Annotated in this window: 37 protein-coding genes and 1 riboswitch; of the genes, 16 read left to right on the top strand and 21 right to left on the bottom strand. The window is 72.5% G+C overall.

Annotated features, from left to right (window positions below; translation table 11 throughout):
* Positions 1-70: 70 nt before the first annotated feature.
* Positions 71-580, bottom strand: a complete 510-nt coding sequence (locus tag ABZV06_RS26390; RefSeq protein WP_355238162.1) for a DUF664 domain-containing protein — start codon at positions 578-580, stop codon at positions 71-73.
* Positions 581-659: 79 nt separating this feature from the next.
* Here ABZV06_RS26390 and ABZV06_RS26385 point away from each other — a divergent pair, with 79 nt between their 5' ends.
* Both ABZV06_RS26385 and ABZV06_RS26380 read left to right on the top strand, forming a co-directional pair.
* Positions 660-1,175: a 2'-5' RNA ligase family protein gene (locus tag ABZV06_RS26385; protein WP_355238165.1), complete on the top strand. Its 516-nt coding sequence runs from the start codon at positions 660-662 to the stop codon at positions 1,173-1,175.
* 210 nt (positions 1,176-1,385) lie between these two features.
* The gene (locus ABZV06_RS26380; protein WP_355238168.1) at positions 1,386-1,571 is read left to right on the top strand and encodes a hypothetical protein; all 186 of its coding nucleotides are present in this window, start codon (positions 1,386-1,388) and stop codon (positions 1,569-1,571) included.
* A 24-nt stretch (positions 1,572-1,595) separates the two neighbouring features.
* On the opposite strand, the gene corA is transcribed toward ABZV06_RS26380, so the two are convergent.
* On the bottom strand, positions 1,596-2,726 hold the full coding sequence (corA, locus tag ABZV06_RS26375) for a magnesium/cobalt transporter CorA (RefSeq protein ID WP_355238171.1): 1,131 nt from the start codon (positions 2,724-2,726) through the stop codon (positions 1,596-1,598).
* A gap of 196 nt (positions 2,727-2,922) precedes the next feature.
* On the opposite strand from corA, the gene ABZV06_RS26370 reads away from it, so the two are divergent.
* The 4 genes from ABZV06_RS26370 to ABZV06_RS26355 all read left to right on the top strand — a co-directional run bounded on the left by ABZV06_RS26370 (position 2,923) and on the right by ABZV06_RS26355 (position 7,818).
* Positions 2,923-4,872: an amino acid transporter gene (locus tag ABZV06_RS26370; protein ID WP_355624850.1), complete on the top strand. Its 1,950-nt coding sequence runs from the start codon at positions 2,923-2,925 to the stop codon at positions 4,870-4,872.
* 86 nt (positions 4,873-4,958) lie between these two features.
* Positions 4,959-5,070, top strand: a riboswitch (SAM riboswitch).
* A gap of 352 nt (positions 5,071-5,422) precedes the next feature.
* Complete coding sequence (locus ABZV06_RS26365) at positions 5,423-6,250, top strand: ABC transporter substrate-binding protein (protein WP_355624849.1); 828 nt, start codon at positions 5,423-5,425, stop codon at positions 6,248-6,250.
* A 45-nt stretch (positions 6,251-6,295) separates the two neighbouring features.
* Positions 6,296-7,075 (top strand): amino acid ABC transporter permease, encoded by a 780-nt coding sequence (locus ABZV06_RS26360; protein WP_355624847.1) that lies wholly within the window; start codon positions 6,296-6,298, stop codon positions 7,073-7,075.
* A complete protein-coding gene (locus ABZV06_RS26355; RefSeq protein WP_355238180.1) occupies positions 7,072-7,818 on the top strand; it encodes an amino acid ABC transporter ATP-binding protein in 747 nt (248 codons plus the stop codon). The genes ABZV06_RS26360 and ABZV06_RS26355 overlap by 4 nt, the downstream gene beginning before the upstream one ends.
* 27 nt (positions 7,819-7,845) lie before the next feature.
* Here ABZV06_RS26355 and ABZV06_RS26350 read toward each other — a convergent pair whose 3' ends face one another.
* The 5 genes from ABZV06_RS26350 to ABZV06_RS26330 all read right to left on the bottom strand — a co-directional run bounded on the left by ABZV06_RS26350 (position 7,846) and on the right by ABZV06_RS26330 (position 18,017).
* Entirely contained in the window at positions 7,846-9,144 is a 1,299-nt protein-coding gene (locus tag ABZV06_RS26350; RefSeq protein ID WP_355624845.1) for a hypothetical protein, read from the bottom strand.
* A 135-nt stretch (positions 9,145-9,279) separates the two neighbouring features.
* Entirely contained in the window at positions 9,280-10,854 is a 1,575-nt protein-coding gene (locus ABZV06_RS26345; RefSeq protein WP_355238186.1) for a Na+/H+ antiporter, read from the bottom strand.
* 115 nt (positions 10,855-10,969) lie between these two features.
* Positions 10,970-14,365: a BTAD domain-containing putative transcriptional regulator gene (locus tag ABZV06_RS26340; RefSeq protein ID WP_355624843.1), complete on the bottom strand. Its 3,396-nt coding sequence runs from the start codon at positions 14,363-14,365 to the stop codon at positions 10,970-10,972.
* An 81-nt stretch (positions 14,366-14,446) separates the two neighbouring features.
* Entirely contained in the window at positions 14,447-15,127 is a 681-nt protein-coding gene (locus tag ABZV06_RS26335; RefSeq protein WP_355624841.1) for a CHAP domain-containing protein, read from the bottom strand.
* Between the two features lie 115 nt (positions 15,128-15,242).
* Positions 15,243-18,017 carry a BTAD domain-containing putative transcriptional regulator gene (locus ABZV06_RS26330; protein WP_355624839.1) on the bottom strand — a complete coding sequence of 925 codons (2,775 nt, stop codon included), beginning with the start codon at positions 18,015-18,017 and terminating at the stop codon, positions 15,243-15,245.
* A 255-nt stretch (positions 18,018-18,272) separates the two neighbouring features.
* Between ABZV06_RS26330 and ABZV06_RS26325 the strand changes: the two genes are divergently transcribed.
* From ABZV06_RS26325 to ABZV06_RS26315, 3 genes are all read left to right on the top strand, one after another.
* Positions 18,273-19,163: an alpha/beta hydrolase gene (locus ABZV06_RS26325; protein WP_355238198.1), complete on the top strand. Its 891-nt coding sequence runs from the start codon at positions 18,273-18,275 to the stop codon at positions 19,161-19,163.
* Between the two features lie 285 nt (positions 19,164-19,448).
* Complete coding sequence (locus ABZV06_RS26320) at positions 19,449-19,898, top strand: hypothetical protein (RefSeq protein ID WP_355238201.1); 450 nt, start codon at positions 19,449-19,451, stop codon at positions 19,896-19,898.
* On the top strand, positions 19,895-20,290 hold the full coding sequence (locus tag ABZV06_RS26315; protein WP_355238204.1) for a hypothetical protein: 396 nt from the start codon (positions 19,895-19,897) through the stop codon (positions 20,288-20,290). Before ABZV06_RS26320 ends, ABZV06_RS26315 begins: the two co-directional genes overlap by 4 nt.
* Before the next feature lie 12 nt (positions 20,291-20,302).
* Here ABZV06_RS26315 and ABZV06_RS26310 read toward each other — a convergent pair whose 3' ends face one another.
* The 3 genes from ABZV06_RS26310 to ABZV06_RS26300 form a co-directional block, all read right to left on the bottom strand.
* Positions 20,303-22,435: a hypothetical protein gene (locus ABZV06_RS26310; RefSeq protein WP_355624837.1), complete on the bottom strand. Its 2,133-nt coding sequence runs from the start codon at positions 22,433-22,435 to the stop codon at positions 20,303-20,305.
* The gene (locus ABZV06_RS26305) at positions 22,432-23,619 is read right to left on the bottom strand and encodes a low temperature requirement protein A (RefSeq protein WP_355624835.1); all 1,188 of its coding nucleotides are present in this window, start codon (positions 23,617-23,619) and stop codon (positions 22,432-22,434) included. The genes ABZV06_RS26310 and ABZV06_RS26305 overlap by 4 nt, the downstream gene beginning before the upstream one ends.
* A 74-nt stretch (positions 23,620-23,693) precedes the next feature.
* Positions 23,694-24,614, bottom strand: a complete 921-nt coding sequence (locus ABZV06_RS26300; RefSeq protein ID WP_355624833.1) for an SDR family NAD(P)-dependent oxidoreductase — start codon at positions 24,612-24,614, stop codon at positions 23,694-23,696.
* 131 nt (positions 24,615-24,745) lie between these two features.
* Between ABZV06_RS26300 and ABZV06_RS26295 the strand changes: the two genes are divergently transcribed.
* The gene (locus ABZV06_RS26295) at positions 24,746-25,579 is read left to right on the top strand and encodes a helix-turn-helix transcriptional regulator (protein ID WP_355624831.1); all 834 of its coding nucleotides are present in this window, start codon (positions 24,746-24,748) and stop codon (positions 25,577-25,579) included.
* Between the two features lie 15 nt (positions 25,580-25,594).
* Here ABZV06_RS26295 and ABZV06_RS26290 read toward each other — a convergent pair whose 3' ends face one another.
* The 5 genes from ABZV06_RS26290 to ABZV06_RS26270 form a co-directional block, all read right to left on the bottom strand.
* Positions 25,595-26,362 (bottom strand): TetR/AcrR family transcriptional regulator, encoded by a 768-nt coding sequence (locus ABZV06_RS26290; RefSeq protein ID WP_355624829.1) that lies wholly within the window; start codon positions 26,360-26,362, stop codon positions 25,595-25,597.
* 94 nt (positions 26,363-26,456) lie between these two features.
* Positions 26,457-27,632: a zinc-dependent alcohol dehydrogenase gene (locus ABZV06_RS26285; protein WP_355624827.1), complete on the bottom strand. Its 1,176-nt coding sequence runs from the start codon at positions 27,630-27,632 to the stop codon at positions 26,457-26,459.
* Positions 27,629-28,171, bottom strand: coding sequence for an SRPBCC family protein (locus ABZV06_RS26280; protein WP_355238225.1), 543 nt, complete (start codon positions 28,169-28,171; stop codon positions 27,629-27,631). Before ABZV06_RS26280 ends, ABZV06_RS26285 begins: the two co-directional genes overlap by 4 nt.
* Positions 28,172-28,266: 95 nt before the next feature.
* Positions 28,267-29,901 (bottom strand): MFS transporter, encoded by a 1,635-nt coding sequence (locus ABZV06_RS26275; protein WP_355624825.1) that lies wholly within the window; start codon positions 29,899-29,901, stop codon positions 28,267-28,269.
* Positions 29,895-30,590: an SDR family oxidoreductase gene (locus ABZV06_RS26270; protein WP_355624823.1), complete on the bottom strand. Its 696-nt coding sequence runs from the start codon at positions 30,588-30,590 to the stop codon at positions 29,895-29,897. The genes ABZV06_RS26275 and ABZV06_RS26270 overlap by 7 nt, the downstream gene beginning before the upstream one ends.
* Before the next feature lie 144 nt (positions 30,591-30,734).
* Between ABZV06_RS26270 and ABZV06_RS26265 the strand changes: the two genes are divergently transcribed.
* The 3 genes from ABZV06_RS26265 (at position 30,735) to ABZV06_RS26255 (ending at position 33,840) form a co-directional block, all read left to right on the top strand.
* Positions 30,735-32,024, top strand: coding sequence for a sensor histidine kinase (locus tag ABZV06_RS26265; protein ID WP_355624821.1), 1,290 nt, complete (start codon positions 30,735-30,737; stop codon positions 32,022-32,024).
* Complete coding sequence (locus ABZV06_RS26260; RefSeq protein WP_355238236.1) at positions 32,012-32,677, top strand: response regulator transcription factor; 666 nt, start codon at positions 32,012-32,014, stop codon at positions 32,675-32,677. The genes ABZV06_RS26265 and ABZV06_RS26260 overlap by 13 nt, the downstream gene beginning before the upstream one ends.
* Positions 32,678-32,778: 101 nt before the next feature.
* The gene (locus ABZV06_RS26255) at positions 32,779-33,840 is read left to right on the top strand and encodes a Gfo/Idh/MocA family oxidoreductase (protein ID WP_355624819.1); all 1,062 of its coding nucleotides are present in this window, start codon (positions 32,779-32,781) and stop codon (positions 33,838-33,840) included.
* A gap of 3 nt (positions 33,841-33,843) precedes the next feature.
* On the opposite strand, the gene ABZV06_RS26250 is transcribed toward ABZV06_RS26255, so the two are convergent.
* Both ABZV06_RS26250 and ABZV06_RS26245 read right to left on the bottom strand, forming a co-directional pair.
* On the bottom strand, positions 33,844-34,065 hold the full coding sequence (locus tag ABZV06_RS26250) for a hypothetical protein (protein ID WP_355624817.1): 222 nt from the start codon (positions 34,063-34,065) through the stop codon (positions 33,844-33,846).
* 259 nt (positions 34,066-34,324) lie between these two features.
* Positions 34,325-34,555: a winged helix-turn-helix domain-containing protein gene (locus ABZV06_RS26245; protein ID WP_355238245.1), complete on the bottom strand. Its 231-nt coding sequence runs from the start codon at positions 34,553-34,555 to the stop codon at positions 34,325-34,327.
* Positions 34,556-34,777: 222 nt separating this feature from the next.
* Here ABZV06_RS26245 and ABZV06_RS26240 point away from each other — a divergent pair, with 222 nt between their 5' ends.
* Entirely contained in the window at positions 34,778-34,981 is a 204-nt protein-coding gene (locus tag ABZV06_RS26240; RefSeq protein WP_355238248.1) for a hypothetical protein, read from the top strand.
* Positions 34,982-35,066: 85 nt separating this feature from the next.
* Here the strand turns inward: ABZV06_RS26240 and ABZV06_RS26235 are convergent, their stop codons facing one another.
* On the bottom strand, positions 35,067-35,288 hold the full coding sequence (locus ABZV06_RS26235) for a hypothetical protein (protein WP_355050387.1): 222 nt from the start codon (positions 35,286-35,288) through the stop codon (positions 35,067-35,069).
* A 157-nt stretch (positions 35,289-35,445) separates the two neighbouring features.
* Positions 35,446-36,513 (bottom strand): hypothetical protein, encoded by a 1,068-nt coding sequence (locus ABZV06_RS26230; RefSeq protein ID WP_355624815.1) that lies wholly within the window; start codon positions 36,511-36,513, stop codon positions 35,446-35,448.
* A gap of 4 nt (positions 36,514-36,517) precedes the next feature.
* Here ABZV06_RS26230 and ABZV06_RS26225 point away from each other — a divergent pair, with 4 nt between their 5' ends.
* Positions 36,518-37,444 carry a hypothetical protein gene (locus tag ABZV06_RS26225; RefSeq protein WP_355624813.1) on the top strand — a complete coding sequence of 309 codons (927 nt, stop codon included), beginning with the start codon at positions 36,518-36,520 and terminating at the stop codon, positions 37,442-37,444.
* A 65-nt stretch (positions 37,445-37,509) separates the two neighbouring features.
* Here ABZV06_RS26225 and ABZV06_RS26220 read toward each other — a convergent pair whose 3' ends face one another.
* Together ABZV06_RS26220 and ABZV06_RS26215 are read right to left on the bottom strand one after the other, a co-directional pair.
* Complete coding sequence (locus tag ABZV06_RS26220) at positions 37,510-40,176, bottom strand: LuxR C-terminal-related transcriptional regulator (RefSeq protein ID WP_355624811.1); 2,667 nt, start codon at positions 40,174-40,176, stop codon at positions 37,510-37,512.
* An 86-nt stretch (positions 40,177-40,262) separates the two neighbouring features.
* A complete protein-coding gene (locus ABZV06_RS26215; RefSeq protein WP_355238261.1) occupies positions 40,263-41,354 on the bottom strand; it encodes a PIN domain-containing protein in 1,092 nt (363 codons plus the stop codon).
* 223 nt (positions 41,355-41,577) lie between these two features.
* On the opposite strand from ABZV06_RS26215, the gene ABZV06_RS26210 reads away from it, so the two are divergent.
* Positions 41,578-43,617, top strand: coding sequence for a glycosyl hydrolase family 28-related protein (locus tag ABZV06_RS26210; protein WP_355624809.1), 2,040 nt, complete (start codon positions 41,578-41,580; stop codon positions 43,615-43,617).
* The last annotated feature ends 93 nt before the right edge of the window (positions 43,618-43,710 follow it).

Below are 43,710 nucleotides of genomic sequence, written 5' to 3'. Positions count from 1 at the left end.
CGGTGCGGTTCGGTGTGCCGTCGGCGCGGGGGCGGGGGCGGGGCGGGGTGGGGTGGGGTGGGGTGGGGGGTCAGGCTTGCTTTATGAGGCCGCGGACGTAGGCGGCCTGGCCGGCGTGTTGCGTGTCGTCGTCGGCGATGCTGACCAGCCGCACGCCGAGGGTGACCGGCGGGTCCCACGACTCGTCGACGACGCGGTCCAGGTCCGCCGGACGCAGCCCGGCGAGAAACGATCCGGTACGCGCCGAGACCGTGCCGTAGTAGTCGATCAGCGCCTGCGCGCTCTCCGGCCGTACTCCCGCGACCTGCTCGGGCGTGTGACCGTAACCGGTGTCGTGCGGGTCGGCGACCAGCCCGAACCGGCCCGCCCAGTCGCCACTCATCCAGATCTGCTCGGCGTCGAGCAGGTCGGCGACGTGATGGTCCTGAACGCGGGTCAGGTGCCAGACCAGCCAGCCGACCGAGTTGGCGCCCTCGGCTGGCGCCCAGCGCAACTGCTCGGGCGTGAGGCCGTCGACCGCCCCGCGGACGAGGTCGGGCAGCCGGTCGTACGTCTCGGTCAGCAGGTCACTCACGTCCACGGGTACGCCTCCTGGTCGGTATTGGATCACCGTACCGCCGGGCACCGACGACCCGATCCTGCCCCGCTACGGTGATCACGTGGTCGCGGCGCTGGAGTTGTACCTGGACCCGGACGCCACCCGGCGCATCCGGGTGCTGTGGGACGCCCTGGAGGCCGAGGGTGTGCAGAGCATGCGCTCGCTGTTGGAGCAGCGGCACCGCCCGCACGTGTCGCTCGCGGTGGCGCCCCGCTTCGACCCCGACCAGGTCGCCGAGGCGCTGCGCGGCACGGTCGTGGCGGCTCCGCTGCGACTCGACTTCCAGCACGCCGGGCAGTTCGTCGGGCGGGTGCTGTGGCTCGGCCCGACGCCGACGGCGGAGCTGCTGGCACATCACCGGCTGGTGCACGGCCGACTCGCCGCCGCAGGTGTCGGGCTGGTCGAGCACTACCAGCCGGGGCGCTGGGTGCCGCACTGCACACTGTCGATGCGCGTACCGAACACGCTGATGGCCGCTGCGATCCGCCGCTGCCTGGAGGTGCTGCCGGTGGCGGCGACAGTGGTCGGCGCGGCGCTCACGGACCACGCCCGCGGCATCGCCCACCCGCTGCCCTGAGCGGCCCGACCGCGAGGCGGGCCGTTTCGTTTGTCCGGTTTGGCGGGCGTGAGTCGGGAAACCGAAAACAAGGGGTGCGAACGCGGTGTGACGTGGGATGGTTCGACGTGGATGCCGTACCGGTGGTGACCCGTGAGCGGGCCGCCCGGCCGGGGGCGCGGACGCACACCGCGCCGCCCGCGACGGCTTCGACGAGGAGAGGCAGGGCCCATGCAGGCTCAGCGCAGGCCACCGCGTAACGAGCGGAGCCAGACCACGCACGACCGTACCGGCGGCGGCATGACCGGCGCCGCCACCCCGCTGACCATCTGGGCCGCCGCCGTACTGCTTGGGCGCATCGGCGCCGGCGACGACGACGTCGAGGACGAGCGGCACATCCTGCGCGGCATCGAGTGAGCCGCGGCGTCGCGGGAGCGTCGTTCAGAGCCAGCCGCGGCGCTTGAAGACCAGGTAGAGGGTTCCGCACACCAGCACCATGAGCAGCAGCGCGAACAGGTAGCCGAAACGCCAGTTCAACTCGGGCATGTGGACGAAGTTCATGCCGTACACCGTGCCGATCAGTGTGGGGGCGAACAGGATCGCGGCCCACGAGGAGACCTTCTTCAGCTCCTCGTTCTGCGCGTAGCTGGCCGCCGTGAGGCTGCGCATCTCCTCGTTCTGCTGCTGCGAGACAAGTGTCGCGTTGACGGTGAGGATGTTCTGCAGCAGGTGCCGGAACCCGTCGACCCGCTCCACCACCTGGGTGAGGTGGTCGGTGACGTCCCGCAGGTAGCGGCGCAGTTCCTCGTCGGTGCCGTAGTTGCCGGCTCCCGCCGCCAACGCGTCGAGGATGCCGAGTAGCGGACGGGCGGCCCGCTGGAACTCGATGACCTCCCGGCTGAGACCGTAGATGCGCCGGCTCGCGTTCGGGTCACCCCCGAAGACCTGGGTCTCGATCTCGTCGATGTCGTTCTCCAACCCGGCGACCACCGGCGCGTACCCGTCGACGACCTGATCCAGGATCGCGTACAGCACCGCCTCGGGGCCTCGGGCGAGCATCGCGGAATCGGCTTCCATGCGGCGTCGTACCGCGGCCAGGTCGGGGGCCTCCCCGTGCCGGACCGTGACCACGAAGCCGGGGCCGATGAACAGGTGCAGCTCGGAGAACTCGACCTCCTCCCGCAGGTCGTCGTAGCGGGCGGCGCGCAGCACCACGAAGAGCGTGTGTCCGTACCGTTCCAGCTTGGGCCGCTGGTGGGCGTTGATCGCGTCCTCCACCGCCAGGTCGTGCAGGCGGAACTCGCGCGCCAGCGACGAGATCTGGTCGATGTCGGGCCGGTACAACCCGATCCAGGCCATCGCGTCGTCCTGCGCCTGGAGACAGGAGTACGTCTCGGCGAGGCCGGCCGGCGAGGCGTACCGGTGTCCCCGGATGTAGACGGCGCTGTCCACCAGCCCTCCGGCGGACGAGCTTCCCGGTTGCGGCGGCGTCACGGCCCCGACCCGGGTCTCGTGCTCGTCGAGCTGGCGGCCGAAGCCGTCGCCTCGGCGGAAGCGGCGGCCACCGACCACGAGCCCGCCCCCTCCCGGCGCTGCCCGGCCCGGGGTTGGGGACGGGGGCGCTGCTTCCCCCGTGCTCCCAGCCCGAAACCCTCGGCGCGCCGCCGGGGCCGGTACTCGCGGCGGGCGGGTTCCGCGCACCGCCGGACGGACGTCGACCGGACGGCGGATACTCGCGGTGACCATGGGCGGGACGGGGGTGACGCCGGTGGAGGTGGACAGGCGTGCCGGCCGGCGGACCGACCGGGTACGGCGCTGGCTGCTCGCCGACGAGTCGCAGCAGCCCGTGCCGCAGGGCCTGCACGTGCGACCACGGGAGGAGCGGCACCACCCGTGGTGGAAGGTGATGTGCCTGACCGGCGTCGACTACTTCTCGACGCTGGGCTACCAGCCGGGCATCGCGGCGCTGGCGGCCGGGGCGCTCTCGCCGGTGGCGACGCTGGTGCTGGTGCTGGTCACCGTGCTGGGCGCGCTGCCGGTCTACCGTCGGGTGGCGGTGGAGAGCCCGCACGGTGAGGGCTCGATCGCGATGCTCGTACGCCTGCTCAGCTACTGGCCGGGCAAGCTGTTCGTGCTGGTGCTGCTGGGCTTCGCGGCCACCGACTTCATCATCACCATCACCCTGTCCGCGGCCGACGCGACCGCCCACATCGACGAGAACCCGTTCCTGCCCGGCGGGCTCAAGGGTCACGAGGTCGTGCTCACGCTGCTGCTCGTGGCCCTGCTCGGCGCGGTGTTCCTCAAGGGGTTCGGCGAGGCCATCGGGATCGCCGTCGTCCTCGTCGCGGTCTACCTGTCGCTGAACGCGGTGGTGATCGCCGACGCGCTGTGGCGGGTGGTGAACCACCCCAGCGCGGTCGGGGACTGGAGCACCGCGCTGCGCACCGGGCACGGCGACCCGCTGATGGTCGTCGCGCTGTCCCTGCTGGTGTTCCCGAAGCTGGCGCTGGGCCTGTCCGGCTTCGAGACCGGGGTGGCGGTGATGCCGCACATCCGGGGGGACCGCCAGGACTCGGAGGATCGGCCGCTGGGCCGCATCCGGGGCGCGCGGCGGTTGCTCACCACCGCCGCCGCGACGATGAGCGTCTTCCTGATCACCAGCAGCGTCACTACCACCGTGCTGATCCCGCCCGAGGCGTTCCGGCCGGGCGGGGCCGCCAACGGCCGGGCGTTGGCCTACCTGGCCCACCAGCACCTCGGAGGGGTGTTCGGCACGGTCTACGACCTCTCCACCATCGGAATCCTCTGGTTCGCGGGGGCGTCCGCGATGGCCGGGCTGCTCAACCTCGTACCCCGGTATCTGCCCCGCTACGGCATGGCGCCGACGTGGGCCCGCGCGGTCCGGCCGCTGGTGCTGGTGTTCACCGGGGTGGCGTTCCTGATCACGGTCGTCTTCTCCGCCAGCGTCGACGCGCAGGGCGGCGCGTACGCGACCGGGGTCCTGGTGTTGATCACCTCGGCGGCGACGGCCGTGACGCTCGCGGCGCGGCGGCGGCGTCAGCGCGGTCGCGCGGTCGCGTTCGGGGTCATCGCCGTGGTGTTCGTCTACACCACCGTGGCGAACGTGGTGCAGCGTCCCGACGGTGTGAAGATCGCCGCCTGTTTCATCGGCGCGATGATCGTGGTGTCGGCGCTGTCACGCGTGCTGCGGGCGTTCGAGCTGCGGGTCGACCACGTCGAGCTCGACGAGGTGGCGACCGGCATGATCGACGAGCGCGCCGGACGTCGCATCCGCCTGATCGCGCACGAGCCGGAGCGCCGCGACCTGACGGAGTACCGCGACAAGCTGGCCCAGACCATGGCGGACAACGACTTCCCCGACGACAGCGACGTGATCTTCGTCGAGGTCCGGGTCACCGATCCGTCGGACTTCGAGACCGGATTGCTGGTGCGTGGCAGCGTGGCGCACGACCGCTTCCCGGTGCTCAGCCTGGCCAGTTCCTCGGTGCCCAACGCGCTGGCCGCGCTGCTGCTGGAGATCCGCGACCGCAGCGCGCGACGCCCGCACATCTACTTCGAGTGGACCGAGGGCGGCCCGGCCCGCAACGTGCTGCGCTACCTGGCGTTCGGGCAGGGCGAGATCGCCTCGGTCACCCGGGAGATCCTGCGCCGCCAGGAGCCGGACCAGACGCGCCGGCCGCACGTGCACGCAGGTTGACCTGCTCGTCGGGCGCAGGCCAGGGCTGGTGAGCGTGGTCATATCGGCTGGACGACCGACCGGTGGCTGCTGCTAGCCTCGGCGCAGGTCATGAGCGCCAGCGACAAGCCCCGGCTCGCTGGCCGGCAACCCTCCTCCGCGGTGGGGTGCCCCGGGTGAAGACCAGGCACCGGCAGGACGTCGGTGCAAGCGTGGCCTGGCACCCAGGTCAGCACCAAGACCCGGGAGACCTCATGCACATCCTCAGCCTCACGCCACCGGCCGTCCGGCGCATGCCGGCCCTGACCCGGCGTCGGCACGTGGACCTGATGCGAATGCGCAGCGCGGCGTGTACCGCCGCCTGAAGCGCTAACCCCTCCCCTCTCGCCCGCCTCCCGGGCACCCACCCATCCGCGCGACCCCTCGCGTCGATCATGAAGTTGTTGCCCGTCCGACCGGCGTGTCGGGGCAACAACTTCATGATCGACGGGGTCGACCTGTTCTTTTGGAGATGACTGTGCGTTTTCTTGGTCGATTTGTTGTTGTTGGCGCGGTTCTTGTTGCTGGTGGGTTGAGTGGCTGCGGGGGTGGGGGTGGTGGCTCGGCGGCGGGTAGTGGTGGCAGCAACCCGTACGGTCTGGCGCAGCCGGGTGTGCTGCGGGCCGGCACGCTGACCGACGCGCCGCCCAACGTGTACCTCAAGGACGGTAAGTTCACCGGCTTCGACAACGACCTGCTGACCGCCGTGGCCGGCAAGCTCGGCCTGCGGGTCGAGTTCGTCGGTACCGACTTCTCCGCGCTGCTGTCCCAGGTCAACAACCACAAGTTCGACGTCGGCAGCTCCTCGATCACCATCACCGAGGCGCGCAAGAAAACCGTCGACTTCGGCAACGGGTACGACTTCGGCTACTTCGGCCTGGACGTCCCGGCCGGTTCACCGATCACCGGGTTCGACCAGCTCGCCGGCAAGCGGGTCGTGGTGGTGCAGGGCACGGTCCAGGACGACTACGCCACCGGCAAGCAGCTCGACCCGGTGCGTGTACCGGACTACAACGGCGCGATCAACCAGCTCAAGGCGGGCACCGCCGACGCCTGGATCGCACCGGCCGAGATCGGCGAGAAGTCGGCCGCCGACAGCAACGGCAAGATCACTGTGGCGGCCAAGGAGCTCAGCCCCGCCCCGACCGCGTACGCCGTCGCCAAGGATGGCGACAAGCTGCGCGAGGCGCTGAACAAGGGCCTCGACGAGGTGATCGCCGACGGCACGTGGAGCCGGTTGCAGGCCCAGTACTACCCGGGGCGACCGATCCCGGCCGACTTCACCCCGGGCAGCGGCAAGGCGGCGGCCCCGGCCACGCCGTCCGGGTCGGCGCAGCCGTCCGCCTCGACGGCGTCCTGAGCGACAAGCGGTGACGAGCGAGCGGGACGGTAGGAGAGGCGAACGATGGATCCGTTGAGCACCCTGTGGGAGACGTTCTTCGACGCCGACGCGATGCGCGAGGCGCTGCCCGAGATGCTGACCGTCGGGCTGCCCAACACCCTGATCCTGGCCGTCTCCGCCGCCCTGCTCGGCACGGTGCTGGGTCTGCTGCTGGCCGTGGCCGGCATCTCCCGTAGTCGGTGGCTGCGCTGGCCCGCGCGGGTCTACACCGACGTGTTCCGGGGGCTGCCGGCCGCGGCGACGATCCTGCTGATCGGCGTCGGGCTGGCCCCGCTGGGCATGCAGGTCTGGGGACCGGAACCGTACCCGCTGGGCATCCTCGCGCTGTCACTGATCGCCGCCGCGTACATCGGGGAGATTTTCCGCTCCGGCATCCAGTCGGTGGAGGCAGCGCAGTTGGAGGGCGCGCGGGCGCTCGGCTTCTCCTGGGCCGACGCGATGCGGCTGGTGATCATCCCGCAGGGCATCCGGCGGGTGCTGCCCGCCTGGGTCAACCAGCTCATCGCGCTGATCAAGGACTCCAGCCTGGTGTACTTCCTCGGTCTGGTGGCCAGCCAGCGGGAGTTGTTCCGCATCGGGCAGGACTACGCGGCCACCACCGGCAACGAGTCCGCGCTGCTGCTGGCGGGTCTGTTCTACCTGGCGTTGACCGTCCCGCTGACGCACGTCGTCAACGCGATCGACCGGCGGTTGCGCCACGGCCGGCCCACCACCGCACCCGCGGACGACGAGGACGAGGACGACCCAGAGCTGACTGGCATCCAGGAAGGAGACCGGCGATGACCACCACCGCGACCACCACCTCGGTCAGCGTCGACGCGCGTGACGTCCACCTGGCCTTCGGGTCGAATCGCGTGCTGCGCGGCGTCGACCTCAGCGTGCCGCGCGGCGCGACGGCCTGCGTGATCGGCCCGTCCGGTTCGGGCAAGTCCACTCTGCTGCGTACGCTCAACCGACTGATCGAGCCGGACCGGGGCGACGTCCTGCTGGACGGGCGCAGCGTGCTGCGCGACGACCCGGACGCGCTGCGCCAGCGGGTGGGCATGGTGTTCCAGCAGTTCAACCTCTTCCCGCACATGAGCGTGCTGCGCAACGTCACATTGGCGCTGCGTCGGCTCCGCAAACTCGGCGAGGACGAGGCTGTCCAGGTCGCCCGCGCGCAGTTGGAGCTGGTGGGGCTCGCCGGTAAGGCCGACGCCCGGCCCTCGCAGCTCTCCGGTGGTCAGCAGCAGCGGGTGGCGATCGCCCGGGCGTTGGCGCTGCGACCCGAGGTGATGCTCTTCGACGAAGCCACCTCGGCACTCGACCCGGAGCTGGTCAAGGGGGTCCTCGGGGTGATGGCCGACCTGTCCGCCGCCGGGATGACCATGGTGGTGGTCACGCACGAGATGGGCTTCGCCCGGCAGGTCGCCGACACCGTCGCCTTCATGGACCGGGGTGTCGTGCTGGAGGCCGGCCCGCCGGAGCAGATCTTCGAGGGAGCCGAGCATCCCCGGCTGCGTCGCTTCCTCGCCCAGGTGCTCTGAGCCCGTCGCCCAGGTGGCCGGCGGCGCTCAGCCGGCCTGGTGGCGCAGGTGTGCGGCGAACGCCTTCAGATCACCGAGCAGCTCCAGGATGGCGTTGCGGTAGGCGACCGACGCCCAGAGGTGCAGCTCCTCGTCGTCCAGTCCGCCGAACGCGAGCGACAGCGCCTTGCGTCGACGCCGGTCGAGCACCTTGTGCGGGCGGGCCAGGAGGTCGCCCTCGCGCCGCAACGCCTGGAGGTAGGCGGCCACCGCCTCCTGATAGTGCCGCCCGGCGACCCTCTCCAGCAGGGTGAACTCGAAGACGTTCAACGCCGCCTCGGAATCCCAGTAGGCGCTGTCGCGCACCGGCGCGCTCGCCACGTGCCGGCCCATGGCGTGGCGGGCCTCGTAGAGCAGCAGCACGCCCCGGCCGGTGGTGCTCAGCGGTCGGCGGGGTGCCGGCAGCCGCAGCGTCCGCACCGGCGCGGCCGCGGTCAGGTCCACCGCGCTGGCGTACGTCGGCATGCGCTGCGTCGCCGACGCCGACTCGGGCAGCAGGCAGGCCCGCTCCTGATACGGCACCGGACCCCGGCCGGGAGGCAGGGCGCGTACCGTCGCGTCGTGCAGCTCGCTGAGCGGCCGGTCGTCCGGGGCGCGGCCCGGTGGCAGCGTGAGCACGAGACCGTTGGCGCCGGGCACCGGCACGCCCAACACGCAGGAGTTGCGCAGGAACGCCCAGGTCGCCGCCGCCTCGCGAATGCCGCTCGCCACAGCCTGGGCGTCGGCGCGCCAGTCCTGGGCGATCCGTAGCCGTTGCGCCAGGTCGGCGGTCGCCGCGCCGTCGTGCGGATACAGCTCCCGAACGGCCCGGGGCAGCGACCCGGGGCGCAGCGCCAGCGGGTCGCCGGTGGGCGGGGGCGCGGCGTGCCTGGAGCAGTCGGCGTCGGAGTGCGGGTCACCGTCGACCGCGTGGCAGTCGCCCAACCAGCTCGCGCCGGGAGGACCGGCCGGACGGGCGAACGCCAGGTGAGGCAACCGGCCGGTACGCAGGACCGTCTCGTACTGCGGTCGGGCTCGCCCGGCACGCAGCACGTCCAGCGGCAGCACGGGTGCCAGCGTCACCACGGCGGTGAGGACGACGCAGTGCGGGCAGGCGTCGCGTACCCGGTAGCGACGGAGGTGGTCCAGACCGGGCTGCTCCCACTGGACACCGATGACGGCGTCGTCCTGCGCCATCAGATAGAGGAACTCGGTGGCGACACGCTCACGGGTGACCGAGGCCAGTTCGTCGAGGAACTGCCGTTCGGTGACCACCCTCGGGTCGGCCGCGCTCGCACCGGTGGCCATGGGCACCCCCTCACCGACCGAGCACATCGACGAACGCCGAAACGAGCTCCACCGTACCCGTCGACGACCTGGCCGAGCGCCCCGTTCCTGCGTGCGGCGGTGTCACGAATGCGTCAGGCCGGGAGCTGCCGCCGCTCAGTCGTTGGGTCCGCGCCCCAGCAGCCGGATCTCCTCGTTGTCCAGCGCCGACTGAAGCTCCTGGAGTACCAGGTCGTCGATCTCCCGGTTGTCGCGCAGCCGGGTCAGCTCCTGTCGCTTGTGGGCGAGGACGGCGAGACGCAGCCGGCGTTCCAGCCGACGTTCCTCGGCGGTTCGGCCGCCGGTCTCGTTGAGGTCCTCCAGGTGCCGCTGGTATTCGGCCCGCAGACGGTGGACGGACTCGTCCTCGGCGCCGACCTCGGCGGCGACCTGGGGCAGGGCGTCCAGGCCGGCCTGGGTCGCGCGTCGGCGGGCGTGTCGGGCCTCGTCGACGCGCTCGGGGTCGCCGGACAGCCCCGCCCAGCGCACCACCAGCGGCAGCGTGGTGCCCTGCACCAGCATGATCAGGACGATCACCAGCGCGGTGACGAAGATGATCAGATCTCGCTCGACCACCGGCCGCCCGGCGACCGTCATCGTCGGGACGGCCAGCGCGGCGGCGAGTGAGACGGCGCCCCGGAACCCGGACCAGCCCGCGACCGTGCCGACCCGCCAACTCGACGTGCCGCCCTCCTGCTCCGCCATCCGACGACGTCGTAGCCTCGCCGACTGCGCCGTGAGGTAGACGAAGCCGAGCCGGGTGACCACCACGGCGAGCGTGACCGCGAGCACGATCAGCACGGCCCGCGGCGGCGAGGTGCTGACGATGCCGCGCACCGCCCGGGGGATCTGCGTGCCGAGCAGCACGAACAGCCCACCGTTGATCAGGAACGTGGACAGGTCCCAGAACGCGTACGCCAGCACCCGCGACCGGGCGCGGATCACCCGTGGGCCGGCGTACGCGAGGACCAGACCGGCGACCACGACCGCCAGCACACCGCTGGCGTGCACCGCGCTGGCGAGCAGGAAGGCGCCGAACGGGGTCAGGACGCTCAGCGCGCCCTCGCGCAGCGGATCGTCGAGCCGCTTGCGGATCAACACCACGATGACGCCCACCAGCAGACCGGCGACCAGGCCGCCGAGGCTGGCCCCGACGAACTCCTCGCCGATGCCCAGCGCCCCCGGCTCCGCGCTCTGGGTGAGCAGGCCCACGGTCACCGCGAAGACCACCAGGGCGGTTCCGTCGTTGATCAGGCTCTCGGCGTGCAGGGTGGTGAGGAGCTTGCGGGGCAGCCGTTTGGCCAGACCGGTCACCGCGGCGGCGTCGGTCGGCGCGAGGACCGCGCCGAGCACCCAGGCGGCGGCGGGGTTCACGCCGAACGCCTGGGCGGTCAGGGAGACGGTGATCATGGTGAGGACCACGAGCACCACGGCGAGCAGCCCGATCACCGGCAGGTTCGCCCGGATCTCCCGCAGGCTGATGGTGAGGCTCTCCCGGTAGAGGATCGCCGGCAGGAAGATCAGCAGCACCAGGTCCGGTTCCAGGACCACGTCCGACAGCGGCGGCGCGAGCCCGAGCAGCACCCCGAATGCGATGAGCAGCACCGGCGGCGCGACCCGGTAGCGGCCGCCGAGGGTGGTGCCGATCAGGACGGTGACGCCCAGCACCACGATCAGCACGAGCCCCTGCACGGCGTACCCCCTCGATCCCGGCCGACGGCGGAGGCCGGCGGTTCCATCTGACCGCACACCGGTGGCCGGTTCCACAGGAACGGACAAGTCCCCTGCCGGCCGAGCGCGGTAGCGCTCAGGTCGCGTCGGCGGCGCGGACGCGCGCGGTGAGCAGGCGGGCGGTCCGGCGATGCCGGGCCGCCTCCTCGTCGTCGCCCAGCGCGGCGGCGAGGTCGGCAAGGTGCCCGGCGACCGGGCCGGCGGTGAGCACCCCGCTGCCGGCGGCCAGTTCGGCGGCGGCCGGCCGGAGCGCGGCGGCGACGCGCCGGATGGTGGGAAGGTCACCCACGGCGAGTGCCGCCCGGGCGACCAGGCACAGTCGCACCTCCCGCAGCAGGTCGTGCGGCCCGTCCGGGAGGGCCCGCAGCGCCGCCGTGGCGGCGGTGCGGTCGCCGCAGTGGGCGAGCAGCAGCGGTCGGACCCACGGCTCGTGCGGACCCCAGTCCAGACCGGCCCAGTCCTCGCCGCCGAGACCGTCGACGGGCCGCCCGTCGGCGGGCACCAACCGGTCACCCGCCGGAAGCGTCGCGGGGTCGCCGACGGTCTCCGCCAGGCGCAGGCCGAGCAGGGCGAGCGGCAGCAGCCCCTGGGCCAGGCCCGGCATGCCGTCGGTCGGCAGCCGCTGGGCGGCACTCCGGTACGCGGTCGCCGCCGCGTGCCGGTCACCGACCCACGCCTGACGTAGCGCGGCGTACCAGCCGGTGAAGACACCGACCAGCGGCAGCTCGTACCGCTGCGCGAGGCGGTCGGCGGCCCGCGCGTGCTCGTCCGCGCCGCTCCGGTCGGCGCGCGCGCAGCACGCTTGGAGCAGGATGAGGTGACCCAGCACCTCGAAGGTCACCAGTTGTCCCCCGGCGGCGAGGTCGACCAGCTCGACGCCGATCCGGGCCCGGGCCTCGGCCAGCCCGACCCGGTCGAAGGCGTGCATGAAGCGCGCGTTGAGCGCGAAGGCCAGCAGCCCGGGGTCGGCGAGGGTCCGGGCGATCCGCTCGGCCTCGGCGGCGGCCCGGCGGCCACGGTCACCGGTGGCGCCCCGCAGTTCCAGCGCGAGGGTGCTCAGCAGCCGACTGCGCTGCGCCGAGCCGGCCGGGCCGAGGCCGGTCAGGGCACGGTCGGCGGCGCGGACGATCCGCTCGGAGAGCTGGTCGTCGTCGTTGCGGGTCCAGATCGCGGGTACGTCGAACCCGGCCAGCACCTGCGCGGTCAGCCGGGGGTCACCGACCGTCTCGGCGTCGGCGATCGCCTCGGCGCGGTAGCGGCGCGCCTCGGCCAACCGACCCGTCACCGCCAGGCCGCGCCCGAGGCCGAGCAGAGCGCTCAACCGATCGCGCCGCTCGGTCCCCCCGGCCCGGTCGTACGCCTCGACGACCTGCGCCCACAGCCGGGTGGCCTCGTGCGGGTTGCCGTCGCGTTCGGCCTGTTCGGCGGCGGTACGGGCGTAACCGGCGGCCCGTTGGGCGGCGGCCGGCCCGCCGGCGGACAGCAGGTGGTGGGCGAGCGCGGCGGGGTCGACGGGCCGGTGCCTCTGCAACGCCTCGGCCACGGAGGCGTGCCAGGCAGCGCGGCGCGACGCGGACAGGTCGGCGTACAGCGTGTCGCGGACCAGGATGTGGGTGAACCGTAGCCGCCCGTCGGGTGCCCGCTCGGTCAGGAAACCGGCCTGCAACGCGCGGTCCACGGCGTCCAGCAGCACCGCCGGGTCCTCGGTCAGCGCGCCGAGCACGGCGGGGTCGACGTCCCGGCCGAGCACCGCCGCCTGCCGCAGCACGGTACGGGTCGGGGCGGGTAGCTGCGCGAGGCGGTGCCGGATGACGTCGCGCACCCCGGGCGGCACCGCCTCCAGCGCCGCGCCGCCCTCGTCGGCGTACAGCTGGGCCAGCTCCCGGACGAAGAACGGGTTACCCCCGCTGCGGTGGTGGATCAGCGCGACGGTGGTCGGGGGCAGCTCCGTGCCGGCGACGGCGCGGGCCAGCTCGCCGGTCTCCTCCGCGGACAGGCCGCCCAGGTACTCCCGCGTCGGTTCGAGCACGGCGGCACGGGCCAGGGCGGCGGTCAACGCCTCGGTGATCTCGGTGGCCCGGTACGTGCCCAGGACCAGCACCGGTCCGGTGGCGGGCTGCGGTCCGGTGAGCAGGGCGGTGAGCAGGTCCAACGTGTCACCGTCGGCACGGTGCAGATCGTCCAGGACCAGCAGCACCGGGCTACGGTCGGCGGCGGCGGAGAGCACCGAGGCCACCGCACGGTGCCGACGGAAGCGGGCCACGGCGGGGTCACCGGGGCCGTCGGTGACGGCGGGGTCACCGGGGCCGTCGGTGACGGCCGCTTTGCCGTCCGACGGCGCGCCGGCCAGCGAGGACGTCCCGCCCGAGCCGGTGAGCGCCTCGGTGATCTGGGTCCACGGCCAGGCCGCCGGGGCGCCCTCGTACTCGGGGCTGCGGCCCCACGCCGTGGTCCAGCCCTCGGCGGCGAGCTGTCGGGTCAGCGCCTCGGCCAGGGCCGTCTTGCCGGCGCCCGGGTCACCGCTGAGCAGGACGAGGGTGGGCTGCCCGGAACGGGTGGCGGCGTGGGCGGCGCGCCGCAGCCGCTCCCGCTCGGCGTCCCGCCCGACGAACGGCCGCCGCGACGCCGGCCCGCCGTCGGGTCCGGCTCCGGTCTGGGCCGCAACGGCCACCGTGGGGAGGTCGGTGAGGTGTGCGGCCTGCGCGAGGATGTCGGCCTCCAGGCGGCGCAGCTCGGGGCCCGGGTCCACCCCCAGCTCCGCCACCAGGACGTCGCGGGCCTCGCGGAGGGCCGCCAGCGCCTCGCCCTGTCGGCCGGCGCGGTAGCGGGCCAGCGCGAGCAGCCGCCAGGCGTCCTCCCGCAGCGGGTGGCCGGCGAGATGGCCGGGCAGGTCGGCGGCGGCCTCGTCCGGCCGACCCAGCGCGAGCAGCGCCTCGGCCCGCCGTTCGACGGCGAGCATGCGCAGCTCGTCCAGCCGGTTGACCTCCGCGACGGCCCAGCCCTCGCCCACGCAGTCCGCGTAGGCGGGCCCACGCCAGAGCCCGAGCGCCGCATCCAGCGCCGCAAGGGCCGGCGCGGGCAGGTCCGCCGCGAGGTGCCGCCCGGCCTCAGTGACGGCCGCCTCGAAGCGGTCGGCATCCACCGCGTCGGGAGCGGCCCGCAGCGCGTACCCCGATGGTTCGGTGACCAGGAGGCGGGATGGCTGCCGGGACGGCCGGTCGGGCTCCAACGCCCGGCGCAGGTCGCCGACGAACGTGCGGATCGCGCCCAGCGCCCGCTCCGGTGGGACCTCCCACAGGTCGTCGACGAGGCGTTCCACCGGCACCACCCGGCCCCGGGCGATCAACAACCGGGCCAGCACGAGTCGCTGCCGGTGCCCCCGCAGTGGGACCGGAACCGTCCCGGCGGTGGCGGTCACCGGTCCGAGCACGCCGAACGTCACCGCCACCGGTGGGCTCGGCTGCCTGGTCATGGCACCAATCTACGGACGGCGAACGGGCGACGACGCCGGCCCCGAGCCGCGGGGCCCGGAGCCGGCGTCGTCCGCGTCGGCCTACTTCGCCGCGGGTGAGGCGTACCCGACGACGGACGATTCCCAGTTGTTGTGCTGCGGGTGGGTCACGCCGTCCGACTGGTTGCCGCCGACCACGTAGTGGTTGCCGTCCGTGCTGGTGTCGACGTACGACGTGACGATGGCGACGTGGTCGTAGGTGCCGTTGCCGTCCCAGTCGTAGACCGCCGCGTCGCCCTGGCGCGGGACGTAGCCGCTGCCGCGCCCGTGCCAGGTGCCGTTGTTGATGCCGTACGTGCGGAAGCTGCCCGCCGCCGCGGTGAGGCCGGTGTACTTCGCGCCGCCCCAGTAGAAGGCGAACTTCGCGAAGTCCGCGCACCAGGGCCGCTTGCGCCACGCCACCGGCCCCCAGGCCTTGGTGCCGTCGCGGTACATGTAGCCGTCGGTGGTCTTGCCGCACTTCGCGTACGTGGAGGCGGTGCCGTCGTAGCGGTCGTTCGCCGGGTCGGCCCAGAAACCGCTGTAGAAGTTGCAGTCCTCGGTAGACGTCTCGGACAGCCGTGCCTGGACGTCGGTGTTGGTGGAGGTGTACTGCTCCCAGGCGATGTTGCCGACGTCGATGCCGAGCTGCGTGTCGCCCGCGGCGTACGCGGGGCTGGCCACGCCGAGCGCCGACGCCGCGAGCGCCACCGCTGCGACCAGCGCCATCCGGATCAGTTTCATCGGTTCTCCCACTTTCTGACTGACGGGTGTGGACGTCAGAAAGCGTCGGCGTACGGGCTTGGGCGCATCTTGAACGAGTCTTGACACCGACGCTCGACGACCCGTGGGGAGACGGTCAGGCTTCGAGGTCGCGCAACGTGCCGGCCACCGTATCGGCGTTCGGATGGTCGAGTTCGCGAAGGATGGTCACCGCCTGCCGCAGGAAGTCCCGCGCCAGGTCCGCCTCGCCGGCGGCGGAGTGGCTCGCACCCAGATGGGTGAGGATCTCCGCCTCGTTGTACCGGTCCCGGAAGTTGCGGACCAGCTTGAGAGCCCGCTGATAGCAGGCGTTGGCCTCCGCGTACCGGCCCAGGTGGTGGTACACGTAGCCCAGGCTGTCCCAGGAGCCCGCCTCCGCATGCTGGTCGCCGACCTCCTGGTCGAGTTCGACCGCCCGCTCGCAGTACGCCAGTGCCGCCCGATGGTCACCGAGCTGTGTGTGCAGCCAACCGACGTTGTTGACGGCCAGCGCCTCCCCGGCCCGGTGTCCGGCGTCGCGGTAGAGCTCAAGGGCCAGTTCGTTGTGCCGGAGCGCGTCGGACCACCGGTCCTGCTGGTTGTGTGCCCAGCCGAGCCCACGGTGGGTGTGCGCCTGGCTGACCGGGTCGCCCAGCTCCTCGAACAGCGCGAGAGCCGCCTGGTAGTGCCGATGTGCCTCGTCGAGCTCCCCGAGCTGTGTGTGGGCCACCCCGAGACTGCGGTGGGAGCACGCCTGCCAACGCCGCTCGCCCAGCCGGCGGGCTGCACGCAACGCCGTGAGCTGTGTCGTCGTCCAGTCGCGCCAGTGCCCCTGCTCGTCGAGGTGACTCTCCAAGGTCCAGGCCAACTGCCAGGTGTACGCGTCGAGCCCGTCCCGCGCCGCCCGGTTCAGAACGCCGAGCAGCACCGCGTGCTCGGTCTGGAACCAGGCCAGCGCCTGCGCCTGGTCCGCTACCGGGTCGAGGATGAGCTCGGACGACGCCGGCGGGAGCGTGATCGGCTCGCGTGCCGGGTCGAGCAGACACGCTGCCGCGTGCGCGGTGTGCAGGTAGTGGTCGAACATGCGACGCAGGGCGGCCTGCCGGGTGTCCGGGAGGTCGCTCTCGATCTGCTCGGCCGCGTACAGGCGTACCAGGTCGTGCAGGCGGTAGCGCGTCGACGACTGCTGGTGGACCAGGTGCGCCTCGTACAGTTCGTGCAGCAACGGCCGGGTCTGCTGCGGGGGCAGGCCGTTGAGGCTCGCCGCGGCTCCCAGGCTGACCTCGGTGCCGGGGGCGAGACCGAGCAGCCGGAACATCCGGGCCGCCCGGGGTTGCAGCGCGCGGGTGGAGGCGGCGAAGACCGCGCGCAGATCGGCGGTCAGGTCGCCGGTGGTGAGGGCGTCCAGGCGCGTCGCCTCCTCGGACAGCTCGTCGACGAGCGCCCGGAGCGGGAGGTCAGGGTGCATCGCCGCGCGCGCCGCGACGATGCTGAGGGCCAGGGGCAGGCCGTGGCACCGGGCCAGCAGCGCGGAGACGCTGTCGGGTTCGTGCGCGAGGAGTCGCGGCCCGAACCGGCGGGACAGCAGGTGGTACGCCTCGTCGTCGGTCAGCACGTTCAGGGTGAGCCCCTGCGCACCCTGTGCCACGAGTCCGCCGAGACGACGGCGGCTGGTCACCAGCACGGTGCAGGTGGGGCTGCCGGGCAGCAGCGACGCGACCTGCTCGGTGTCGTGGGCGTTGTCCAGCAGGATCAGCATCCGCCGGCCCGCGATCAGGGTGCGGTAGAGAGCCGCCTGCGCGTCCAGGCCGGTCGGGATCGCCTTGGGCGGCACGGCGAGGGCGTCGAGGAATCCGCGCACCGCCACCGGCGGTGGTACCGGCTCGGCGGTGGGGTCGAAGCCCCGGAGGTTGACGTACAACTGGCCGTCGGGGAAGCGGTCCAGATTGTCGTACGCCCAACGCAGGGCCAACCAGGTCTTGCCGACGCCGCCGGTCCCACCGATGACCGCGACGGCGACGGCCTCGGCGTCCTCGGCCTGACCCGAACCGAGGTCGGACAGTGTGGCCCGTTCGCGGACCCGGCCGGTGAACAGCGGAGGTGGGGCCGGCAGTTGCCGGGGCGTCGGAGGGGGCGCGACCGTTCCGGTCGTCGGCGCGGCCAGCGCGGGGTCGCCGTTGAGGATGCCCAGGTGCAGTGCTTGCAGGTCGGGGCCGGGGTCGACGCCCGTCTCCTCCGCCAGGACCCGCCGCAGCCGGTCGTAGTGCTCCAGCGCCTCGGCCTGCCGGCCACAGCGGTAGAGGGCGCGCATGAGCTGCCCGGCGAGGCGCTCGTCCAGCGGGTGGGCCGGTGCCTCCCGCAGCAGATCCGGCAGCAGGGCCGCGTGCAGGCCGAGGCGCAGCGCGGCGTCCGTGCGGTCCCGTTCGGCGGCCAGCCTCTCCTGCGTGAGAGCCTCCCGCGTCTCGTTGAGCCATGGAGTGTCCAGCCGGGGAAACGGCTCGCCACGCCACAGGCCGAGGGCCTCGTCGAAGCGGCGCAGTGCCTCCTCGTCGTCGTCCACGGCACCCGCTCCGGTGACCAACTCGCGGAACCGGTGCACATCCACCGCGGCCGGGTCCACGGTGAGCAGGTAGCCACCCGAACGGCGGGAGATCGTCACACCGTCCGCGTCGGCGAGGCAGGACCGCAGCCGGGACAGGTAGCTGTACAGCGAGTTCACGGCCCGCCGTTGGCGATGGTCGGCCCAGACGCGAGCGAGGAGTTGGTCGACGTGCACGACGCGGTTCGCCTCGAGGAGCAGGACCGCCAGGACGCTGCGCTGCCGGGCGTGGCCCAGGTCCACCCACTCGCCGTCAATCTCCGCCTCGACCTCGCCGAGCAGCCTGAACTCCACCGACACCGTCCCCCGCTGTCGCCCATTCCCGGCCTGACCAGGCGATTCAAGATTTGTTCAAGAAACTGCTTCAGCCTACCCGGCGACATTCGCGGACCCGAATGGCGAAGGTCGCCGGTCTAAGTGCTGGGACGGCTGAGGCGGCAGGCACTGATCCGACGCTGACCGTCCGCTGATCACCGCCGAGCAGGCTCGACGACGTACGACGGCGACGGGCATCTCCCGCGCCGACCCGCTCACCAGGAAGGCCGACCCGTGCAGCCGAGGATCAACGGATTCGACTACCAGCGCGTCACCGTCGCCGACGGCGTGACGCTCGCCGCCGCCGTCGGCGGTTCCGGGCCACCGATCGTGCTGTTGCACGGTTTCCCGCAGACCCACCTCATGTGGCGGCACGTCGCCGCCGACCTCGCCGCCGACCACACCGTCATCTGCCCCGACCTGCGGGGTTACGGCGAGAGCGACAAGCCGGTGGACAGCGACGGCACCGTGTACGCCAAGCGGACCATGGCCGCCGACATCGTGGCGCTGGCGGGGGCGCTCGGCCATGACCGCTTCGCCCTGGCCGGGCACGACCGGGGTGCCCTGGTGGCGTTCCGCGCCGGCCTCGACCACCCGTCGGCGATCAGCCGACTGACCCTGCTCGACGTGCTACCCACCCTGGACATGTGGGACGTGCTGCACGGCGTCAGCGCCTCTGTCGCCTTCCATCTGTACCTGATGGCGCAGCCGCCCGGCCTGCCCGAGAAGCTGATCGCCGGGAGCGCGGACGCGTTCTTCGGCCACTTCCTCGACGTCTGGACCCGCGACCCGGAGGCGCTGCCGGCCGACGTGCGCGCCGCGTACCTGCGCGCGTCCCGCGACGCGGTGACCTCGATCGTCGCCGACTACCGGGCGTCCGCGGGGATCGACGTGGCTCACGACGAGGCCGACCGGGCGGCCGGCAACCAGCTACGGATGCCGGTGACCGTGCTTCAGCAGGACTGGGGTGCCGCGCTGGGCTACGACGCGGCGGCGGTGTGGCGTGCCTGGGCCCCGGAACTGGAGCACCGGACGGTCACCTGCGGGCACTTCATGGCGGAGGAGGCGCCAGCCGTGGTGGTCGGGGCGCTGCGTGGCCACGGCGAGTTGGATATCCGACACTGAGCGTAACGAGCGACAATGGCGTGGCCGGGCTACCGCAGGCAGCCCGGCCACGCCCCCTCAAGGGGCTCTGACCTGCGGAAATGCGACGTTACACCAGGTGGACGCCAACCGGTCAGCGGTGATACACAGGCAGATATCGGCGACCAACGACGGCACGTCGGTCCCCCTCTCGACCATCGACCGTTCCCCACCGCCCCGGCTACGGACTGACGCGCACGTGGCTCTCCACCGGGCAGCGACCACGGCCGCCGGCGGACGCGGGGGTCTACGACCAAGGGAGTCGCCGTGAGGTATCTGCGTATCCGGTCCCGCCACCAGCCGTACGAGGTCGCTGTCCTGACCACAGCACCCGTCTGCGGCATCCTGATGATGCTTCTCGACGTCCGGCCGACCTCCGTGCAGTCGTCCATGCCCGCGCCGGTCCAGGTCGCCTGGGAGATCGGTCTGATCACGGTGGGAGCGTTCGGGCTGCTGGGCATCCTGTGGCCCGGGCGGCTCTCCACCGGGCTCGGCATGGAACTCGCGTCGCTCCTGGTGCTCGGCACGATCACCGGCATGTACGCGGTGGCCCTGGTCGCCCTGTGGAGCCAGCAGACCCTGGTTGCCGCGTCGTTCGTCGTGGCGGTGACGATCGGGTCGCTCTGGCGGGCCGCGCAGCTCGCCGTCGACCTACGCCGCCTGGTCCGCGCTTGCGAATGCGTGAGCCACGAAGAGCTACAGGGAAGTGTCCCGTGAACAACTCCCCCGCACCGGCGGCACCGCACTGGGTGCAGGTGACGCTCAGTGTGTTCGGAATCCTCGGGGGTTCGACAGGTCTGGCCGCCATCGCCACCGTGCTGGTGCAGCGGGGCAAGTTCAAGGCGGACGCCGCCGACACCCTCACCGAGGCCGCCCTCACCCTGGTACAACCGCTGCAGAGCAGGATCACCGAGTTGGAGAGTGAGGCGCTGCACGCCCGCTCCGAGCTGGGGACACTGCGCGAGCAGGTCAACCAGTTGCAGTTCGTCGTCCGGGTGCTGACCCGCACGCTGGACCGGTGGCGGGCCGCCATCCGCGCGCCGGACGCCACCCTGCGCAAGGTACGGACGGTGGTCGCGGAGTCCGACCGGCTCCCCGAGGACCGCTGAACGGAACCCCGTTCACTGTGGTTCCACCGCACCGGCGCCACCGAGTCGGCCGACGAGCTCCCGTACGGCCGCCCGGAACTCGCGATCGGACTCGCCCGGGTGGTGCCCGCGCAGCGGTGGTGCCCGGCGTTCACCCGGTGCCGGCCGCAGATGCTCCGGGTCCCGCAGCCGTCGGTCCACACGACCGGCGGGGTCGGCGGCCTCCGGTGCGGGATCTCCGGGCCGGTGCGCGGCGAAGACCCAGCCGCCGACCGGGTCGGTGTCCCGCCACAGGTTGATCCACCGCCAGCCGACGCGCTCCCCCACCTGGCGCAGCACCGTCGAGTCGAGGTACGCGGGGAAGAGCCGGGCGTACAGGCGCTCCAGCGGAGAGCCATAGGTGAGCAGCGCGACCCGACGACGCGTGTGCGGTGGCAACCGCAGCACCGCGAGAGCCAGCAACGCCGAGCCGTGGCTGTGCCCGCACAGCAGCACGCCGGCGTGCCGTTCGGTCAGGTGGCCGATCCGGTCGGCCAACTCCGGCACCGCCCGGTCGGCGTAGCTGGGGGGCGCGAACGGGTGGGCGGCGCGGGGCCAGAAGGTGCCCAGGTCCCACAGGATCCCGACGTGCCGCCGGAACCACGCCGTGCGGTACGCGAACAGGCCCCCCACCAGCAGGGTGAGGGCCACCGCGGCGCCGAGGTAGGTGCCCCCCACCAGGCCCATCTCGACGGCGCCGGCCGGCAGGCCGAACACCCGCCGCGCCACCTCGTCCGGTTCGCGCCCGAACTGCCCGAGCAGAGCCGTGGCCAGCCCGATCAGGGCGAGCACCGCGTAGATGGCGGCCAGCAGGCCCAACCACTCGGTGAACCGCGCCCGGGCCACGGCCTTGGTGACCTGGCGCACCCGCCCGGTCGCCTCGGGCGGTGGCGCGGGGAAGTCGCGGGTGGTGATCGCCGCCGCCGCCCGGCGCCGCCGCCGCCGCGACAGGACGGTCAGCGCGCCACCCAGCAGCACCGCCGCGACCACGTGCAGGAAGAAGGCCAGCACCGTCCAGCGGTACGGCAGCGGCGGCCCACCGTCACCCCGGTACCCGCCCAGCAGCACCCCGCTCTGGTAGATCAGACCGGATGCGAGCGCGCCGGCCAGACCGACCGCGATGGCCGCGATGACCGCCGCGCCCGCACTGCCCGGCAGCCCCGAGAGCCCACCGACGCGCGCGTGCTGCCACAGCACCAGCCCGCTGAGCAGCACCAACAACGCCATCTGACCGAGCAGCATGCCACCGGCGATCTCGTCGTAGCCGCGGAGGCCGGGCGACGACGGCCAGCCCCGCCCGTCGGTCGCCACGAGGACGAGGGTCACCACGCTCAGCCCGGCCGCCACCACGGCGGTCGCGCGGGCGCACACGGTGGCCGTCCGCGCGGTCCCGGCCCCGTCGAGCAGACCGGGGACCGCGACGAGACCGACGCAGGCCACCAGGACCATCACGCTGAGCGCCAGCAGCAGCGTCGTCGTGGCCGTCGTGCCCCCGGCGCGGCGGGCCGTGAGCAGCACGAGATCGAGTATGCCCAGCGCGGCGGCGACGTGGATCGCCCGCAGCCGTTCCACCAGCGGCTCCACGGCCCAGACCGGATTGCCGACGGGTCGGGGGCGTCGGCTGCCGAGCAGCCGCAGGAGACCCACGGCGGCTATCGGCAGCAGCGCCAGGACTGCCAACCGCTGCCCGACGGGCCGGTCGTTCAGCCCGGCCAGCGTGTCGAAGGGCGCCCGGCAGGGTGTGGCGCCGAGACAGCGCCAGGCGATCAGGTCGAGGGCGATCCCCGCGATGGACACCACGTAGACCACTGTGAGGTTGAGCGCGAGGAGCCGGCAGAGGACGGTGACCCCGGCGGCGCGACTGCCGGTGGGTCGCATCCACACCGCGGCGTTGCTCAACATGAACGGCAGCAGCAGGACCATGGAGAGCGTCCGGGCCACCGTGCCCGAGGGCAGGTCACCCCAGCGGTACGCCTCGAGCGTCAACCCGTCCGAGCCGTCGTCGTCCAATCCGTCCGGGCGGTAGAAGCCGCCACGGTCGTCGCCCGCGACCTGACGCGTCCGCGCTGCGCCCAGGACGACCGAGGGCTCCGCCCCCGACACCCCGTGCACCCGCAACTCGATCACGTCGGCCCGTCGCCGCGCATGGACCGGGCGCTGAACCGCCGGACGCCTGGCATCCCGTCGACCAGGACGATCACCAGCAGGACGCCGGCGACGACGGCGCTGTTGGCGACGTGCGGAAGTCGCTGGGTCGCGAACCCGCACACGACGATGGCGGGCACGCCGACCAGGCGCGCCCACGGCCGGCTGCCGTCGACCATCCACGCGAGCAGGATCCGGGCGGTCAGGAACAGCGCCGGACCGACGATGCCGAGGGCCAGTTGCACCGTCTTGTCCGTGCGAGGGTCCTCGATCGTCATCTCCATGGCGACGGAGGTGGCCAGGACGCCCGCGATCATGACCAGGTGCAGGTAACCGGCGAGCAACGCCAGTTTGCTGCCGGGCGGGCCGGCGGCCATGATGGCGGCGCCCAGCCGTGAGCCGGCCGGCACCAGGTAGAGCCGGGCGAGGGCCACCGCGGTGACGAACGCCAGGGCGAACGCCAGCGTGCTCTCGAAGTTCATGCCGGCGTTGCTGTAGGCGATGCCCGAGAACAGGATCAGTTCGCCAAGCGCGATGATGAAGATCTGCTGGTAGCGCTCGGAGAGGTGCTCACCGTTCACCTGGAGGTCCGGCCAGGAGCTACGCCCCAGCCACGGGAACGGCCACCGCAGCCGGGCCAGGGAGTACTCCAGCACCAGGGCGAGGGCCCAGAGCACCTCCCGGGCCGGGGCGACGGCCGCGCCGACCAACCACATCGCGCCGGAGATCGCGAACCAGATCGCGACCCGCAGGCTCCGCAGTTGCAGCGGGTGCCCCCGCAGCGCCGGGATCAGCAGGGCGCCGCGACCCAGGTGGATGGCCACGTACGCGCCGGCGAACAGGGCGGCGTGCGAGTCGAAAGCGGTGGGCACGGCCGCGGCCATCAGCAGGCCACCGAACATCACCCACAGCAGGAGTACGACGATCAGCGGCGCCCGTGGATCGAACCAGTCCGCCGACCAGGCGGTCACGAACCACACCCACCAGATCGCCGCCAGCATCACCACGACCTGGAAGCCCCCGTTGACGCTGGCGTCGTCGAGCAGCGCCCGGGACAGCCGGGTCAGCGCGAAGATGAAGGCCAGGTCGAAGAAGAGTTCCAGGAACGAGGTCCGACGGGGGTTCTCCCGCCTCTGGAGCAGCCGTCCGGGAAGCGCGCTCGCCATCGCCCCCCTTCCCGGACGTCACCCGCCGACCCAGTCGTACCATCCGCAGGGCCCTGCTCGGGCGGGTTCCGAGGTCAGCGGGCGATGAGGTCCGCCGCCACGTCCCAGAGCCGCTCGGCGTTGCCCGGGTCGACGGCGTACGCCGCCACACCGGTGTAGTCGGCGGGCCGCTCGGTCCGGACCGGGGCCTCCGTGCAGTCCTCGAAGTAGCGACCGCCGACGCCGTCGAGCAGGGGGGACGCGGCGAGCAGCACCGAGGTGGCGGCACCCTGCTGCGGGCTCTTCTGCCGCTCCTTCGGCGTACGCAGCCCGCCGGTGTGCTTCTGCAGCCCGGTGGCGATCGCGCCCGGGTTCAGGGCGTTGGCGTGGATGCCCTCGCCGGCCCAGCGGCGTTCGGCCTCGACGGCGAGCAGTGCCTCGGCGCTCTTGGACTGCCCGTACGCCAGCAGAGGGTCGTACGGCCGGAACGCGAAGTGCAGGTCGTCGAAGATCACCGGGGAGAAGAGGTTGCCGCTGGAGCTGACCGAGACGACCCGGGCGCCACCGGCGGCGGCGAGAGCGTCGTGCAGGCCGACGGTCAGCGCGTAGTGCCCCACGAAGTTGGTGGCGAACTGCATCTCCCAGCCCTCGGCCGTGCGCTCCAACTCGGGCAGCGCCATGATCCCGGCATTGTTGACCAGGATGTGCAGCGGTCCGTCCCAGCCGGCGACGAACCGGCGTACCGAATCCTGGTTGGCCACATCCAGCTCGCGGACCGTGACCCGGTCCGCGCCGACGCTGGCCGCGATGTCCCTCGCGGCCTCCTCGCCGGCTGGGACGCGACGCACCGCGAGCACCACCTCGGCGCCGGCGGCGGCCAGCGAGCGGGCGGTCTCGATGCCGATGCCGGCGGCGCCCCCGGTGATGACGGCCCGCTTGCCGGTCAGGTCGACTCCGGCGAGCACCTCGTCGGCTGTCGAGGCGAAACCGAATGGCGTCGTGATTCGCTCGGTCATCTCTGTCCCATTTCTCGATCACGCTTACCCGACCCACTGTCACCCGGCCGGTCGGCGATATCCGGGTTACCGGTTTTCCTGGTAGTGGCAGGACCAGGCTGGGTGGCGGCGGACGCTCCTACGATGGGCTGGTGAGCACGGCCGGCCCGCTGGGCGAGTACCTGCGTGCCCGGCGCGAGCTGGTCGGGCCGGGTGCCGTCGGTCTGCCGGCGCACGGCCGCCGACGGGTGCCCGGTCTGCGACGCGAGGAGCTGGCCCTGCTCGCCGGCATCAGCGCCGACTACTACCTGCGGTTGGAGCAGGGCCGGGACCGCAACCCGTCGGCCCAGGTGCTCGAGGCGCTGGCGCGGGCGCTGCTCCTGGACGCGGAGGCCACCGCGCACCTGCGCCGCCTCGGCGGACACGCTCCGGCCGACCGCCCGGCACGACGTCCCGAGCGGGTACCGGTGGGCATCCGGCAGTTGGTGGGTTCGTGGGCGGAAACGCCCGCCTTCGTGCACGGCCGCCACCTGGATGTGCTCTTCGCCAACCCGATGGCGACGGCGCTGACCCCGATCTACCGGGTCGGGGTGAACCTGCTGCGCGAGGTCTTCCTGGGCCAGCGCGCGCCGGCGCTCTACCCGGCCCCGGAGTCGGTCGCCGCCAGCGCCGTAGCGGGCCTGCGCGCGCAGGTGGGCGCGGAGGTGAACGATCCACGGCTCACCGAGCTGGTCGACGAGTTGACGGCCGGCAGCGAGCTGTTCCGGCGGCTGTGGGCGCGCCACGACGTCACGGTCCGCGCCGGAGGCGGGCTGCGGATGCTCCACCATCCGCAGGTGGGCGATCTGGAGCTGCGCTACGAGAAGCTGACGATCAGCGGCACGACCCAGTCGCTGGTCGTCTACCACGCCGAGCCGGGCAGCCCGTCCGCCCGCTCCCTCGCCCGGCTCGGCGCCGCCGTGGACGCGCCGGAGACGGACGGGTAGCACCCGACGTCGGGGCTACCGGTCGGCCGCCCGCTCGGTGACCACCACCGAGATGCCGTCGAGGACGCGTTGCAGGCCGAACTCGAAGGCGTACTCCGGGCCGTAGGCGGCACCGTGCTGCTGGCCGGCAGCCGTGCCGACCCGGGACGCGGTCGGGTAGCTGTCGGGATTCAGGAACGTCTCCAACCAGGGCGCCTGCGACTGCCACCACTGGCCGTCGGTCATGCCGGTCTCCCGTTCCAGGTCGACCACCTCGGACGCGGCACGCGCGGAACTCTTCACGTGCCCGAGCACGAGGGTGAGGACCGCGTCCATCTCGACGTCGGTGAGCCCGATGTCGGCGACCGCGCCGAGTTCGTGGTCGTACTTGGCCATCAGGTTCGGGCCGAGCACCGGGCGGGTCGTCTCGGCCCGCACCATCCACCGGTGTCGCTGGTAGAGCGCCAGGTTGTCGCGGGCGATCCGCTCCAGACGGGCCCGCCAGTCGCCCTCGACGGCGGCGCGCGGCATCTCGCCGTACGCGGTGTCGATCATGACGTCGACGAGTTCGGCCTTGCCCGGCACGTACGTGTAGACCGACATCGTGCCCACACCCAGCGCCTCGCCCACCCGACGCATGGTCAACGCGTCGAGACCCTCGGCGTCGGCGATGTCGATCGCGGCCCGGATGATCCGGTCGACGCTGAGTCCCTGCCCGGCGCTGCGGCTGGTCGGTTCCCGGGTGCGCCAGAGGATGGCCAGGCTGCGGGCCGGGTCCGCGGTCGGCTTACGCTCAGTCGCCATGGTGCGGCCATCCTAACAACGCGGGCGTACGCGGTACGCCAGCCGACCGGTGCCGGCGGGGCCCACGTGTGGCGGCTCGCCGGCACCGACCCGGTCAGGGCTTGAGCACGACCTTCTCGCAGTCGTCCTGCTTGTTCTTGAACAGGTCGAAGCCCCGTGCCGCGTCGTCCAGCGGCAGCGTGTGGGTGATCACCCGGGTGGGGTCCAGCTCGCCGTTCTCGATGTGGCGCAGCAGCGGCGTCATGTACCGCTGGACGTGGCACTGACCGGTGCGCAGGGTCAGCGACCGGTTCATCCACGCGCCGGAGGGGAACTTGTCGAGGAATCCGCCGTACACGCCGATGACCGACACGATGCCGCCGCTGCGGCAGGACAGGATCGCCTGGCGCAGCGCGTGCGGGCGCTCGGTCTCCGACCGCACGGCCTGCTTCACCCGGTCGTACGCGTGCAGGTGCGCGCTGCCGTGGCTGGCCTCCATGCCGACGGCGTCGATGCACTTGTCCGGCCCGCGTCCACCGGTCAGCTCCAACAGCCGGGAACGCACGTCCACCTCGTCGAAGTTGATCGTGGTGTGCCCGGCCTCCTCCGCCATCCGCAGCCGGTACGGCTCCTTGTCGATCGCGATGACCGTGGCCGCGCCGAGCAGGCGGGCGCTGTCCATCGCGAACTGCCCGACCGGGCCCGCGCCCCACACGGCGACGACGTCGCTGGGCTGGATGTCGCACATCTCGGCGCCCATGTAGCCGGTCGGCAGGATGTCGGACAGGAACAGCACCTGCTCGTCGGTCAGGTCCGACTCGATCTTCAGCGGCCCGACGTCGGCGAACGGCACCCGCACGTACTCGGACTGCCCACCGGCGAACCCGCCGGTCAGGTGGGAGTAGCCGAAGATGCCGGCCACCGGGTGACCGAACATCTTCTCGGCGATCCCGGCGTTGGGGTTGCTGTTCTCGCAGCACGACCACAGCTCGGCCGCACACGCCGCGCACGCGCCGCAGGCGATCGGGAACGGCACCACGACGCAGTCGCCGACGCGCAGCCGGTCCGCGTCGACGCCGTCGCCGACCTCCACCACCTCGCCCATGAACTCGTGGCCGAGCACGTCACCGTCCTGCATGGTCGGCACGTACCCGTCGACCAGGTGCAGGTCCGATCCGCAGATCGCCGTCGAGGTGACCTTCACGATCGCGTCCCGCCGGTTGAGGATGCTCGGGTCCGGCACGTCGCGTACCTCGACCTTGTTGCGACCGGCCCACGTGTTCGCCCTCATGCCGCCTCCCCCTTGGACAACTCGTCGCTCGACAGCGGCTGCGCCGGTCGCTGCGGGAACTCCCGCCGGGCGCGCTTACCCCACGGCGCGCCGTCGGAGCGCACCACCTCGCCGGTCTCCAGCACCTGCTTGAGTCGGCGCAGGTCGTCGTCGAGTTGCTGGTGCGGCTCCTCACCGAAGTACCGGGCCACGGCCTGGCCGAGCTTGCCGCCGGGGATGTCGTACACCAGCAGCACGTGCACCTCCGTGCTGACGCCGTCGGGGGCGGGCACGAACCACACCTTGCCCGTGTTCGGCACGTCGGCGTCGCCGGTGGACCGCCAGCCGATGCGCTCGCCGGGCACCTCGTCGGTGATCTCGGCGTCCCACTCGACGCTGCGGTCGAACGGCGCGCTCGCCGTCCAGTGACTCGTCTTCTCCCCGGTGACCCGCACCTCTTTTAGGTGAGCCATGAAAGTCGGCAGGTTCTCCAGGCGACGCCAGAAGGCGTACACGTCGGCAGCCGGTTGACGAATGGTCGTCGTGGCCAGCAGATCCATGATTCCCTCCCCTCTCTTCAGGCCTCACCTACCCCGAGAGTCACAACCTGCACATACGGCGGACAGAATTCGCCCACGAGTTGGGCGTACCCAGGTCAGAGCCCTTCGCGGACGTCGGACAACCGCGGCCCGGCGGCGGCCGGCACGAGATGACATGCCTGCGGGACGCCGTCGGCCAACTCCCGGGCCCGCGCCTCGGCCTCGCGGTCCTCGCCGGTCAACCGGCCCCCGTGCTGGCGCAGGTGCTCGTCCCACGACGGCACCAGGTACACCTCGACGAACCGGTCCGTCGTCTCGGCCGGCCGGAACAGCCCCCAGCGCATCGCGCCGGTGCGCTGTCGGGCGCCGCGCACCACGTCCATGGCCGCGAGGAACGGCTCTGTGCGCTCCGGCCGGACGGTGTACTCGACAGTCACCAGCACCGGTCCCACGCCCGGGTCCGGCTCGTGCGCCAGGTGCAGTTGCGGCCAGTAGGCCGCCGGTTCACGGTTCACCGAGCGCAGGTCCGGCAGCGGCCAGATCCGGCTCGTCACGGTCCCGACGAACATCAACGCCGCCGCCGCGAGGTAGGCGAGGACCAGCCCGCCCATGTCGGCCACCAGACCCCACGCCAGGGCGCCGACAGCCTGCCCGCCGGCGAAACACACCTGGTAGACGGCCAACCCCCGGGCCCGTACCCAGCTCGGCAGGAAGAGCTGCATCTCGGCGTTGACGTTGGCCAGCACCGTCACCCAGGCCATCCCGGCCGGCAGCAGGGCGAGCAGCACCAGCGGTACCACCCGGACGGTGCCGAGGACCGCCAGCGCGCCGGTGAACAGCGCACCGGCGATCAGCAGGAGCTGGTTCGCCGACAGGCGGGTACGGATCACGGCCAACAGCACACCGCCCGCGATGGCGCCCACCCCGAGGGCGGCCAGCAGCAGCCCGTACCCGCCGGAGCCCAGCCCGAGCCGCCGGGCCGCCACCAGCGGCAGCAGCGCCCACAGCGCGCTGGCCGGGATCACGAAGACCAACGCGCGGCGCAGCAGCCGGCGCACGATCGGCGAGTGACGTACGTAGCGGCTGCCGGCCCGCAGCGCGGCGGCGAACCGCTCGGGCACCTCGACGGCGCGGGCGGTGCTCGGACGCCAGCGCCACAGCGCGGCCGCGAAGATGGCGAACGCCACCGCGTTGATCCCGAAGACCGGGGCGACGCCGGTCCGGGCGATCAGGACACCCGCCAACGCCGGTCCCACCGCCCGCGCCACGTTCACGCTTATCGAACCGAGCGCGGACGCCGACCGCAGCTGCTCCTGGGGCACCAGCTCCGGAATCACCGCCGACCAGGCCGGCAGGGTGAGCGCCTGCCCGACCCCGAACGCGAAGGTGAGGGTGAGCAGCAGGGCCGGCGGCATCCGGTCGGTCAGGGTGAGCAGGGTCAACGCCAGCGCCACCGCCACCAGGAACAGCTGCACGGCGATCAACAGGTGTCGGCGGTCGAAGCTGTCGGCCAGCACCCCGGCGGGCAGCGCCAGCAGCAGGATCGGCAACAGGCTGGCGGTCTGCACCAGCGCGACGAGGGTGGAGGCGTTGGAGTGGTGAATCAGCAGCCACTGCGCGCCGACGGTCTGCATCCAGGTGCCGATGTTGGCGGCGAGCAGGGCCAGCCAGAGGTTGCGGTAGACGGCCCCGCGCAGGGGCGCCCACGCGGAGGCCGGACGGTCCCCCGCACCGGTCCGCGCCGTTACCACCGCCCGTCCGCGCGCAGCACGCGCTCACCGGAGACGTAGAGGTCGTCGGGTTGCAGCAGCAGCAGCCGGACGACCTCGGTGGCGACCTGCTCGGGCAGCGCGTACACCTCGTCGAGGAACTCCGCGCCGACGCGTTCCTGCAGGCGGGTCGGCATCGGCCCCGGGTGCAACTGCATCACCTTGACCCGGTTGCTGTGCTGAGACTCGGCGAGTGACTCGACGAGGCTGCTGCCGTAGCTCTTGGTCGCCCGGTAGACCGGGATGCCGGGCCGGGGAGCCGCGAGCGCCAGCGCGCCGATGTACACCACGTTCCCGTAGCCCTGCCGCCGCAGATGCTCCAGCGCCTCCCGCAGCAGGTACGTCGTCCCCAGGACGTTGATCTCGACGGCCCGCCGGATGTGCTCCACGGTCAGGTCGCCGAGGTCACCGCCCGCCCACATCGACGCGCAGGCTGCGACCCCGTCGACGGTGCCGTAGCGCCCCACCACCTCGGCGAACGCGTCCCGGACCTGCTCGTAGGAGGAGACGTCGCAGACCGCACCGTCGCAGCCCAGTTCGTCGGTCGTCGCCGCGACCTCGGCCGGGACGTCGCCGAACACCACGACGCGGTGCTCGTCGAGCAGCAGCCGAGCCACCGCGAGGCCCAGCCCGCTGGTACCGCCGACCACCACGAAGGTTCTGGCACCCATGTCACTCCAGCCGCCGCAGGTCACGCCCCGCGCGTCGTTCCCGTTTCCGGGCTCCGCACACCCCCGCCGGTAGTGCTGGACCTACCCCGAAGAGGGGATCTGGACGGCTGGGGCGGCAGGTGGCCGCCGATTAGCGTCTGCGGCATGACCTCGGAACACCCTCGCCACCTGGCCGCGACACTGCGCCGCCGCGACTGGCTGACCTCCGCCTGGCCCTGGCGCGCGCTGGCCTACCTGGTCACCACCGTGCCGATCGCCGGAGTGCTCACCGTCGGGCTACTCGTCGTCGGCGCGCCCCTGCTGCCCGTCCTCAGCACGCTCCGGCGGCAGGGCCGACCGCCGAGCATCGCGCTGATGCTGTTCCTGATCACCGGCAGCATCATCCTGGTGGCGTTTGCCCCGATCCTGAGCTTCGCGGTGGGCGCCGTCGAGCGGTGGCGGGTCCGGCTCGTCGACAACCGTCCGCTGCCCGCGTCGCCGTGGCCGGGTCTGGTCGCCCGATACCGCAGCGCGGCCGGCTGGCGGGAGGTGGCGTACCTGTTCTGGCTGGGCGGTTTCGTGCCGGTCGCGTACTGGGTGTTCCTGGTGCTGGTGCTGCTGGACCTGGGGATGGTCACCAGCCCCTGGCTGGCCGGTGACGCCGATCCGGTGGTGATCTGGCGCCCGATCGAGAGCACCGGCGAAGCCGTCCCGTACGCGATCGTGGGTGTGCTGCTTCTCCCGGTGCTCGTCTACCTGGCCGGGCTGCTCGCCGCCGTCCAGGCGGCCGTGGCCCGGTGGGCGCTGGCCAGCCCGGCCGACGCGGCAGCGCTCCGCGAGGTCGCCCGCTCCCGGACCCGGCTGGTCGGCGCGTACGAGGCGGAACGGCGTCGCATCGAACGCGACCTGCACGACGGCGCGCAGCCCCGGCTGACCAGCCTCACCCTCCAACTGGGCCTGGCCCGGCTGGACGTACCCGAGGACTCCCCCGCCGCCCGGCCCCTCGCCGTGGCGCACGACCAGGCGCGCGGGCTGATGGTGATGTTGCGGCAGTTGGTGCACGGCATCCGGCCGCAGAGCCTCACCGACCTCGGTCTCGCCGACGCCGTACGCGAGGTGGCCGACGCGTCCCCCGTCGCGGTCACGGTGCACGCCGACCTCGACGGTGACCTGCCGGAGATCGTGGAGATCACCGCGTACTTCGTGGTGTCCGAGGCCTTGGGCAACGTGGCCCGGCACGCCGGTGCGACACACGCCGAGGTACGCCTCACGCGGGCCGGCGGTGACCTCGTCGTCGAGGTGTCCGACGACGGGCGCGGCGGCGCCGACCCCGCCCGGGGAACCGGCCTGACCGGCCTCGCCGACCGGGTCGCCGCCGCCGACGGCCGGTTGCTGCTGGCCAGCCCTCCCGGCGGGCCTACCCTGGTCCGGGTGGAGCTGCCATGTCGCCGGTGACCCGGGTGGTGCTCGCCGAGGACGAGGTGCTGCTGCGCGAGGGTCTGGTTGCGCTGCTGACCCGCTTCGACTTCACGGTGTGCGCGGCCGTCGGCTCGGCGCCCGAGCTGCTGGAGGCGGCTCGCGCGCACCGGCCCGATCTGGTGCTGACCGACATCCGGATGCCACCCGGTGGACGGGACGACGGGCTACGCGCCGCCGTCGCGCTGCGCGCCGAGCGGCCCGACCTGCCCGTGGTGGTTCTGAGCCAGTTCGTGCAGACCGGGTACGCGGCGGCGCTACTGGACAGTGGCGACGGCCAGCGGGTCGGCTACCTGCTCAAGGACCGGGTGGCCGAGGTGGCCGAGTTCGTCGACACGCTACGCCGGGTCACCGACGGCGGCACGGCCATCGACCCGGACGTGGTGCGGCAACTGCTGCACCGACCCCGCGACCCGCTCGCCGCGCTCTCCGCCCGGGAACGGGAGGTGCTGGCGTTGCTGGCCGAGGGCCGCTCCAACGCGTCCATCGCCGCCCGGCTGCACGTCACCGAGGCCGCGGTCGGCAAGCACGTCGGCAACATCCTGCTGAAGCTCGACCTGCCGCCCAGCGACGACACCAACCGCCGGGTGCTCGCCGTGCTCACCTATCTGCGCGCCGACCCGGTGGGCTGACCAGCGCCGGGCCCGGACCGGTCCCGGGTCGGGCGCGGCGTAGATTCGACCACCGGCACCGCCGCCGGTCCAGGGCGCGGGCCAGGAGGAAGGGGTACGGCATGGCGGAGGCGCTGCGGGTCGGTCTGCTGGGATACGGGCTGGCGGCTCGGGTCTTCCACGCTCCGCTGATCGCCGCGACACCCGGGCTGCGGCTGGACGCCATCGTGACGCGCGATCCGCAGCGGCGCGAGCAGGCCCGCCAGCACTTCCCGGACGCCCGCCTGGTCGACGACGCCGACGAGCTGTGGCGTACACCCGACGCTCTGGACCTGGTCGTCGTCGCGACGCCGAACCGGCAGCACGTGCCGATGGCGCGGGCGGCCCTCGCGGCCGGCCTGCCGGTCGTCGTCGACAAGCCCCTGGCACCCACGGCCGCCGACTCCCGGGCGCTGGTCGAGGAGGCCGAGCGGCGGGGTGTGCCGCTGACGGTGTTCCAGAACCGCCGGTGGGACGGCGACTTCCTGACCGTCCGCGGGCTCGTGGAGCGGGGCGAGCTGGGACAGGTGCTGCGCTTCGAGTCCCGGTTCGAGCGGTTCCGTCCCGCGATCAAGCCGGGCTGGCGGGAACTCGCCGGGACCGAGGAGGCCGGTGGTGCCCTGTTCGACCTGGGCGCACACCTCGTCGACCAGGCCGTGCAGCTCTTCGGAGCCGTCGAGCGGGTCTACGCCGAGGTCGACCGCCGCCGCGCGGGCGCCCAGGTCGACGACGACGCGTTCGTGGCGTTGACCCACGCCAACGGGGTGCGCTCGCACCTGTGGATGGGAGCGATCACCGCTCAGCTCGGCCCGCGACTGCGGGTGCTGGGCGACCGGGCCGGCTACACGAGCTACGGGCTGGACGTGCAGGAGGCCGCACTGCACGACGGCGGCCGACCGGACCAGCCCGGCTGGGGCGAGGTCCCGCCGGAGCGGTACGGCCTGCTCGGCGTCGACGGCGACCTGCACCCGACGCCGACGGTGCCCGGCGCGTACCAGAGCTTCTACGCCCAGGTGGCCGCGGCGCTGCGCGACGGCACGCCGATGCCGGTGGACCCGCGCGACTCGGCCGCCACGGTCGAGCTGATCGAGTTGGCGCACCGCTCGGCGGTCGAGGGCGTGGTGCTGCCGGTCCCGACCGCCTGAGGCTTACTCCGTCTCCTGCTCGGAATAGGCCTCGTCCTGCTCGGAGTGGGCAACCTTCTGCTCGGAGAGCGATTCGTCCTGTTCGGAGAGGGCGTCGTCCGGCACGCGGGCGTCGTCGTCGGTCAGCGCGTCGTCCGACGGGGCGACGAGGCCGGCGAGCCGGCGTTCGGCCTCCCGGACCTCCTCGTCGAGCCGAGGGTTGTCCTCGTCGGGACCCTGCGACATGGGCGACCTCCATCGCGCGCGGACCGCCCCTGACTACCCGGCCTGCCGCAGGGAATGCGCCCACCGGACCTGGCCGCGTCCGGGGTTGATCCACTCCACATCGCCGATGTCGCGGTGTCCCGGCCTCAGGATGCCCCCGGATCGGCGAAGTCGAGTTGATCGAGCGCGCTCGGCTTGATCACTTGATGCTCACCAGTTCCACGCGGACTTTCCGAACTGGTGAGCATCAAGTGATCAAGGACTACGGAGGGCGCGTCGATCAGGTGGGCGGCCTTTCCGCTACCCACAGGCCACGCCCCTGAAGGCCCACCACCAGACCACGGGTCTGCAGGACGATGACCGCCCTCTGGACCGTGGTCACGCTGACGTCGTAGAGGGCGGAGAGTTCGTTGTACGTGGGCAGCCGCTCACCCGGCGCGTACTCCCCACTTGCGATCCGTGCGGCGAGATCCTCGGCCACCTCGCGGTATCCGCTGGTTGGTATGGGCATGTGAAGGTTCCTTCGTTCGGCACCTTCCATCGGACCATGCCGATCACACCCCTTCAAGACCAACATTGCCTTAGGTACTAAAGGTCTCTAAGGTCGAAGGAAGTGGTCGGTTTCTTCGTTCGGCAAGCGTGGAGCCTGGCCCCGAAGCCCGCCCGGGGATCGGCGCGATTTGGTCGCCGGCCCCTGGGCGGACTCATCGTGATATCGCGAAAGGTGCCGAGCATGCCGATCGACGAACCCGTGTCCAGGGCCACCGAGCTGTTCATCGCCAAACGCGTGCTCGACGCGCACTGGACGGATGCGCTCGACTCACCATGGCGGGCAGGTGGGTGCCTGGAATGCAGGGGCCGTGACAACTGCCCTCAGCTTGAGTGGGCATCGGCCCTCGCGGCAGAGGTCGCCGCGATCATGTTGCAGAAGGGGTGACCTGGCAGACGCGGAGGTCGGAGGGGGTCGAGCACCGGGCGGGCCGGGGAGCGCGGGGGGCGTGCCGGCCCGACCCGGTGCCGGATCAGCGCTGCTTCAGCTCGCGCCAGGATGGGTGCGTACCGCGCCAGGCGTCGGCGAGGATGGTCGCCGAGGCCCGGCTGGGGCACTGCTGCACCCGCTCACGGCCCGACGCCCCACCGATCTGGGCGCGGACCTCCCAACCTTGCCCGTCAGTACGGATGTACACGTCCCTGCGCCCGCGCGGGGTCGTGTCACCGTTCCACCAGTGTTCCTCCACCTTCATTCGCCGACCGTATAGCAATTTTCGCGCCGGGGGTACGGCGCAGGTGAGCATATAACGGGCTGTTAGCCACAATGCGGGCGCACTTCCACCTGTGCGGGCGGCGGGGAGGAACCGCATCGGTGATTCCTCCCCGTCCTGAGCGATGGATCAGCCCCCGTCATATACCGCTGAGTACGCCAGCCAGGGTGCTCGCCAACTTGTCCTGCCCAGAAGGGCTGGGATGCGGCGATCCACCCTCTGCGGTGACCTGAATGTCACTCGGAGTGATCGGCGGCGGGAACGCCACCCGCACGGCCGGGTCGAACGGGACACCCATCTGGATGGCCCAGTTGAGGTCGCTGATCACGGTTCGCACGCTTCCCACCCAGAGTGGGTCGATCAGCGGTTGCAGGGTCGACACCGGCGCCGAGGGCAGGTACGGCTGGAGTCCGGTGGGCAGCATCGACTTGAGCTTGACCCAGCCGTACTGGCCGATGTCGATGTTCGCCGGGGTGATGTCGTAATACAGCATCCACACCACCTTGTCCGCACCGGCGCCCAGCAGGGCGTTGACGATCGTGGTCGCGTCGGCGGTGATGCCGGCGTACTGCGCGGGGCCGTTGTAACGCGGCACCCCGATGTTGATGTAGTAGTCCTCACCGACGGGCAGGTCGAGCCAGAAGTTGCACCCGCCGCCGTTGGTGACGATGCCCTGCTTGCCGCCGACGGCCGCCCACTCGAACCGGAAGACGCCGTACGGGTTGAGCGTCTCGGCCGAGAACTCGAGTGCGCGACACATGGCGAGCCGGGTCAGGACTGTGGTCCAGTTGGTGTTGTTCACCCCGCCGGTGGTGGCGTGGTACGCGTTGTGCCCGTCCGCCTTGGCCTTGGCGATGCGCGCGGTGGCGAGGCCGAGCGGGCTGGCGACGCGCCCCCAGCCGTTGCCGCAGGCGTCCGGACCGGCGCGACCGGCGATGATGTCACCGGTGCCGTACCCGGTGCGCGCGTAGTTGTCGTAGTCGACGATGCTGCCGTCCATGTCGAAGTAGCGCCGGCCGTAGCTGTAGACGCCGTTGTTGCCGGGCATGCCCCGATCGTCGAACGAGGTCATCGGACAGCCGGGCCCCACGCCGAAGCCGAACTGGTGGTGCGACGAGCTGATCGAGTCCCCGGTGAGGGTCAGGACCGTGTCGTCCTCGACGGTCTGCACCTCACGGCAGCGGATGCGGTCCTTGTTGGCGTCCACCAGGGTGGGGTTGCCGTTGACCTGCGGGCAGCCGGTCGGCGGCGGGGGTGGCGGCGACCCCGGCCCGCCGGTGGGCCAGGGCGGCCCGTCGGTCGGGTCCGTCGGGTTGCTGGGTGACGACGAGCCGCTGGGTGAGGCGCTGCTCGACGGCGACGCGCTGCCGGACGGCGACGCGCTGCCGGACGGAGAGGAGCTGCCCGACGGCGACGCGCTACCCGACGGGGAGGAGCTTTCCGACGGCGACGCGCTACCGGACGGAGAGGAGCTTTCCGACGGCGACGCGCTGCCCGACGGAGAAGAGCTCTCCGACGGCGACGCACTGCCCGACGGAGAAGAGCTCTCCGACGGCGACGCACTGCCCGACGGAGAAGAGCTGCCCGACGGCGACGTGCTCCCCGAGGGCGACGCGCTGCCCGAGGGGCAGGGCGAGTCGCTGGGCGACGAGGTGGGTGAACCGCTGGGCGAGGCAGTCGTGGTAGGTGCGGTCGCGCCGGGGGCGCGCTGCGCCACCGGCTCAGCCGTCACCGGCGACTGGGTCTGCCGGGTCGGCGACGCCGACGTCGAGGCCGAGGCCGAATCGGTCGGGGTCGGGCAGTCGTCGGCTGCCGCCCGATTCTGGGTACGGATCTGCGCGAGCCGCGCCTCGACCTCGGCCGGGAGCTTCCCGCCCGGCTTGACGCACGGGTCGAGCAGCCAGGTCGTACCCTCCAACTCGCGGGTGCAGGGCGGCGCGTCGTACGACACCGCTGCCGGGGCGGCGCTCGCCGAGGTGGGCGAGGCGCCCCCGGCGGTCGGGGCGACGACCGCGGTGAGGGTGGCCACCGCCATCGCCATCCCGGCGGCGAAGAGAACATTGTGGAACGACCTGGTGGGTCGCGGTCCTGGTGGTCCGCTTGCATCCAGTTGGCTCATGCCGTCCTCCAGGGACTGAGTGCACCGGTAGGTGTGTTACCGCACGGTAGGGAGGCGCGCGGTAACCCGGTAGATCAGTCGCCCTTACCTACTGTCGAGCGGGGATCGCTCGCGGTGACCTGCCTCCGTACGCCCGGATGTCTCCTGGCCGAGCACGACGGCCAGCTCCCGGCGGTTACGGACGCCCAGTTTCGTGAAGACCCGGGCCAGGTTGTTGTTGACGGTGTTGACCGACAACCCGAGCCGGTCGGCGATGCTGCGGCTGGACAGGGCGACCGCGAGCAGCGCGACGTCCCGCTCGCGGCGGGTCAGCGTCGCCTGCTCGACGCCCGGAGCGGTCGCCGCGAGCAGGGGCGTCCGCACGCCCCGGCAGGCCTCGGCCAGCCTCGCGGCCCGCTGCGCCACCGCCAGCCGAGGTCGACCCCGGCGGGCGTACGCCCGTGCGGCCACGCCGACCGCCTCGGCGGCGAGCAGAGTGTGCCCGCGGGCGACGAGGTCGTCCGCCGCCGCCTCCAGGGCCGGCCCGTCGTCGTGCAGCAGACCGTCGGCCGCGCCCGCGAGGGTCGACGCCAACCCGCCGAGCTGGTCGCCGAGGGCGTTCAGGCGATCCCGTACCGGCTCCGGGGCGCCAAGGCGCACGCACTCGTAGAGCGCCACCGCCTCGATGGTGGGCTGCTCGCTGCCCCGGGCCAGGTCGGCCGCGTGCCGGGCGGTACGGATCGCCGCGGTGCGGTCCCCCTCGGCGACCTGCACCCAGGCGCGGTTCAGCTCCACCCACGCGTGGAAGATCCGGTTGGCGGTGCGCTCCCGCGCGTCCGCCGCCGCCAACCAGCGGCGGGCACCGGGCAGGTCACCCGCCAGGGCCCGGACACCGGCCAGCTCGGCCCAGTACGTCCGCACCAGGTGGTACTGGTCGTTCTCCTCCACCAGGGCGATGGCCTCGCGCAGGTCGGCCTCGGCGGCGTCGAGCTGCCCCTGGGCCTTGGCGATGATGCCGCGGAACCCGGCCCAGACGGCGACCATCCCCCGTGCGTCGCTGGCCACCGCCGCACGGTAGCCCTCGTCGGCCAGCTCGACGGCCTCGGCCAACTCGCCGGCGGCGTACCGGGCGTAGCAGAGCCCCAGCCCCACCTGGGCCTCGTTCCAGGGCAGGTGCTCGGGCGCGGCGGCGAGCACCGCCCGGCCCCGCCGCGCCAGCTCCGCCGCGAGGCCGAGCCGACCGAGCATGCCGGCTGCCGAGGCCGCGCCCATGGTCGCCCAGCTCGCCGCGCGTACGCCGGTGTCGGGGCGGCCCAGTACGGCCTGGCCGACCGCCAGCGCGGCCTCGCACCGGCCGTCGTAGAACAGCACCCAGGACCGGGTGGCCTCGGTGAGGTCGTGGCCGGGCGAGCCCTCCGGCACCATCCGCAGCGTCTCGTGCGCCTCGTCGATCCGGTCCAGACCCCAGTAGAGCAGCCCGGCCCGGGTGATCGCCCAGATGGCGAGGCGCTTGCTGCCCGGCGGCGGAGCCGGGGGGAGCATGTCGAACGCCTCCTGGCTGCGCGCCTGGTACTGCAACACCCGGGCCAGCAGCCACTGCGCCTCCCAACCCTGCCCGGCGTCGTACGCCGTGCGGGCCAGACGCTCGGCCAGGTCGATGTCGAACCGGTCGATCGCCTGCCGGGCGGCGGCCAGCGCGATGCCGGGATGCCGGACGCTTCCGGAGCGCAACTGCCACATCCCGGCGACCAGCGCGTCGTCGCGTCGACGCAGGGGCATGCTCGCCAGCACGTCGGCGAGCTGCCCGAACACGGTCCGGGACCGGCTGGCGGGCATGCTGGCGCGCAGCGCCTCGCCGTAGAGCGGGTGGGCCATGCGCAGGGCCGTACGGGCGCCGGAGCGCTCCGCGACCACCATGCCGCTACGCTCGGCGGCCTCGATGGCGGCGGGGTCGACGAATTGTTCGAGCAGCGCCAGGGAGAGAGGTTCGCCGCAGGCGACCACCTCCAACACCTGGCGGGCGGCCGGTTCGAGGGCGCGCAGCCGGGCGCTGACCAGCTCGGCCAGCCGTGGACTGCCGGAGGCGGTGCCGCGCCAGCGCCAGACGCCCCGTGACTCCTGCAGTCCGCCGGTCTCCATCGCGTCGGCCAGCAGTTCCCGCAGCAGCAGGGGGTTGCCGTCGGCGAGTTGCCGCAGCCGGCGGCGGCTGAGCGCGTCGAGCGGACCCGGCGCGGCCTCGTCGAGCAGGTGGTCCACGGCGGTTGCGGGCAGGGGACGCACCTCCAGTCGCCGACCGTCACCCGTCCACAGTGAGGTGAGGGCGTCGGACAGCGGTTCGCCCGCGCGGACCGTCGCCACCGCCACCGCCAGACCGTGCACGGCGAGCTGGTGCAGCAGCCCGGCGGACGGTTCGTCGAGCAGGTGCGCGTCGTCGATGCCGATCATGACCGTGCGGCCCGCGCTGCGCCGTGCGAAGTCGCGCTCCACGGTGACGACCAACCCCATCGGGTCGGCGTACGGTCGACTCGGCGCGGGGATGAGGTGGGAGACCGCGCCGAACGGGATCGAACGGGCCGCGCCGGTGGCCGAGACCCAGTGACACTCCACGCCGCTCTCACCGGCCCGCGCCAGCGCCTCGCGCAGCAACCGCGTCTTGCCCACCCCGGCGTCGCCCACCAGCACCAGGCCGGGCACCCGCGCCGCCACGACATCCTCGATGGTCTTCAGCTCGACGTCGCGGCCGACGAGTGTCCATTCCCCACGTCCCGGCATGACGACCCTCACCTCGCCCTCGGGGCAGCCCTGCCGTCCACCCTATGGGCAGTCCCGACACTTCCGCTCGACAGCGGTCGATGCGCTCAGGCCGGAGTGGTGAGCAGGTAGTCGTCCGCCTCCGGGCTCCACCGCAGGTCCACCGCGCCGCTCGTGGCGGCGGCCTTGCAGAACTGCAGGAAGCTGCGGTAGCCGAGCTTCTTCTCGCTGAAGTCGGGCCGGACCCGGCGCAGCTGGTTCTTCAGGCCGGAGAGCGCCACCGGGTTGCCGGCGCTGCCGAGGTCACCGACCACTCCCCGGAGCAGGCCGAAGGCCACCTCCCGGTCGCCGTGCTCGGGCAGCGACACCTCGGGGTCGCCCTTGGCGGGCCCCTCGGCCAGGTCGACCACGTTGTGCTCGGCGAGGTGGCGCAGCAGTTCGCCGAAGGTACGGAAGCCGTAGTCGGACTCGCTGAAGGTCGGGTCCTTGCGCAGCAGGGTGCGCTTGAGCCGGGAGGCGGTCACCTCGCCGCTCGCGTTGCCCTGCAACCCGGCAACCGTCTGGGCGACCTGCACGGCGAGCGCGTCGACGTCCCGGCCGGGCTCCTCGCCCACCGGCCGGTTCTCCACCTCCGGTTCGAACTGCTGCTCCGGCTCGGGCGGTCGCTGGTCGAGGCCGGGTTGCCGGGCCGGGCGAGCCTGTCGGGCGCGCACGGGCGGGATGTCCACGCCCTCCAGCCGGTCGTAGTACAGGAACTCGTCGCACGCCGGCGGCAGCAGCGCGGACGTGGACCCCTCCACCCCGACACCGATGACCCGCTTGTTGAGCTCGCGGAGCTTGTGCACGAGCGGAGTGAAGTCACTGTCGCCGCTGCAGATGACGAAGGTGGAGATGTAGTCGCGTTCGAAGGCCAACTCGATCGCGTCGACGGCCATCTTGATGTCGGCGGCGTTCTTACGGGACGCGCCCATCCGCTGCGGGATCTCGATGAGCTCCACGTGGGACCGGGTGAGCATCCGGCGGTCCTCGTCGAAGTACGACCAGTCGGCGTAGGCCCGGCGCACCACGACCCGCCCGCGCTCGGCCAGCGCGTCGGCGATCGGCCGGAAGTCGAAGGCCCCGCCGCCACGGTGGTCGCGGGCCCCCAACGCCAGGTTCTCGTAGTCGAGGAAAAGGGCGATTCGGTCTTCGTGCTCCACGCGGCTCACCCTACGCCGGTCGTACGGGGTCGGGACGCACGCGACGCGCCGCGCCTCAACTCACCAATCGTTTATTTCTTGCAAGTTATCGGTCGCCTCTTTTCATTCTTCGATTGTCGTCTTGCAGTGCGATGTTCGGTGCTGCATCATGCAGATCAATGTCGGGCGTCCAGTGGAACGCCGGGCGGACCTCCACCACCACCCCCACCCAGGAGGGTCACCGATGTCTCGCAGCATCCTGCCGGCGCGCGGACGCCCGGGCCGCCGCCCGGTCGCCGCCACCGTCGCGCTCGCGACCGGCCTCGCCGTGCTGGTCGCCGGACCCACAGTGGCCGCCGCCGGCCCGGCCGCCGCACCCGGCACGCAGCCGGTCGTCACCCGTGCGGCGCTCGATCCGGCGCTGGTCGCCGGGCGTGGCGCCGACGTCGACTTCCTCGAACAGGAGGCCGAGAACGCCCGCACCAACGGCGAGGTCATCGGCCCGGACCGGTCCGCCTACACGCTGCCCGCCGAGGCGTCCGGCCGCCGGGCCGTCCGCCTGACCCCCGGCGAGTACGTCGAGTTCGTCCTGCCCAGCGCCGCGAACGGGATCACCGTGCGGTACAGCATCCCGGACGCGCCCTCCGGCGGCGGGATCACCGCGCCGCTGGGTGTCGCCGTCAACGGCAGGCACGTGCGCACCATGACGCTCACCTCGCAGTACTCGTGGCTCTACAACCAGTACCCGTTCACCAACGACCCGCAGGCCGGCCTGCTGCACCCGGACTGGTGGATCACCGAGTGCCAGTGCGTGCCGGCGGCCACCACCCCGTACCCGAGCATCACCAAGCCCTTCCGGCCCACCCACTTCTACGACGAGCAGCGGCTGCTGCTCGGGCGTACCTACCGGGCCGGCGACAAGGTCCGGCTCACCGCGCCGGCCGGCAGCGCCGCCGCGTGGACGGTCATCGACCTGCTCGACTCCGAACTGGTCGCACCGCCGCGCGTACGGCTGCTCGCGGCGAACGTGCTGGCGTTCGGCGCCGACCCGACCGGCCGGCGGGATTCCGCCGACGCCCTGGACAAGGCGATCGCCTTCGCCCGGCGGGCGCACCTGAAGGTCTACGTTCCGCCGGGCACGTACCAGGTCAACCGGCACATCATCGTCGACGACGTGACCATCGAGGGCGCCGGCACCTGGTACACGACCGTCAAGGGGCGCGAGGTCGCCCTGTCGACCCCCGCGCCGGACGGCTCGGTGCACACCGGCGTCGGGTTCTACGGTCGCGACGCCGCCGACGGTGGCAGCCGCAACGTGCACCTGTCCGGCTTCGCCATCGAGGGCGACGTGCGCGAACGCATCGACACCGACCAGGTCAACGCGATCGGTGGCGCGATGAGCGACTCCACGATCGACGGACTGCACCTGCGGCACACGAAGGCGGGCCTGTGGTTCGACGGCCCGATGCGCAACGTCCGGGTCACCAACACGATCGTCGTCGACCAGATCGCCGACGCGCTCAACTTCCACACCGGGGTGACCGACTCGGTGGTCGCGCACACCTTCGTCCGCAACACCGGCGACGACGGCCTCGCGATGTGGGCCGAGAAGACCGCCAACGCCCGCAACACGTTCGACCACAACACCGTGCAGTCGCCGACGCTCGCCAACGGCATCGCCATCTACGGCGGCACCGACACGACCGTCTCGCACAACCTCGTCGCCGACCCCGTCCGGGAGGGCAGCGGTCTGCACGCCGGCGCCCGCTTCGGCGCGGAGCCGTTCACCGGGTACCTGCGGTTCACCGGCAACACCACGGCCCGCGCCGGCACGTACGACCTGAACTGGAACATCGGGCTCGGCGCGATCTGGATGTTCGCGCTGGACCGCAGCATCGACGCGGCCGTCGAGGTGACCGGCGACGCCTACCTGGACAGCACCTACAACGCGATCATGCTGGTCAGCGACTGGCCGGTGAAGGACCTCTACTCGATCCCCGACGTGCGCTTCCGCGACGTCCGGGTCGACGGCACCGGCACCTCGGTCGTCAGCGCCCGCACGGCCGGGTCGGCCTCGTTCGCCAACGTGGACGCCCGCAACGTGGGTGCGGTCGGTGTCAACAACTGCGGATCGTTCCACTTCACCCCGGCCGGCTCCGAGTTCACCCTCACCGACCTGGGCGGCAACGACGGCGGCTGGCTCGCGCCGTGGCTCCTGCCCAACACCATCACCTGCGACGACCGACCGCCGGTGTCACCGCCGCCGCCTCCGGCCCAATGGTGAACGCGGTGGGCGGGGCCGGCGCGCAGGGCGCCCCACCCCCCCCCACCAACCCCGGCAAAAAACAAACAAAAGGAAACGAAAGGGGAGGGGAAA

This window comes from Micromonospora sp. NPDC005172 (assembly GCF_040608555.1).
In the GTDB taxonomy this organism is placed as follows: Bacteria; Actinomycetota; Actinomycetes; order Mycobacteriales; family Micromonosporaceae; genus Micromonospora.
The sequence above is the reverse complement of the archived record's forward strand: the minus strand, read 5'-3'. Positions and strand labels throughout refer to the sequence as shown.

Bases quoted from the DNA above. Each gene is read 5' to 3' on its own strand.
- ABZV06_RS26380 (WP_355238168.1), top strand. From the start codon at position 1,386: ATGCAGGCTCAGCGCAGGCCACCGCGTAACGAGCGGAGCCAGACCACG.
- ABZV06_RS26360 (WP_355624847.1), top strand. From the start codon at position 6,296: ATGGATCCGTTGAGCACCCTGTGGGAGACGTTCTTCGACGCCGACGCG.
- ABZV06_RS26355 (WP_355238180.1), top strand. From the start codon at position 7,072: ATGACCACCACCGCGACCACCACCTCGGTCAGCGTCGACGCGCGTGAC.
- ABZV06_RS26350 (WP_355624845.1), bottom strand. From the start codon at position 9,144: ATGGCCACCGGTGCGAGCGCGGCCGACCCGAGGGTGGTCACCGAACGG.
- ABZV06_RS26340 (WP_355624843.1), bottom strand. From the start codon at position 14,365: ATGACCAGGCAGCCGAGCCCACCGGTGGCGGTGACGTTCGGCGTGCTC.
- ABZV06_RS26335 (WP_355624841.1), bottom strand. From the start codon at position 15,127: ATGAAACTGATCCGGATGGCGCTGGTCGCAGCGGTGGCGCTCGCGGCG.
- ABZV06_RS26305 (WP_355624835.1), bottom strand. From the start codon at position 23,619: ATGGCGAGCGCGCTTCCCGGACGGCTGCTCCAGAGGCGGGAGAACCCC.
- ABZV06_RS26300 (WP_355624833.1), bottom strand. From the start codon at position 24,614: ATGACCGAGCGAATCACGACGCCATTCGGTTTCGCCTCGACAGCCGAC.
- ABZV06_RS26290 (WP_355624829.1), bottom strand. From the start codon at position 26,362: ATGGCGACTGAGCGTAAGCCGACCGCGGACCCGGCCCGCAGCCTGGCC.
- ABZV06_RS26285 (WP_355624827.1), bottom strand. From the start codon at position 27,632: ATGAGGGCGAACACGTGGGCCGGTCGCAACAAGGTCGAGGTACGCGAC.
- ABZV06_RS26280 (WP_355238225.1), bottom strand. From the start codon at position 28,171: ATGGATCTGCTGGCCACGACGACCATTCGTCAACCGGCTGCCGACGTG.
- ABZV06_RS26270 (WP_355624823.1), bottom strand. From the start codon at position 30,590: ATGGGTGCCAGAACCTTCGTGGTGGTCGGCGGTACCAGCGGGCTGGGC.
- ABZV06_RS26265 (WP_355624821.1), top strand. From the start codon at position 30,735: ATGACCTCGGAACACCCTCGCCACCTGGCCGCGACACTGCGCCGCCGC.
- ABZV06_RS26260 (WP_355238236.1), top strand. From the start codon at position 32,012: ATGTCGCCGGTGACCCGGGTGGTGCTCGCCGAGGACGAGGTGCTGCTG.
- ABZV06_RS26255 (WP_355624819.1), top strand. From the start codon at position 32,779: ATGGCGGAGGCGCTGCGGGTCGGTCTGCTGGGATACGGGCTGGCGGCT.
- ABZV06_RS26250 (WP_355624817.1), bottom strand. From the start codon at position 34,065: ATGTCGCAGGGTCCCGACGAGGACAACCCTCGGCTCGACGAGGAGGTC.
- ABZV06_RS26245 (WP_355238245.1), bottom strand. From the start codon at position 34,555: ATGCCCATACCAACCAGCGGATACCGCGAGGTGGCCGAGGATCTCGCC.
- ABZV06_RS26240 (WP_355238248.1), top strand. From the start codon at position 34,778: ATGCCGATCGACGAACCCGTGTCCAGGGCCACCGAGCTGTTCATCGCC.
- ABZV06_RS26235 (WP_355050387.1), bottom strand. From the start codon at position 35,288: ATGAAGGTGGAGGAACACTGGTGGAACGGTGACACGACCCCGCGCGGG.
- ABZV06_RS26220 (WP_355624811.1), bottom strand. From the start codon at position 40,176: ATGCCGGGACGTGGGGAATGGACACTCGTCGGCCGCGACGTCGAGCTG.
- ABZV06_RS26210 (WP_355624809.1), top strand. From the start codon at position 41,578: ATGTCTCGCAGCATCCTGCCGGCGCGCGGACGCCCGGGCCGCCGCCCG.